Genomic DNA, 56,929 nt, shown 5'->3' on the forward strand with positions numbered 1-56,929 from the left:
AACCGGTGGATCGAGGTTGAGGCGGGCCTTCCCCTCGGCATAGGGAAGGCGGAAGTAACAGCCAGCCTTGGCGTCAACGGTGACTACACGTGGACCAACGTAGATACGAAGACCCGCAGCGCGACATTGACCAAGTCGGTTCCCATGAAGGTAAAGGGCGGGGAACATTATGGGCTGTCGCCCCACGGCGTGATCGACACGTACACAACCACCTATTACCACGCGGATGGGCGGACAAGCACTAAGACCTGGGGCGCCTTCGACCTCACTGCGTGGACTCCGGTCATCTACTCGGAGATCCCGATGAACCGGGTGGCCCTCAACGCGACCGTTCTCAAGACAGGGAGCACACCATTCTGACCACTGGAGTGAGGCAGCATCCCGTGATTCGTGGGGCGGTGGGCGCCGCCATGTGTGCCCTCCTGGCGGGTTGTGGCCCTCAGGCGGCCCAGACTGCACCGAACGTCTCCACGTCGAGCTCAGCCTCGCAGGTTCAGGCAAGCCCATCGAACCTGAAGCAGAAGGAGGTGGAACTAACGGCCCAGGCTAAGGGGATGGGGGAAATGCCCACGAACGCAGGCATGAGCCGGATTGATCTGCCTGGAGTCACCGCCTTCCTCTGGGAGTCACTCCAAGGGCATGTCTGCCTCTGGGAATCGGCGCTATCCGGCGGCATGCAGACGATCAAATGCTCAACCACTGATGCCGCACGGCCGAAGAGCGGCTCGAAGGTTGTCGCGCTGCATGGCCCGGGGGCACTGAACGCGGGGGCGCGAGTCGTCCTGTTGGGCGACACCGGCGAGAAGGTCGTGTCCGCCGCCTACAAGGGCCGGGAGCTGGACTGGACATTCGTCAGAACACTCTCCCCTGCGACCAGCGGTCGGGATGTGTACTACGTGACCTTGGAGGAGTTCCCCCTCGAGGGTTGGCTCGACCTGGCCGTACAGGCAGACGGCCAACGGAAGGCAGATCGGGTCTCACTCGCATGGTAGCCACGGCATGAGGTGGGGGCGCCCATCGTGCGCCCCCACCAAGCCGTGGACTGTCCGGAGGTTGGCTCTGCCACGCGCTTGGCTTTAGCGGCGATCAGGTAGCTGCAGGTGTCGAGGGCGGCCTGATCCGAGTGCGGGCGAGATGAACAGCCGTTCGCAGGCGTTCGGCTCACCAGCAATGCGACAAGGGAACGGCTGTGATGCGGAACTGACGGAGGGTGTTGCGTCGTAAGTCCTTGATTGCTATTTCGGCGCTCCGCACCGATGGAGTTGGCGTCTTTGCCTTCGGGGCCGGGTGAGCATGGTGGAGCAATGCTCATGACCTGTGGATCGGCCTCGGGTTGGACGCGAAGGGCGTACCTTCCCGGGTAATCGACTTCTGGTCATCGAGTAGGCCGACGTTGCACCGTCGGTCGGGAAGGCACGCCCGTGCTGAGCGTAGTGAATGCCGATGGAACGACTGAGACCGGCTCCCTGATCGACGACATCGTCCGCGAGGGCGCGAGGCGGATGCTGGCAGCCGCCCTGGAGGCTGAAGTCAACTCCTACATAGCCGAGTTGGCCGACCAGCGAGACGAGAGAGGGCGCCGTCTGGTGGTCCGCAACGGCTATCACCAGCCGAGGAAGGTGACCACTGCGGCCGGGACGGTCGAGGTGAAGGCCCCACGGGTGAATGATAAGCGCGTCGACGAGGCAACCGGCGAGCGCAAACGGTTCTCCTCGACGATCCTGCCGCCGTGGTGCCGCAAGTCCCCGAAGATCAGCGAGGTGCTGCCGCTCCTCTACCTTCACGGGCTGTCCAGCGGGGACTTCGTGCCCGCGCTCGAGCAGTTTCTCGGCTCCTCGGCTGGCCTGTCCCCGGCCACCGTCACCCGGTTGACCAGCCAGCGGCAGGCCGACCACAAGGCTTTCGGCGAACGAGACCTGTCCGCCACGGACTACGTCTACGTGTGGGCCGACGGCATTCACCTGCGGATCCGTTTGGAGGAGGCGAAGGCCGCGGTCTTGGTCGTCATGGGCGTGCGCGCGGACGGCGCCAAGGAGCTGATCGCGATGGCCGACGGCTACCGCGAGTCCTCGGAGTCCTGGGCCAGCCTGCTGCGGGACTGCCAGCGGCGCGGCATGCGCGCTCCCGTCCTCGCCGTCGGCGACGGCGCCCTCGGCTTCTGGAATGCGTTGAACGAGGTCTTCCCCGAAACCCGGCACCAAAGATGCTGGGTTCACAAAACGGCCAACTGCCTCGACAGCCTCCCGAAGTCGGCCCAGCCCGCGGCGAAGAAGGCCATCCAGGACATCTACAACGCCGAGGACAAAGAGCACGCGGCCGCCGCGGTCAAGGCGTTCGCCAAGCAGTACGGTGCGAAGTTCCCCAAGGCCGTCAAGAAAATCGTCGATGACGAGGACGAGCTGCTGGCGTTCTACGACCTCCCCGCCGAGCACTGGATCCACCTGCGGACAACCAACCCCATCGAGTCGACCTTCGCGACCGTCCGGCTGCGGACCAAGGTCACCAAGGGCGCCGGATCCCGGGCCGCCGCCCTGGCGATGGTCTTCAAGCTCGTCGAGTCCGCCCAGGCCCGCTGGCGAGCCGTGAACGCACCCCACCTCGTCGCCCTCGTCCGAGCCGGAGCCCGCTTCGAACGCGGACGCCTCGTTGAACGCCCCGAAGCCCACGCAGCCTGACCCAGGTCAACTGATCTACCGATCTTGGCTATTACTCATCAGCTTTCTCCTCGGGCAGAACAAGTGGTTCGACCCCACGCGCAGCCTCGCGACGAGCCGAGACCTTGCGGTGCCTGATGCGCCAGCCCTGACTCGTTCGCACGAGCTGATCCTCGTAAGTGAAGCTGGCAACCGAACCGTCCTGGTTCAAGGCGATGCCCTTCGACCAGGCCCGGGCGCCGTCGCCGTCCTCGCGGACGATGACGTTGGTGACATGGTGGGCAAGCGGGCCGTCAGGCCCGTGACGATGCGCAGCCGCGATGTACATATCGAGGCGCGGCCGGGATGGGTCCTGTGCCGGCAGCGGAGCGAGACCAAGAGCGGTGGCGTCAACCACGAGATCGGGCGTGAACACCTCGTCGAATCGTTCATAGGTGCCGGCGTCACTCAGGTGACCATGGAGTGCGATCGCCTCGTGGATCGCCAGGCGGTCGTCGGCGGTCAAGCTCATAGCAAACTCCAGACACAACGGTCGGCACGTGCCGGTCGAGGCTAACACCGCCTCCCATGCGACAGACGGGGCGAGTCTGGAGAACGCGATCAACAAGCCGCATGACACACCGATCCACAGGTCTTGACGATTCCTCAGCATGGTGGACAGCGGGCTGGACTCGGACGCGCTTGTGGCCATGGCTGCCTGTCTGGGAGTGACTGCCCTGATCCGGCGGATCGCGGGGTCGCGCATCGTGTTCGGTCAAGAGGTGGTGACTGTGGTGAATCCGGTGTTCACCGATGACAGCCCCTACCGGTAGGTGGCTAGGGTGGCGGCAGCAGTGGGGGAACTTCGTCATTGACACGACGCAGTTGTCGAGATCGGGGCCTTCGGGTTCGCCGGGGCGAGCACCGACCACTTCGTCGGTTCCACTGCCGGGGCCGTAGCCCAGATCAACGAGGCTTGCGGAGCGCCGGGACCTGAGCGGGGCTCCCGTACGGTCCGGCGTTACACCCGAGCGTGGGTGGCTGGCGGCTGCACGTCGGTGATGCTCGTATGCATCGTTCTCGCCGTCACCGTTAGTGACTGACTACGAGGATGACGGCGCTGATGGGAGCGGTGGCAAAGGGCGACGGGCTTATCAGGACGCCCTTCTTGTCCGGTCGATCTGACCCCGCGAGGAGACGAGGCTGAGGGGCAGGCCAGATCGGGACGCCGGCTTCAGTCGAGGGTGATGGGGCCGTCCGGGATCCAGCCGTCAAGGTAGCAATCAGTGAGGTTCGAGGTGTCCTCGAGGAGCTGGCCGGCGAGGTGACGGTTGAGGTGTAGCCGTGAGATCCACAGGAGGCTCTTGTCGGCGGGCGGGGACTCTGTCCGGGCGATGAAGTAGTGCATCTCCGTAGGTCGGCCCGCGTTGTGTCTGGCCCATCGGCGTCCTGCGACGGTGCTCCACCGGATCCTGGATTCGCCCATGTGAGCGAGGGCGAGGGTGGAGGCGGTGTGAGTGTAGGACCCGTGCAGGGGTACGTCGCGTTCGGGTAGTCCCCAGGTCTGGGGTCGAGGAGGTGTGGGACGAACGAGAGCGATCCGTTCGTCGCTGTCGATCGTGATCAGCCTTACGAGCCTTCGCGAGCGAGGTGCGGGGAAGTCCATGTCAAACAGCCTGCGACCCGGCCGGTTAAGTAGCCACGCGATTGGTCCGTGTGGCGGATTGTCTGCGTGAGTGTGCATGTCAATGTGGGAAGCGATCTCCGCCGCGGCGGGAAGGCTCTCTGTCCGGTTGGTCGTCACTACTGGTCAGAGCCACTCATGAACACCCCACACAAACGACAGTTCGCGAGTAGCTCTCGTGGACGTCACGAGATCCCGTCCGGTCGAAAGACCGGGCGGGATCTCGGCGTTTCCGGGGGGACTTGTCAGGCCAGCGGGGTGGCGGCGAGTTCGACGACCTCTGCGGGGCCGGCTCGGAAGGCGGGGCTCGCGGCGTCGGCTTCGATCATGTGCGGGGTGGCGTCGTGCGCGGCGAGGGCCGACTTCGACTCCCACCGCTCGATGAGAACGAAGCGGTCGGGATCGCCCGCCACCTGGTGCAGGTCGTATTGCAGGCAGCCGTCTTCGGCTCGGACGACCGGTGCGAGACGCTCGTACGCCTCGATCTGCTCCCGGCCGCGGCCCGGGAGAGTGGTGATCAGGATGACCAGCTGTATGGGGTGTGACATGCGGCGAAGCGTAGGGCGGCAAGTTCAGTGGCAGGAAGCGCATTTCGGCGCCGGCGCACTCTGATCCCGCCCGGTCGTGTGGCCGGGCGGGATCCGGTGGGTCTGGGTCAGTTCACCGAGTCGAGCCTGGTGCGCTGCTCCGGGGTCAGGTCGAGTGCCACCGCGCCGAGGTTCTCCTCCAGCTGGGCCACCGAGGAGGCGCCGACCAGGGGGAGGACCGGGATGTCGCCGCCCATCAGCCAGGAGAGGACCACCTGGTTGACGGTGGCGCCGGTTTCGGCGGCGACCTCGCGGACCGCCTTCAGGCGGGGCTCGGTGCCCGCGTGCTCGAAGCCCGGGCCGAGCGGCTTGTCGTCGCGGACGTAGGCGCCCGAGATCAGCGGGGAGTACGAGACCTCGTGAGCGACGGGTTGTCCCGCAGGTAGCTGAGCAGGTCGCCGCTGACCAGGCCCTGGTTGCCGTCGGGGGAGCGCAGGCTGGGGATGTCGGTGCGCTGGCGGAGGTAGCTGTGGTGGTGCTGGAGCACCTCGTAGCCCGGTACGCCCGCCGCGGCGGCCAGGGTGCGGGCCTTCTCCACGCGCCACGCCCAGTGGTTGCTGGCGCCCAGGAGGCCCGCCGTGCCGTTCGCGACGAGCTCCGCGAAGCCCTGGACGGTCTCCTCCAGCGGGGTGTGCTCGTCCATGATGTGCGCGTACAGCAGGTGGATGCGCTCGATGCCGAGGCGCTCGCGGCTGCGCTCCGCCGACTCGCGGATGACCTTGGGGGACAGGCCCTCCACGTCGAGGCTGAAGCCGCTGGTGGGCTGGTTGGGGCGGGCGCCGAGCTTGGTGGCGACGGTGACCTCGTCGCCGATGCCGCGGCTGCGCAGCCAGCGTCCGACGAGCTCCTCGCTCTCGCCGCCCTGGGTGCCGTTCACCCAGAAGGCGTAGTTGTTGGAGGTGTCGATGAAGTTGCCGCCCGCCTCCACGAAGCGGTCGAGGATCGCGTACGAGGTGGCCTCGTCGACGGTGGTGCCGAAGGTCATCGTGCCGAGGCTCAGCACGCTCACTTCGCGGCGCGTTTCGGGGGCGGTGCCGATGACGCGGTATTTCACTGTGGTGCCTTTCCGTTCAGGGGTGGGGAACTAGACCGTGGTGGCGGTGGGCTGCGGGAGGTCTGCCAGCAGCTCCGCGACCACGGCGTTCAGGTGGGGTACCAGGTAGAAGTGGCCGCCGGGGTAGGAGCGCAGCCGGAAGGGGCCCGTGGTGTGGTTCCGCCAGGCCTGGGCCTGGGGGGTGTCCACCCGGGGGTCGATGTCGCCGATCAGGGCGGTGACCGGGCAGTCCAGGGGCTCGGATCCGGTGAACCGGTAGGTCTCGGTGGCCACGTAGTCGCTGCGTACGGCGGGCAGGATCGCGGCCAGCAGCTCCGGGTGGTCGAGCATCCGGGTGTCGGTGCCGCCCAGCAGTTTCATGTCGGCGATGAGCGTCTCGTCGTCGGCGAGGTGTACGGAGCCGGGCGCGGGCACCGAGGGGGCGCGGCGACCGGAGACGGCGAGTGCGGCGGGCGGGTGGCCCGCGTCGCGCAGCCGGCAGGCCACCTCGAAGGCGAGCGAGGACCCCATGCTGTGCCCGAAGATCGTGAACGGGCGGTCGAGGAAGGCCCCCTGGAGGAGTTCGGCCGCGATGAGGTCGGCGAGCTCGTGCAGGGACTCGACGCACGGTTCGCCGAAGCGCTCCTGGCGGCCCGGGTACTGGACCACCAGCACCTCGGCGTGGGGCGCGAGGGCGGCCGAGAAGGGGAAGAAGTACGAGGCGTTGCCGCCCGCGTGCGGGAAGCACAGCACCCGCGGGGCGTCGGCCGGCGCGGTGTGGAACCGGCGCAGCCACGGGGTGCCGGTCGGCGCGACCGGGCCCACCCGGCTGCCCCGGCTCGGCCCGCTGCCCTGGCTCACCCCGCTGCTCCGGCTCACCCCGCTGTCCCGGCCCCCGCCGACCGGCTCGTCCACACCGCCCAGGACGCAGGCCTCGCCCTGGTGATCACCCGCGCCCCCGAGTACCCGGGCGAGGCCGGCGCCGCCGTCACCCCCGACGAGCTGACCAGCGCGCCCGCCCGCCCGCTCCCGGCGGCCGGCACCCCGGACGACCCCGCCTACGTCATCTACACCTCCGGCTCCACCGGCCGCCCCAAGGGCGTCGTCGTCCCCCACCGCAACGTCGTCGCCCTCATCGACGCCACCCGCGAGGAGTACGGCCTCGGCCCCGACGACACCTGGACCTTCTTCCACTCCGGCGCCTTCGACTTCTCCGTCTGGGAGATCTGGGGGTGCCTGCTCACCGGCGGCCGCCTCGTGGTCGTCCCGTACCTCGTCTCCCGCGACCCGGAGGAGTTCCGCGACCTGCTGCTCCGCGACCGGGTCACGGTCCTGAGCCAGACCCCCTCCGCGTTCTCCCAGCTCCTGGAGACCGACCACGTCCGGCTCCCCGTACGCCTGGTGGTCTTCGGCGGCGAACCGCTCGACGCCAGGATGCTGCTGCGCTGGTTCGACCACCATCCCGAGAGCGGCTGCCGCCTGGTCAACATGTTCGGCATCACCGAGACCACCGTGCACGTCACCGCCCAGACGGTGACCCGCGAACTCGCCCTCGCCGGCTCGCGCTCCGTCGGCCCGGCCCTCCCCGGCTGGCACCTGTACGTGACCGACGCGCGCGGCCGCCTCGTCCCGCCCGGCGTGACCGGCGAGATCTGCGTCGGCGGCGCCGGCGTGGCCCTCGGCTACCTGGGACAGCCCGAACTCACCGCCACCCGCTTCACGCAGGACCCGTACGGCGGGGGCCGCCGCTACCACAGCGGCGACCTGGGGCGGCTGCGCCCCGACGGCACCCTGGAACACCTCGGCCGGATCGACAGCCAGGTCAAGATCCGCGGCTTCCGCATCGAACTCGACGAGATCCGCTCGGTGCTCCTGGAGGACCCGGACGTCCGCGCCGCCGCCGTGATCGTCCGCCGCGAGGACCCGGCCGACCCGGCGTCCGCCCGGCTCGACGCCTACGTGGTCCCGGCCGACCTGGACACCACCGGCGTCCGCAAGCGGGCCGCCGGCGTCCTGCCCGGGTACATGCTCCCGGCGACCGTCACCGCGCTCGACACCCTCCCGCTCACCACCAACGGCAAGCTCGACGCCGCCCGCCTCCCGCTGCCCGTGCGCACCGCCGCCCCGGCGGCCGCGCCCGCCGCAGGCGCCGGCGGGGAGGACCGCGCCGCCGTCCTCCAGGAGATCTGGACGACGGTCCTCGGGATCCCGGTCGGGCTCGACGACGACTTCTTCGAGCTCGGCGGCAACTCCCTCTTCGCCGTGCGCATCAGCGCCGCGCTGCGCGCCCGCGGCCTGCCCGCGATCCCGCTGCGCGACCTGTTCCGCACGCCCACCATCCGGGCCCTGGCCGGGACCGGCGACCATGGATGAGTACGTCCTGGACGGCACGGAGCCGCGGATCGGCCCGGCGCCGCAGGGCCGCGAGGTCGTCCTCTGGTGGCTCGACACCACCCGCGAGGTGGTCGGCGGCCACCGGGTGGAGAGCGCCGACGCCCTGCTCAGCGAGGCGGAGCGGGGCCGGGCGGCGCGGCTGCGCCGCCCCGGCGACCGGCACCGCTACCGCGCCGCCCACATCGGGCTGCGGCTGGTCCTCGGCGGCTACACCGGCCTGGACCCCCGGGCCGTGCCGGTGACGAGGGAGGACTGCCCCTGCTGCGGGGAGCCGCACGGCCGTCCCGCCGTCGCGGGCGGCGGCCCCCACTTCTCCCTGTCGCACAGCGACGACCTGGCCCTGATCGCCGTCTCCGGCGTGCCGGTCGGCGCCGACGTGGAGGGAGTCCCCAAGCCGGGCATCGCCGAGGAACTGCTCCCCTCCCTGCACCCGCAGGAGAACACCGCCCTGCGCGCCCTGCCCGACGCGCGGCGGCCGACCGCGCTGGCCCGGCTCTGGACCCGCAAGGAGGCCTACCTCAAGGGCACGGGCGTGGGCCTCGCCTACGGCTTCGCCGACCCGTACGTCGGCATCTCGGACACCCCGGCCCCCCTCGACGGCTGGACCGTCCTCGACGTACAGGCCCCGCCGGCCTACGCCGCGGCCATCGCTCTGAGCGCCGCCTGAGGGCACACTGCGCCCATGACGATCACGGGTGAGCAGGACGCGGGAACGGCCCAGGCCTGGGCCGCGCTCGGCGGGGCGCCGGAACTCGCCGGGCGGGTGCGCTACCGCGGGGCGGCCGGCCTCGGAGAGGGGCCGCTGCCCGTACGGGAGCTGGCGCGGGCGACGGTCGGCGTGTGCGCGCTGGCCGCGGCGGAGCTGGCCGCCGTACGGGCGGGGGCCGGGGGCGGGCCGGATGAGGTGGCCGCCCCCGTGGTGGACGAGGGCGCGGTCGCGACGGCGTTCGTCAGCGAGCGGCACCTGCGGGTGGCGGGGCGGCAGCCGGTGAGCTTCGCGCCCCTGTCCGGCTTCTGGCGGGCGGCGGACGGATGGGTCCGTACGCACGCCAACTACCCGCACCACGAGGCCGCGCTGGTACGGGCGCTGCGGCTGCCGTCCGCGACGCCCGAGGCGGTACGCGCCGCGGTGGCCGAGCGGCCGGCCGTCGAGGTACAGGAACGCGTGTACGGGCAGGGCGGGCTCGCGGTGGCCGTGGCGCGCGCGTACGGCGATCCGCAGCCGCTCGTCGGGCCCGTACGGGAATCCGGGGCGCGGGGGCGGACGCTCGGGCCGGCCCCCGCGGGGCGGCCGGCGGCCGGGGTACGGGTGCTGGACCTGACCCGGGTCATCGCCGGGCCGGTGGCGACGCGGACGCTGGGGCTGTTGGGCGCGGACGTCCTGCGGATCGACGCGCCGGGGCTGCCGGAGTCGGACGACGCGTACGCGGACACCGGCTTCGGGAAGCGGTCCGCGCTGCTGGACCTCGCGGTGGCGGGGGACCGGGCGGTGTTCGAGGGGCTGCTGGCCGAGGCGGACGTGGTGGTGAGCGGGTACCGGCCGGGGGCGCTGGAGCGGTACGGGCTCGGGGCGGCGCAGCTGCTGGAGCGGTGGCCGGGGCTGGTGGTGGCCGAACTGTGCGCGTGGGGCTGGGGCGGTGCGTGGGCCGGGCGGCGGGGGTTCGACTCGCTGGTGCAGGCGGGGTACGGGATCGCTGCGCGGTGCGGTGGCCCGGACGGGGAGCCGGGGGTGCTCCCGGCGCAGGCGCTGGATCACGGGACCGGGTACCTCGTGGCGGCCGGGGTCCTGCGGGCCCTGGCGGCCGGGGGCGGCCGGGCGCTGCGGTTCTCCCTGGCCGGGACGGGGTCGTGGCTGGTCCACGGGCTCCGGCAGGTCGGTCCGGCCGAACCGGGCTACGCGCCCGAGCCATGGCTCCGCGAGGCGGACTCGGGGTACGGCCGTCTCCGGTATGCCGCGAGCCCCTTCGGGGACTGGGCCCGCGGGCCCTCCCGCTGGGGTACGGACCAGCCGGTGTGGCTCCCGCGCTAGGGGGTGCCGCTGCGCGGGGCTTGCCCCTCCCCGCCCTTCCACCTCCCCCGGACTCTCCCCCAGCTACCGCTGGGAGGTGCCCCCGTCCGGGGCCCCCTCCCGGGCTCTGCCCGGACCCGGTCCTCAAACGCCGGACGGGCTGAAGGACCTGGGGCTCCGCCCCAGACCCTGCCCCTCAAATGCCGGAGGGGCTGGATGGGGCGGAAGTGGCTCGTAGGGGCTTGGTCATGCAGCGGCTTGAGTCGTAGAAGCGGTAGTGGCCGAACTTGGCCGACAGGGTGTAGCCCGAGGAGAGGTAGAGGGCGATCGCCTCCGGCTGCTGGTCGCCCGTTTCGAGGACCATCCGGGTGCGGCCCGCCTCGCGGGCGTCCGACTCCAGGGCTGCCAGGATGCGGCGGGCCAGGCCCAGGCCGCGGGCCTCCGGGATCACGTACATGCGCTTCAGCTCGGCGTCGCCGTCCGAGTAGCCCTCGTCGTTCTCCTCCTGGCTGCGCCAGCCGCCGCTCGCGACCGGGGAGCCCGCGGCGTCGTACGCCAGCAGGTAGAGGCCCCTCGGCGGGGCGAACATGGCGGGGTCGAGGAAGGTGACATCCCCCTCGCCGTCGTACCGCTCCTGGTACTCCAGCTGGACCTGGTCGTTGAGCTTGACCGCGTCCGGGTGGTCGTACGGCACGGCGTGGAGCTGGATCCCGTGTGACATCCGAACATCGTACGGAACACGCTCAATGTCCGCGGGATGGGCCCTGGCTCCGGGAGCGCCCAGGCCTCAGTAACAGCGCGCGGCGGCGGGCGCCGCTCGGAGGCCGCGCGCTACTTGCCCTTCAGGATTTGATCGACGCGGCCGGTTGAGAGGCCGAGTTGCTCGCCAATCTCTCGCAGCTTGAGCGTCTTGCGTAGCTCGGTCACATCATCCGCGCGGATTTTTCGCAGGTCCGTCTGTCCCTCCCGCAGGGCACCGAGCACTACCGTCGCTACGTCGACGGTGGCTCGTACTCCTGTGCGGTTGGCTCAACACCCACGGGTACCTCACCGTGCGAGGCAACCCCTGGAGCGTCCAAGTCCTCACGCGGTATATGGACTCCGGGTTCCCGGCCGGTCTGCTACGCGTACACGACCCGAAATGCGCCTGTGGGCACACCAACAGCTGCCCGAACCACATATTCATACCCGGCGCGCACGAGGAACTCATTTCGCCGGAACTGTGGCAGCAGGTACCAGGACGAACGCGAGAGAAGGAAGGCGCCACCGCGCTCCGTCAAACCCCTGTATCCGCTCACCAACCTTGCCAAGTGCGATCACTGCCGTGGTACCGCCCCGGTCGAGTCCGGCGAGCGTAAGGGGCCGGACGGAGAGAAGCAGCTCGTCCGCGGGTACTCCTATTGCTGCGGCCGACGCTCGGTGACGAATGCGGTCCCGGGCGGATTCGTACTCTCCTTCCGCGTAGTCATCCGAGCCTCTGATTGTTGGGCTGGCACAGGAGTGGGACGCGCTCCTGAACTCTGAAAAGAACGCGCTGCTCAAGCAGCTCGTTCGTCGAGTTACCCTCCGGCGGGGCGATGGGGCGCCCGTGATCATCACCGTGCATCCGTTGTGGGAGCCGGACCGCTGGGCCGATAGCGATGAGACGAACAGCCCTCCAGAGGGCTCCGCCGAGTAAGCTGCTCCCGTTTTGTGCGATGTGGGGAGCATGTTTTGATCACTGTGACGTCCGTGAATGTGAATGGGATCCGCGCCGCCGCCAAGAAGGGGTTCGTGGAGTGGCTCGCCGGATCCGACGCCGACGTCGTCTGCCTGCAGGAAGTGCGGGCGGAGGAGGGGCAGATTCCGGCGGAGGCACGGACCCCCGAGGGCTGGCACACCGTGTTCGCGCCGGCCGCCGTCAAGGGGCGGGCCGGCGTCGCGGTGTACACGCGGCGGGAGCCGGAGCGGGTGCAGGTCGGGTTCGGGAGTGACGAGTTCGACGCGAGCGGCCGGTACCTGGAGATCGACCTGCCCGGTGTCACCGTCGCCAGCCTCTACCTGCCCTCCGGTGAGGCCGGGACCGCGAAGCAGGACGAGAAGTACCGGTTCATGGGGGAGTTCCACACCTACCTGCAGAAGCTGAAGATCCGGGCCGCCGCCGACGGGCGCGAGGTCGTGGTCTGCGGCGACTGGAACATCTGCCACAAGGAAGCCGACCTCAAGAACTGGAAGACCAACCGGAAGAACGCCGGCTTCCTGCCCGAGGAGCGGGAGTGGCTCGGCACCGTGTACACCGACGCCGGGTACGTCGACGTGGTGCGCGAGCTGCACCCCGACACCGAGGGGCCGTACTCCTGGTGGTCCTACCGCGGGCGGGCCTTCGACAACGACGCCGGCTGGCGCATCGACCTGCAGGTGGCGACCCCCAGGCTGGCCGCGAGGGCCGTGAAGGCGTTCGTCGAGCGGGCCGAGACGCACCCCGAGCGCTGGTCCGACCACGCGCCCGTGACCGTCGTCTACGAACTCGGTTCCTGAGCGGAGGACGAAGCGAGCAGGCGGTCCATCGCCATCGTCAGCTCGGCCTCGACCACGCTCTTCGCCAACGGGCGCAGGCGCGGGAGGGCGTCCGGCGATATGTGGGCCGCTATCAGCTCGGTGAACAGGGCCGCCATCGCGTCCGCGTGCTCGCGGACGCGGCGGCCCGTCTCCAGGACGGCCGAGAGGGGCACGCCCTCGCGCACCAGCGCCGAGGAGACGTCCAGGAGGCGGCGGCTGACGTGCACGATCGCGTCGCCGTCGACCGCGAGGTAGCCCAGGTCGAGCGAGGCCGCCAGGTTCTCCGGGGTGACCTCGCCCTCGAAGTAGTCGGCCAGCGCCTCCGGGGTGAGCCGGACCGGGGTCTCCTCCGACCAGCCGATGCCCAGCAGCTCGCCGAGCTGGCCGACGTCGCGGCCGCTCTCGAAGGCGGCGGTCAGCTCCGCGATGCCGCCGAGGGTGTGGCCGCGCTCCAGCAGGGCGGCGATGGTGCGCAGCCGGGCCAGGTGGTGGTCGTCGTACCAGGCGATGCGGCCGTCGCGGCGCGGCGGCGGGAGCAGTTTGCGCTCGCGGTAGAAGCGCAGGGTGCGGACCGGGATGCCGGCCGCCTCGGCCAGTTCCCCGGTGCGGTACTCGCGCACGGTCTTCGCTTCTTCCGTCTCTTCCTTCGCCACGGTCGCAGCCTATGGCGTACCGGCAGTAACTTTCCGGGCGCGACCCCTACCCATGAGTACGAGGCTGCTCTACCCTCCCGATTGTGCCAGTGATTGCTGGCAGTGTTTATCTGGGTCTGGGCTGGGCTGGCTGTGAAGAAGCGGAAGGCGGGCGGGCATGGGTGGCAGTGGCAGTGGCAGTGACGTCTCACGACGGAAGCACGTACGTGTGGCGGTGATCGGGTCCGGATTCGGCGGGCTGGGCGCCGCCGTGCGGCTGCGGCGCGAGGGGATCACGGACTTCGTCGTGCTGGAGCGGGCCGACTCGGTCGGCGGGACCTGGCGCGACAACAGCTATCCGGGGTGCGCGTGCGACGTTCCCTCGCACCTCTACTCCTTCTCCTTCGCGCCCAATCCCGACTGGCCCCGCACCTTCTCGGGGCAGCCCGCCATCCGGGAGTACCTGGAGCACGTCGCCGACACCTTCGGGCTGCGCCGCCACATCCGGCTCGACTCCGAGGTGCGGATGATGCGCTGGGACGCGGACGGGCTGCGCTGGGAGATCGAGACCTCCTCCGGGGACCTGACCGCCGATGTGGTGGTGTCGGCGACCGGGCCGCTGTCCGACCCGAAGATGCCGGAGGTCCCCGGGCTGTCCGGGTTCCCCGGCAAGGTCTTCCACTCCGCGCGCTGGGACCACGACTACGACCTGCGCGGCAAGCGCGTGGCCATGATCGGCACCGGCGCCTCCGCCATCCAGATCGTGCCGGCCATCGCCCCCGAGGTGGAGCGCCTGACGCTCTTCCAGCGGACCGCGCCGTGGGTCATGCCGCGCACCGACCGGGCCATCACCGCCGTGGAGCGCTGGCTGCACCGCCAGCTGCCCTTCACCCGGGCGGCGCGGCGCGGACTGCTCTGGGGGATCCGGGAGCTCCAGGTCAGTGCCTTCACCAAGCGGCCGAACCAGCTCGGGCTGGTCGAGTCCCTGGCCAAGGCCAACATGGCCCGCTCCATCAAGGACCCGGCGCTGCGGGCCAAGCTGACGCCCTCGTACCGGATCGGCTGCAAGCGGATCCTGCTCTCCAGCGAGTACTACCCGGCCCTGGCCCGGCCGAATGTGGACCTGGTCGCCTCCGGGCTGAAGGAGATCCGGGGCTCGGTGCTGGTCGCCGCCGACGGGACGGAGACCGAGGTCGACGCGATCATCTTCGGCACCGGCTTCCACGTGACGGACATGCCGATCGCCGACCGGGTGGTGGGCGCGGAGGGCAAGACCCTCGCGGAGGCCTGGAAGGACGGGATGCAGTCGCTGCGCGGGGCCACCGCCGCCGGCTTCCCCAACTGGATGACGATCATCGGCCCGAACACCGGGCTCGGGAACAGCTCGATGATCCTGATGATCGAGTCGCAGCTCAACTACATGGCGGACTACCTGCGCCAGTTGGCCATGCTGGGTGGAAGCAGCCTGGGCGGGAAGGTCGCGCTGGCGGCCCGGCCCTCGGCCGTGAACCAGTGGAACCGGCAGGTGCAGGCCCGGATGGAGCGGACCGTGTGGAACACGGGCGGATGCACCAGCTGGTACCTGGACGCCCAGGGCCGCAACACCACCGTATGGCCGGGCACCACGGGAGAGTTCCGCCGCGAGACCCGGACGGTCGACCTCGCCGAGTACGAGGTCGTACGGGTCCGCGAGCGGGTCGCGGCCGCCGCTGCCGCCCCCGCCCAGGCGCCCAAGCCGGGCCGGCCCAAGGCCGTCGCCGCTCCCGCCGCCGCGGCCAAGGCCGCCGCCGCGGCCCAGGCAGACACCGCGGCCAAGGCCGACGCCGCGCCCCAGGCCGGCGCCGCCCGCGCGGAGGGCGCCGCGTGAGCCGGCTGACGCACGTCACCGCCGGGCCGTACGCGCCCCCGGCCGCCCGGCGCGAGCTCACCGCCGTCTCCGCCGACGGGGCCCGGCTCCACGTCGAGGTGCACGGGGAGGAGGGCGCGCCCGCCGTCGTGCTGGCGCACGGCTGGACCTGCTCCACCGCCTTCTGGGCCGCCCAGATCAGGGACCTGGCCGCGGACCACCGGGTCATCGCCTACGACCAGCGCGGCCACGGGCGCAGCCCCGCCGGCCGCGCGCACAGCACCACCGCCCTCGCCGACGACCTGGTGGCCGTCCTCGGCGCCGCCCTCGCCGCCGGGGAACGGGCGGTCCTCGCCGGGCACTCCATGGGCGGAATGACGATCATGGCGGCCTCCGGGCGGCCCGAGTTCGCCGCGCACGCCGCCGCCGCGCTGCTGTGCAGCACCGGCAGCGGCCGGCTGGTCGCGCAGGCGCAGGTCCTGCCGTTGCGCCCCGGGCGCGCGCGGACCCGTATGACCGGCGCGGTCCTCGGATCGCGCGCCCCGCTCGGGCCGGTCACGCCCGTCGCGATGAAGGTCCTGAAGTACGCCACCATGGGCCCCGGCTCCGCGCCCGACAAGGTCGAGGCGTGCGCCCGTATCGTGCACGCCTGCCCCACGGCCGTACGGCACGCCTGGTCCCAGGTGCTGGCCGGGCTGGACCTGGACGCCGACGTGGCCCGGCTCACCGTGCCCACCGCCGTCATCGGCGGCACGAACGACCGGCTCACCCCCGTCGTACACGCCCGCGGACTCGCGGCCGCGCTCCCGAACTGCGTGGGGCTCACCGAGCTCACCGGCATGGGGCACATGACGCCGATCGAGGCCCCGGAGGCCGTGACCAACGCCGTGCGCGAGCTGACCGCGCTGTACCTCCACACCACCGAGAAGGAGAAGACGCCGTGAGCGCTCGCAGGAGTCTGGAAGGCCAGGTCGCCGTCGTCACCGGCGCCGCCCGAGGGGTCGGCGAGCTGCTCGCCCGCAAGCTCTCCGCGCGCGGCGCGAAGATCGCGCTCGTCGGCCTGGAGCCGGAGGCCCTCAAGGAGGTCTCCGAGCGGCTGCACACCGACAGCGGCCACTGGTACGCCGACGTCACCGACCACGAGGCCATGGCCCGCGTCGCGCAGGAGGTCAAGCAGCGCTTCGGCAAGGTCGACATCGTGGTCGCCAACGCGGGCGTGGCCGCCGGCGGGCCGTTCGCCGACTCCGACCCCGACGCCTGGCGCCGGGTGATCGAGGTCAACCTCATCGGCGGGGCGGTCACCGCCCGCGCCTTCCTCCCCGTCCTGATGGAGAGCCGCGGCTACTTCCTCCAGATCGCCTCGCTCGCCGCGATCACCCCGGCGCCGATGATGACCGCGTACTGCGCCTCCAAGTCGGGCGTCGAGGCCTTCGCGCACTGCCTGCGCGCCGAGGTCGGCTACAAGGGCGTCAAGGTCGGCGTCGGCTACCTCTCCTGGACCGACACGGACATGGTGCGCGGCGCCGACCAGGACGAGGTCATGCGGGAGCTGCGGCAGCGCCTGCCGTGGCCCTCGAACCGCACCTACCCGCTGGGGCCGGCCGTCGACCGGATCGTCGCGGGCATCGAGCGGCGCTCGGCGCACGTGTACGCGCAGTGGTGGCTGCGGGGCATGCAGGGCATGCGCGGTTACCTGCCCGGGGTGATCGCGGCGGTCGGACAGCGCGAGATGAAGCGCTTCGAACCGCGATTGGCCGGTGTGTCCAAGGGACTTGTGGGGGCGGGCGGGGCCGCCGACGAGAAGGAGCGCACGCAGAGTCACTAGGGGTCACTAGTCGAAATGCGGGGAATGTCCTGTCGTGCCAGTCTGGTCGAGGCCCCACCACCAACACCCCCTCATGGAGTGAGAAGCATGGGTATCAAGGACCAGTTCCAGGACAAGGCGAAGCAGCTCGCGGACCAGGCCAAGGCCAAGGCCAAGGCCAAGACCAAGGCCAAGTCCAAGGGTGCGAAGGGCGAGGCCTCCGAACGCTCTTCGCAGGCCGGCCGGGACGTCAAGCCGCAAGCCCAGCAGGCCCGTGACACCTTTGACGACCGCTTCGAAGACTGACCTCGCGCGCTGAGAACCGAGCGCTGAGCAGTACCGCTGGGCGAAGGGGCGCGATCCGTACCGTTCTACGGATCGCGCCCCTGCCGCATGCCCTGCCCCGTCCCCGTCCCTGCCCCTGCCCCTACCCCTACTCCCGCGGCGGCAGCTTCGGACGACGGCGGTCCGGCACGTCCGTGTAGCCGGGCGGCAGAGCGGCCGGGTCCTGCTCCAGCAGCTCCAGCGCCAGATGCACGGCATCGTCCAGCTGGGCGTGCCGCCCCTCCGCCCAGTCGAGCGGGGTGCGCTGGATCTCCAAGTCCGGCTCCACGCCGTGGTTCTCCACCGACCACCCGTACTCCGGGAACCACGCGGCGTTCATCGGCACCGTGATCACCGTGCCGTCGCCGAGGGTGTGCCGGCCGGTCATGCCGACCACCCCGCCCCAGGTCCGCAGTCCGACCACCGGGCCGAGCCCCAGCAGCTTGAAGGCCGCCGTGATCATGTCCCCGTCCGAGGAGGTCGCCTCGTCGGCCAGCGCGACGATCGGACCCCGGGGCGCGTTCGAGGCGTACGAGACCGGCTGGGCGTTGCGCGTCAGGTCCCAGCCGAGGATCGAGCGGGTCAGCTTCTCCACCACCAGCTCGCTGATGTGCCCGCCCGCGTTGCCGCGTACGTCCACGATCAGCGCCGGCCGGGACATCTCCATCCGCAGGTCGCGGTTGAACTGCGCCCAGCCCGAGCCGCCCATGTCGGGGATGTGCAGGTATCCGCACCGGCCGCCGCTGACCTCCCGGACCACCTCGCGCCGCTTCGACACCCAGTCCTGGTAGCGCAGCGGCCGCTCGTCGATCAGCGGTACGATCGCGACCCGCCGCGAGCGGCCCTCGCCCTCCGCGGGCTGGAAGGTCAGCTCGACGGTGGTGCCACCGGCCGCCGCGAGCAGCGGGTACGGCCCGGCCACCGGGTCCACCGGGCGCCCGTCCACATGGGTGAGCACCGCGCCGTCCCGGATGCCGGTGCCGGCCAGCGGGGAGCGGGCCTTGGAGTCCGAGGACTCGCCGGGCAGGATCCGCTTGACCACCCACCCCTCCTCCCGGTGCACGAGGTTGGCGCCGAGCAGCCCGATGGCCCGCTGGTAGTGCGGCGGGCCCTCGTTGCGGCGCGCGGGGGAGACGTAGGCGTGGGAGGTGCCGAGTTCGCCGAGCACCTCGCGCAGCAGGTCTGCGAACTCGTCGGGGGAGGCGACCCGTTCGACGAGGGGGCGGTACTGGCTCAGCACCGCCTCCCAGTCGATGCCGCACATCTTCGGCTCCCAGAAGTACGCGCGGATGAGCCGCCCGGCCTCCTCGAAGGCCTGGCGCCACTCGGCCGCCGGGTCCACCTCGTGCAGGATGCGCCGCAGGTCCAGGTAGACGGTCGAATCGCTGTCGCCCGACTCGGTCGCCGGGACCGCCCGCAGGTCCCCGTCGTCGTAGACGACCAGCCGGGTGCCGTCGCCGCTGACCGCGAACCAGTCGAGCCCGGAGGCCAGTTCCGTCTTGCGGGCCTTGGTGAGGTCGAAGTGCTCCAGAGTCGGCTTTCCGCTGAGGTCGGCCGGGTTGGCGAAGGTCTCGCCGAGCGCGCCGGAGATCGGCCAGCGCAGCCAGACCAGCCCGCCGCCGCTCACCGGGTAAAGCGCCGAGTACTTGGACGCGGTCACGGGGAAGGGCGTGACCCGGCTCTCCAGCCCCTCCACCTCCACGGTCACCGCGCCGTCGCCCGAGTCCCCCTCCTGCGGGTCGAGTCCGCCCGCCGCGGGCCGGCCCTCGGCGGACAGCGCGAAGGGCGAGGGGGTGGCCGAGGACAGGGGCACCAGGTACGGGCGGCAGCCCAGCGGGAAGGACAGGTCGCCGGTGTGCACGTCGTAGACCGGGTCGAAGCCGCGCCAGGACAGGAAGGCGAGGTAGCGCCCGTCCCGGGTGAAGACCGGATTCTCGTCCTCGAAGCGCCCGTTGGTGACGTCCACGACGACGCGTGCGCCGGGGCCGGAGATCCGCGCCATCTTGATCTGCCGCAGCGAGCGCCCGATGCCCGGATGCGACCAGGTCAGCCAGGCCCCGTCGGGCGAGAACGCCAGATCGGTCACCGGCCCGTTGATGGACCGGATCAGCTCGGTGACCTCTCCTCCCCCAGACTCCTCGGTCGCGTCGATGAGCAGCAGCCGCCCGTCGTTGGAGGCGATGGCCAGCCGCTCGCCGTCGGGATCCGACAGCAGTTCCAGTACGCGCCCCAGCTCGCCCGAGGCCAGCCGGCGCGGCTCCCGCTCCCCGGAGGCGCGCGGCAGATAGGCGATCTCGATCGCGTCCTCGCCCTCGGCGTCGGTGACGTAGGCGACCTGGCCGCCGCTGCCGAGCATCTCGGGCAGCCGGACCCGTACGCCGGGGGTGTCGGCGATGGTGCGGGCCGGCCCGTCGCGGTGGGTCAGCCAGTAGAGGCTGCCGCGCACCACGACCGCGCTGGCCCGCCCGGTGGTGTCGACGGAGAGGGAGTCGACGTGGCTGGCGGCCGGTACCTGGTACCTGCGGCGGCCCGCGCGCGGGCCGCCGAGGCGGACCGGGAGCCTGCGCGGGACGGCGTCGGGGGCCAGGGACTCGACGAGCCAGAGCTCCCCGGCGCACTGGTAGACGATCCGGGAGCCGTCGCTGGAGGCGTGCCGGGCGTAGAACTCGTCGTGGTCGGTGTGGCGGCGCAGGTCGGTGCCGTCGGGCCGGCAGGAGTACAGGTTGCCGATGCCCTCGTGGTCGGAGAGGAAGGCGATGCGCCCGCCGACGAACATCGGGGAGTCGAGGTGGCCCTCCACGTCCTCGAGCAGCCGTTTGCCGTGCAGCCACAGCCGGCCGGTGGCGCCGCCGCGGTAGCGCTTCCAGGCGGCGGGCTCGTGCGGGGGTTTGCCGGTGAGCAGCAGGCTGCGGTGCTCCCCGTCGATGTCGGCGACCTGGATGTCGGAGACCGGGCCCCAGGGGAGGCGTTTGCCGGGGCTTCCGTCGGTGGGCAGCTTGTAGGCCCAGGAGTAGTACGAGAACGGCTGCCCGTGCGAGGAGACCGCCAGGATGTTGCCGTCCGGGTCCCAGCCGCAGACCCGGGTGTCGGTGGAGCCCCAGTGGCTGAGCCGGCGGGCCGGGCCGCCGTCCACCGGGGCGAGGTGGATCTCGGGGTCGAGGCTGCGCCAGGTGGTGAAGGCGATGTGCCGGCCGTCGGGGGAGAAGCGGGGATGCCCGACCCTGGTCCGGTCGACGGTGATCCGCCAGGCCCGGCCGGGGGTCTGTCCGTCGGGGACCAGCGGGGCGACCCAGAGGTCGTCCTCGGTGGCGAAGCACAGCAGGTCGTCGTGCAGGTGCGGGAACCGGAGGTACGCGACGTCGTGACTCACCCCCCAATGCTTTCCGGGCGGAGAGGGCCTGGCAACTCGTACAGGTGATCCACGCCACCCCAATAAGCGAAACGGAACGGTTTCGTTTCGCTGGGGTGGAGGGGTAAGGTCTCTGTGTACGGAACGGATTCGTTTCGATAAGAGGTGCGTTCGGACGGGAGGCACGGAGATGACCGAGGCGATGGCGGCCCGGCGCAGCCGGATCACCCCCGAACGGCAGGCCGAACTGCACGAGGCGGTCCTCGACCTCCTGCGTGACGTCGGCTACGAGGCGCTGACCATGGACGCGGTCGCCGCCCGTACGAAGTCCAGCAAGGCCACCCTCTACCGCCAGTGGGGCAGCAAGCCCGAACTGGTCGCCCGGGCCCTTCGATGTACGCAGCCCGTCTCGCTGCGGGAAATCGACACGGGCAGCCTGCGCGGGGACTTCTCGCGCATGGTGGAGCACTCCGACGACGCGCAGATGGCCAAGGACACCGCACTCATGCGGGGTCTGGCCCATGCCGTGCACGAGAGCCCGGAACTCCACAAGGCACTCAGAGACCTGCTGGTCGACCCGGAGATCAACGGTCTCCAAGTGATGCTCCAGCGAGCGGTGGACCGGGGCGAAGTCCGCCCGGACTGCCCCGCTCTCGCCTTCGTGCCGCACATGCTCATCGGGGCGTTCATCTCGCTCCCGCTGATCGAGGACCGTCCGGTGGACCGGACCTTCCTCGGCCAGTTCATCGACGCCGTGGTCTTCCCCGCCCTCGGCGTCTGATCCGCCCCGATTCCCCGTCCCACACAGTCCCCATCGTTTGCTCCGCGCTGCTCCTGACACGCCGCTCTCGTCGTCGGGCCGGCTTTTCCTGCCCTTCCATCCCACGACCTGAACGGGAGAACCACCGACGTGGCTACCTTCCTCTACCGGCTCGGCCGCGGTGCCTTCCGGCGCCGCCGCTTCGTCGCCCTCGTGTGGGTGGCGCTGCTGTTCGCCGCCGGCTTCGGCGCGGCCTCGGCTTCAGCGCCCACCTCCGGCTCGTTCTCCATACCCGGCACGGAGGCCCAGAAGGCCTTCGACCTGCTGGAACAGCGCTTCCCCGGCATGTCCGCCGACGGCGCCACCGCCCGGATCGTCATCAAGGCCCCGGCGGGCGCCAAGGTCACCGACCCCGGCCCCAAGGCCGAGGTCGAGAAGATCGTCGAAGGCCTGAAGTCCGGCCCCGGCAAGGACCAGGTCTCCTCGGTCGCCGACCCGTACCAGACGCAGGCCGTGAGCCAGGACGGCTCCACCGCCTACATCAGCACCAAGTACAAGGTCAGCGGCATGGAGCTGACCGACGCGACCCGCGACGCGCTCAAGGGCTCCGGCACGGCGGCCACCGCCGCGGGCCTGAACGTCCAGATCGGCGGCGACGCCCTGATGACGGCCCCCGAGACCGGCTCCGGCGAGGTCATCGGCATCCTGATCGCCGCCATCGTCCTGGTCATCACCTTCGGCTCGCTCATCGCGGCCGGCCTGCCGCTGCTGACCGCGCTGATCGGCGTGGGCATCGGGGTCTCCTCCATCACCGCGCTCGCCAACGTGCTGGACCTCGGCTCCACCACCTCCACCCTCGCGATGATGATCGGCCTCGCGGTCGGCATCGACTACGCCCTCTTCATCGTCTCCCGCTACCGCGCGGAGCTCGCCGAGGGCCGCGAGCGGGACGAGGCCGCCGGGCGCGCCGCCGGAACCGCCGGATCCGCCGTCGTGTTCGCCGGTCTGACTGTGGTCATCGCCCTGGTGGGCCTGGCCGTCGTCAACATCCCCATGCTGACCAAGATGGGCTTCGCGGCCGCCGGAACCGTGGTCATCGCGGTCCTGGTCGCCCTGACGCTGGTCCCGGCCATCCTGGGCTTCGCGGGCAAGAAGGTGCTGCCGGCGGGCGAGAAGAGCAGGCTGTTCGGCAAGGGCGCGGGCAAGAACTCCTCCGGCGCGGGCGTCGGCCTGGAGAAGAAGGCCAACGGCGGCACCCGCTGGGCCCGCTTCGTCCTGCGTCGCCCGGTCATGGTGCTGCTGGCCGGTGTGATCGGCCTCGGCGTCATCGCCATCCCGGCGAGCAAGCTGGAGATGGGCCTGCCGGACGACGGCGCCCAGCCGGTCTCCACCACCCAGCGCCAGGCGTACGACCTGCTCTCCGACGGCTTCGGCCCCGGCTTCAACGGCCCCCTGATGGTGGTCGTGGACGGGGACAAGGCGCTCGCCGACTCCACCGTCGAGCGGATCAAGGGCCTGGAGGGCGTGGCCGCGGTCACCCCGCCGACCCAGAACAAGGCCGGCGACGCGGCCATCATCACCGTGATCCCGAAGGACCGCCCGTCCTCCACGCAGACCGAGGACCTGGTCCACGAGATCCGCGACGGCAGCGGTGACGACGTCCTCGTCACCGGCGCCACCGCGATGAACATCGACTTCTCGCAGAAGATGAACGACGCGCTGCTGCCCTACCTGGCGCTCGTCGTCGGCCTCGCCTTCCTGCTGCTGATGCTGGTGTTCCGTTCGGTCCTGGTCCCGCTCAAGGCGGCCCTCGGCTTCCTGCTCTCGGTCGTCGCCGCCCTCGGCGCGGTCGTCGCGGTCTTCCAGTGGGGCTGGCTCGGCTCGCTCTTCGGCGTGGAGCAGACCGGCCCGATCATGTCGATGATGCCGATCTTCATGGTGGGCGTCGTCTTCGGCCTCGCCATGGACTACGAGGTCTTCCTCGTCACCCGCATGCGTGAGGCGTACGTCCACGGCGAGCGCCCCGGCCAGGCCGTGGTGACGGGCTTCCAGTACAGCGCCCGGGTGGTCGTGGCCGCCGCCGTCATCATGATCGCGGTGTTCTCGGGCTTCATCGGAGCCAGCGAGCAGATGGTCAAGATGATCGGCTTCGGCCTGGCCGTCGCCGTCTTCTTCGACGCCTTCGTGGTCCGCATGGCCATCGTCCCGGCGGTGCTCGCCCTGCTCGGGCACAAGGCCTGGTGGCTGCCGCGCTGGCTGGACCGGCTGCTGCCGAACGTGGACGTGGAGGGCGAGAGCCTGCGCAAGCACCTCGCGGAGTCCCAGGAGGGCCCGGACAAGGACCGCGAGCTGGTCAACGCCTGACCCGGCTCCGTCCGCACGCACCAACGGCCCGGCCCCGTACCTGAACCTCAGGTACGGGGCCGGGCCCGTTACGCCTATCGGGTGGCGGAGGCGTACGTACGGCGCAGGAAGCGCCGCAGGGCGGCGATGTCGAACTGGATCACGGCGACGCCCTCGGGGGAGTGGAACTCGACGATCGCCTGGACGCGGCCGCAGGGCCAGACGCGTACGTCTCCGGTCCCCGTCGGGGCCAGCAGCCCCGCCTCCAGCAGGGCGCGGGGGAAGACCCACTCGTTGTCGGTGCCTTCGCAGGAGCGGTCCGCGGGGAAGACGACCCGTACGGCCAGCGGCTCCGCGGGGGCGAAGCGCAGCGCGACCGGGATCGTCCGGTAGAGGGGGTCGTCCGTGATCACACGGGCGCTGACCCGTTCCTCGACGGCGGACGCGGTCGTAGTCGTGGTCGCTGCGGGGTTCTCGGCGGGTGCTGACATCGACCTGCTCCTCGAAATCGGAACATTTGCGTCCGTTTGTCCGTCCAGCCTCGCACATGACGGCGAAAGTGCGCGGTTCTTTTTGTCACGTGGACGCTCTTGCCAACGGTTCGCAATTGGGCACTACTCTTGAACGGTTCGAGACAGGGAACCGGAAGCGGAGCTTCTCCATGCATGTGCCCGACGGATTCATCAACACACCCGTCTCGGCGGCCGCCGGAGTGGCAGCCGCCGCCGCGGTCGCCGTCAGCCTCCGCGGCGCACGCCGCGAGCTCGACGAGCGCACCGCCCCGCTCGCCGGCCTCGTCGCCGCCTTCATCTTCGCCGTGCAGATGCTGAACTTCCCCGTAGCCGCCGGCACCAGCGGACACCTGCTGGGCGGCGCGCTCGCCGCGATACTCGTCGGCCCTTACACCGGCGTCCTGTGCGTATCCGTCGTCCTGCTCATGCAGGGCATCCTCTTCGCCGACGGCGGGCTCACCGCCCTCGGCGTCAACATCAGCGTCATGGGCGTCGTCACCGTCGTCGTCGCCTACGCGATCTTCCGCGGGCTGCTCAAGGTGCTGCCGACCACCCGCCGCTCCGTGACCGCCGCCGCCTTCGCCGGAGCCCTGCTCTCCGTGCCCGCCGCCGCCACCGCCTTCACCGCCATCTACGCCCTCGGCGGCACCACCGACGTGGCCCTCGGCAAGGTGTTCACCGCCATGGTCGGCGTGCACGTGCTCATCGGCATCGGCGAGGCCGCCATCACCGCCGCGACCGTGGGCGCCGTGATCGCCGTACGGCCCGACCTGGTGCACGGCGCGCGCGGGCTCGCCGCGCCGCTGAAGCTGCGCGTGGGCGGCGAGCTCGTCGACGCCCCGGCCGCGGCCGCCGCGCCGGCCCCCGCCGCCGCCCGCTCCACCCGGAAGGTGTGGGCCACCGGCCTGGTCACGGCCCTCGCCCTCGCCGGATTCGTCTCCTTCTACGCCTCCGCCAGCCCCGACGGCCTGGAGAAGGTCGCCGCCGACAAGGGCATCGACCAGAAGGTCGAGGAGCACGCCGCCGCCGACTCCCCGCTCGCGGACTACAGCGTCAAGGACGTCGACGACGCCCGCCTGTCCGGCGGCCTCGCGGGCGTCATCGGCGTCGGCGCTACCGTCGCCGTCGGCTCCGGGATCTTCTGGACCGTGCGCCGCCGCCGTACCGACGAGCCGGCCGCGGCCGAGCCGTCGGCGGCCTGAGAGCCCGGGGTTCGGCATGGGAGCGGGCCACGCCCACAAGCTCTACCGGCACGGGCACTCGCCGGTCCACGCACTGCCTCCGCACTTCAAGCTCGCCGCGGTCTTCGCCTTCGTCGTCATCGTCGTGTCCACACCGCGCGAGGCGGTGTGGGCCTTCGGGCTGTACGCCGTCCTCCTCGCGGCCGCCGCGGCCGTGGCCCGCATCCCGGCCGGCTTCCTGCTGCGCCGGCTGCTGATCGAGGTCCCGTTCGTCGCCTTCGCCGGGCTCATGCCCTTCGTGGCGGAGGGCGAGCGGGTGGACGTCCTCGGCATGTCGCTCAGCGTCTCCGGCCTGTGGGGCGCCTGGAACGTCCTCGCCAAGGGCACCCTCGGCGTCGCCGCCTCCGTCCTGCTCGCCTCGACCACCGAACTGCGGGCCCTGCTGCTGGGCCTCCAGCGCCTCAAGCTGCCGCCGCTCCTCGTCCAGATCGCCTCCTTCATGATCCGCTACGGCGACGTGATCAGCGACGAGCTGCGCCGGATGTCCATCGCCCGCCGCTCCCGGGGCTTCGAGGCCCGCGGCGTCCGCCACTGGGGGGTGCTCGCCAAGACGGCCGGCGCCCTCTTCATCCGCTCCTACGAGCGCGGCGAGCGGGTCTACCTCGCGATGGTCAGCCGCGGGTACGCCGGCTCGATGCCGGTGATCGACGACATCGCGGCAACGCCCACTGAGTGGGCGCGCGCCTCTGCGCTCCCTTTGACAGCGTTGGCCGTCCTGGCGGCCGTCTGTCTGATGGGGTGACTCCTCCGCCCGGGGCGGCTTCTCACTCGCCTGGGAGGCTCATGACGGCCAAGCCCTGACCGCTGCCGTAGCAGGTGACCGATCGTAGCGGGGAACCCCCCGATGGGAGATGGAAATGGACGAATTGAAGGCTCAGGTGTCGCTGGAGGTCTCCGGCCTCGCCTACGCCTACCCCGACGGCCACCAGGCCCTCTTCGGGGTGGACCTGACCGTCGGGCGCGGCGAGCGGGTCGCCCTGCTCGGGCCCAACGGCGCCGGCAAGACCACGCTCGTGCTGCACCTCAACGGCATCCTCACCGGCGGGGTCGGCTCGGTGACGGTGGCCGGGCTGCCCGTGGAGAAGCGCAACCTCGCCGAGATCCGCCGCCGGGTCGGCATCGTCTTCCAGGACCCCGACGACCAGCTGTTCATGCCGACCGTCCGGGAGGACGTGGCCTTCGGACCGGCCGCGGCCGGGATGCGCGGCGCCGAGCTGGAGGAGCGGGTCCGCGAGGCCCTGGAGCAGGTCGGCATGGCGGACTTCGCCGACCGGCCGCCGCACCACCTCTCCTTCGGACAGCGCCGCCGGGTGGCCGTCGCCACCGTCCTGGCGATGCGGCCCGAGATCCTCGTCCTCGACGAGCCCTCCTCCAACCTCGACCCGGCCTCGCGGCGCGAGCTCGCGGACATCCTGCGCTCGCTCGACGTGACGGTGCTGATGGTGACCCACGACCTCCCGTACGCGCTGGAGCTGTGCGCGCGCTCCGTCATCCTCAGCGAGGGCGCCATCGCCGCGGACGGCCGCACGCAGGACCTGCTGTGCGACGAGCCCCTGATGCGGGCGCACCGCCTGGAGCTCCCCTTCGGCTTCGACCCGCGGTCGGTCGCGGTGGCATAAGGACCGGCCGGCGGTTGTTGGCCTGCACGTGAACATTCAGGGTGTGGTGGCGGAGGGCTTCGAGCCCGTCAGGGACGCGTTCGTACGCAATTTCGAGGTGCTGGGAGACCGGGGTGCGGCCGTGGCCGTCTACCGGGACGGACGCAAGGTCGTCGACCTGTGGGGCGGCACCAAGGACGCCGACGCCGACGCCGACGGAACCGCCGACGCCGACGGCACCGGCTCCGAGCCCTGGACCGAGGACACCGCGCAGATCGTCCGCTCCGCCACCAAGGGCGTGGCCGCGGCCGTACCCCTCCTGCTGCACCAGCGCGGGCTGCTGGACCTCGACGCGCCGGTCGCCTCGTACTGGCCGGAGTTCAAGGCGGGAGGCAAGGACCGCACCCTGGTCCGCCACCTCCTCTCCCACCAGGCCGGCGTCCCGGCGCTGGACCGCGGACTGACCGTTGCCGAGGCCGCGGACGGGGTCAGCGGGGCGCGCGCCGTCGCCGCGCAACAGGCCTTCTGGGAACCCGGCACCGGGCACGGCTACCACGCGCAGACCTTCAGCTGGCTGGTGTCCGAGCTGGTGCTCCGGGCCACCGGCCGCACCGTCGGCTCCGTCCTGGCCGAGGAGATAGCCGAGCCGCTGGGCCTGGACTTCTGGATCGGCCTGCCCGCGGCGGAGGCCCACCGGGTGGGCCGGGTGGCCCCCGTCGACCCGCCGGAGAGCGCGGGCCTGCTGAAGACCCGGCCGCGGCGGAACGTTTCCGAGGCCTACGCCGACCCCGACTCCCTCACCCGCCGAGCCTTCGCGGCCATCGACCCCCAGCCGGACGAGAACGACCCCGCCTACCAGGCCGCCGAGCTCCCCGGCTCGGCCGGCATCGGCACGGCGCGCGCCCTGGCCCGCTTCTACGCGGCCACCATCGGCGTGGTGGAGGACGGCGCCCGCATCTTCACCCCGGCCACCACGGCCCTCGCCGCGCGGGAGCTCTCCTCGGGGCCCGACCGCGTCCTGGTGGTGAACACCCGCTTCGGCCCCGGCTACATGCTCCACGGCCCGGCCTCCCCGCTGCTCTCCCCGGCCTCCTTCGGCCACCCGGGCCGCGGCGGCTCCCTCGCCTTCGCGGACCCGGAGTCGGGCATCGGCTTCGGCTACGTCACCAACGCCCACGCCAAGTCGGTCACGGCCGACCCCCGCCCCCAGTCCCTCCTCCGAGCCCTCCGCTCCGCACTCTGACCCGGCGGCGCCCGGCGGCGGGGCCGGATCCGCGTCGGAAACGGGTCAGCCGGCGTTGAGGACCTGGGCCACGATCGGGCCGGCGGCGTCGGCTCCGTGGCCGCCGCCCTCGACCATCGCCGCCGCCGCCACGTCCCCGCTGAAGCCGGTGAACCAGCTGTCCGGGCTGCCCGAGCCGTCGACCTCCGCGGAGCCGGTCTTCGCGCCCTTGTCGGAGCCGCCCACGGCGGCCATGGTCTGCCGGGCCGTGCCGCTGCTCGCCGTCAGCCGCATCATGGAGACCAGCTGCTGCTGCACCGAGGACTTCATGCGGCGCTGGGCCGTCGCGATCGTACGGCCGTCGAGCTCCGGGGAGACCAGCAGCGGCTGGCGGAACACGCCGGTGCGCGCGGTCGCGGTGATGGACGCGACGTTCAGCGGGTTCATGGTGATCCGGCCCTGCCCGATGTACCCGGCGGCCTCCTCCGCGCCCGTAGCCGTCGGGACCTTGCCGTCGACGGACTGGATGCCCGTCTTCCAGTCCAGGCCGATGCCGAAGACCTCCTTGGCCTCCTTCGACAGCGCGGCATCATCCCTGACGCCGTCGATCGGCTTGATGAAGGCCGTGTTGCAGGACCTGGCGAAGCCGGTCGCGAAGGTCGCGCCCGGCGCCTCGAAGTTCTTCAGGTTGTGGAAGGTGCGGCCGCCCCACACCGCCTCCTTCGTGCACTCCGCCGGCTTGTCGGCGGCGACCAGCCCCCGGTCGATCAGCATCGCCGCCGTCACGATCTTCATCGTGGAACCGGGAGCCCTGGCACCCCTCATCGCCGCGTTGAAGCCGTCGGCGCGGTGGTTGGCGACGGCCAGGATGTGCCCGTTGCCGGGCTGGACTGCGACCACCGACGCCTCGGGGTACTTGCCGACCGCCTGCTCGGCCGCCGCCTGCACCTTCGCGTCCAGATACGTCTTGAGCGTGCCCGGCTCGCCCTCGACCAGCGTCAGCAGCGTCCGCTTGGGCCCGCCTGCCGGTTCGATCCACACCTCGGCGCCGGGCTTGCCGCCCGTCTTGCCGCCGTACGCTGCGCGCAGCTCGTCGAGGACCGGCCGCAGCGAGGGGTACTTCTCCGGGGTCAGCTCCTCGCCGTTGCGGTCCACCGCCTTGACCGGCGGGGTCGCCGGGGCGCCCGCGCGCAGCTTCTCGCCCTTCTGGAGCTGTGGGTGGAGGATCGAATCCTGCCAGTCGACCAGCGGCTTCCCGCTGGTCAGGCCGCGCACCACGGTCAGCTGGGAGTCGTAGGCGAGCGGCTTGGTGACGCCCTCGTAGGTGATCTCCGCCTCGACCTTGTACGGCACGGTGGCGCCGTTCGGTGTGCCAGGGGTGATCACGGCCTTGGACACGTACGCCTTGGCCTTGAACTCCCCCACCGCGCTCTGCGCGGCCGCCGCGTTGTTCGTCAGGTCGGCGGCGGTCCTGGCGTCCCCCGCCGCCCACGCGGCCAGGAAGGCCTTCGCGGTCGCGGCGGTCTCCTTCTCCGTGACGGGCCCGCTGCCCTTCTCCGCCTGGACGGAGGCGGAGCCGTCCGCCTTCCCCCCGCCCCCGCTGTCCCCGACCAGGGAGTACACCCCGTATCCGGCGCCGCCGACCATCGCGAGGAATACCCCGCCGATGACGGCGCCCTTCGCTGCCCCGTTCACTTGAGTCCCCTCCAGAGTCCCCGTTCTCTGAACATGTTCAAAGAACCCCTGGTGCAGACCTTACGCGGCGCCACCACTCGGGGTCGTACTTGTTATCGGACCGGAACACGGCAGAAGGGCCCTCCCGCCACACGGGAAGACCCTTCGCCGACCGCCTCGCCAAGCCCGGCTACACCCAGGTGTCCAGCCACATGCGGGCCCGCCACGAGTCCATCGGGAGGGTCTGGCCCGTGTAGATCGGCCAGAAATAGATGAAGTTCCACACGATCAGCAGGACCAGCACCCCCGCCCCGATCGCGCCCAGCGCCCGCCGCCGTTCGCTGGACCCGGCCGGGCCCAGCAGGGCGCCGATCATCATCGCCACCGCCAGGCACAGGTACGGGACGAAGACCACCGCGTAGAAGAAGAAGATCGTCCGCTCCTGGTAGTTGAACCAGGGCAGCAGGCCCGCACCCAGCGCGCATGCGATCGCGCCCGCCCGCCAGTCGCGGCGGAAGAACCACCGCCACAGCACGTACAGCAGCGCGAAGCAGCCCGCCCACCACAGCAGCGGGGTGCCCAGGGCCAGGACCTCGCGGGCGCACTTGCCCGCCTCGGTCGCGGGGCAGCCGTCGGTGCCGGGCTCGGGGGACTCGTAGAAGTAGGAGACGGGCCGGCCCAGGACCAGCCAGCTCCACGGGTTGGACTCGTAGGTGTGCCCCGAGGTCAGGCCGACGTGGAACTTGTAGACCTCGGTCTCGTAGTGCCACAGGCTGCGCAGCCACTCCGGCAGGAACGACAGCGCGCTGCCCTGGTCGTTCTTGGCCGCCCAGTCGCGCAGGTAGCCGCCCTTGCCGTTGTCCGGGCTGAGGATCCAGCCCGACCAGGAGGCGATGTACGTCACCACCGCCACCGGGACCGTCGACACGAAGCCGGGCAGCGCGTCGCGGCGCAGCATCGCCGCGTACGGGGCCCCCGCCCCCGCGGTGCGCCGCGCGGCGGCGTCCCACAGCACGGTGAGGATCCCGAAGAAGGCCACGACGACGAAGCCGTTCCACTTCGTGCCGGCGGCCAGGCCCAGGAAGACCCCGGCCAGGATCCGGTACGGGCGCACGCCCAGCCGCAGCGTCTCGGCGATCCTCATGTCCGGCCGGGTCCGGCCCTCGTCGTCCACCGGCAGCGCGGCCGCGAGCCGCGCCCGGGCCTTGTCCCGGTCGATGAACAGCGCCCCGAAGGCGGCCAGCACGAAGAACATCAGCACCAGGTCCAGCAGCGCCGTGCGGCTCATCACCAGGTGCAGGCCGTCCACCGCGAGCAGCGCGCCCGCCAGGCAGCCCAGGGAGGTCGAGCGGAAGAGGCGGCGCCCGATCCGGCACAGCATCAGCACCGAGAGGGTGCCGAGCACGGCGGTCATGAACCGCCAGCCGAAGGGCGTGAAGCCGAACATCCACTCGCCGAGCCCGATCACCCACTTGCCGACGGGCGGGTGCACGACGTAGCCCGGGTCCAGCGGGAGGGAGACCCCGTCCGGGTTGGCGAGGATCGACTTGTCGATGTCCTTCGGCCAGCTCGCCTCGTAGCCCTGCTTGATCGTGGCCCAGGCGTCCTTGGCGTAGTACGTCTCGTCGAATATCACCGCCTTCGGGCTGCCCAGGTGCGCGAACCTCAGCACCCCGGCGACCAGCGCCACCAGCAGCGGCCCCGCCCACGACAGGATGCGCTGCCAGATGCCCCACACGCCGGGCGGCAGACCGAAGGTCATCCACAGCTGTGGAGAGGGCTTGGCGTACGGGGGCACCAGGCGGGTGCGGACGTCCGCGCGCGGCGCCGCTGCGCCGCGCGGCACGTAGCCGAAGGCGCGCAGCCGGCGCAGCCAGGTGGACGGCTCTTCTTCGCGTCCCGCCGGCGGGGCGGGCGGGGCCCCCGCGGGGCTGGGCGGCGGCGTCGCGGTACTGGTCACCGGCACATCGTAGGGAAAGGATCTGTGAGAACCCCAGTGGCGGGCGGCGTGGAGGCGGAGTACGGGCGGAGTGGGGGCGGCGCCCGGGCGGCGGGCTGAGAGGATGGGCGGGTGACAACTGACCAGCCCCGCGGTATCGAGACCTCCTCTCCGGCCGGCGTCCTGGTGCTCGCCGGCACCCCCATCGGCGACCTCGCGGACGCCCCGCCGCGGCTCGCGGCCGAGCTGGAGCGGGCCGATGTGATCGCCGCCGAGGACACCCGGCGGCTGCGCCGGCTGACCCAGGGGCTGGGCGTGCACACCACCGGGCGCGTCCTTTCGTACTTCGAGGGCAACGAATCCGCCCGCACCCCCGAGCTGGTCGAGGCCCTGGCCGGCGGGGCGCGCGTGCTGCTGGTCACCGACGCGGGCATGCCGTCCGTCTCCGACCCCGGCTACCGGCTGGTCGCCGCCGCCGTGGAGAAGGACATCCGGGTCACCGCCGTCCCCGGGCCCTCCGCGGTGCTCACCGCGCTCGCGCTCTCCGGGCTGCCGGTGGACCGGTTCTGCTTCGAGGGGTTCCTGCCGCGCAAGGCGGGCGAGCGGCTCGGCCGGCTGCGCGAGGTCGAGGCCGAGCGGCGCACCCTCGTCTACTTCGAGGCCCCGCACCGGCTCGACGACACCCTGGCCGCGATGGCCGAGGTCTTCGGCGCCGAGCGGCGGGCCGCCGTGTGCCGCGAGCTGACCAAGACCTACGAGGAGGTCAAGCGCGGCGGGCTCGGCGAGCTGGCCGCCTGGGCCGCCGAGGGCGTCCGCGGGGAGATCACCGTCGTCGTGGAGGGCGCCCCGGCGGCCGGCCCCGGCGATGTGGACGACGAGGAGCTCGTGCGCCGCGTACGGGTCCGCGAGGAGGCGGGAGAGCGGCGCAAGGAGGCCATCGCGGCGGTCGCCGCCGAGGCGGGGGTACCCAAGCGGGAGGTCTTCGACGCGGTCGTGGCGGCAAAGAATGCGGCACAAAAGGTGCTGTAAGTCGGTAAAGAGCTAACCTGAAAAGCAAAGCTCAGACCGCGCACCGGGCGCTTTGGGCATGAGTCGCCCAAAGACGGTCCAACAGTAGACAGGGCCTGATGCGCTCCCGCCCGAAGAGGCGTCCACTGGCAATGGCACCAGTGGAACAAGAGGAGCTCGCATGAGTGAGATCGCAGACACCCCGGTACCCGTCTCGGGACCCTCCCCCACACTCCGTGCGGGGGGAACCCCAGCCGGGCCCGTCGTCGCCGCCTCCGTCGTCTCTCCCGACGTGCAGACCGTGCACGAGGCGTACTCCTTCGCCTGCATGAGGTGCGGGTACGGCTGGGAGCAGGCGTACGCGATAGAGCACCACGTCGACGGCAAGGGTCAGCCGTTCATCATGTACACGGTCAACGGCGAGCGGGTCCCCTCCCCGCTGTCCAACCCCACCTGCCTGAACTGCGGCGGCCACGTCGTACGCATCATGCGGGCCGGCCAGGTCTCCTCGGTGCTCGGCATGCTCGACCAGCTCTACCACCACCGCATCGCGCCCGGAATCGCCGGACCGGTGCCCGCCGGCGCGAACGTCCCCCGGACCCCGAGGCCGCGCAAGGCGCCCCCGCGGCACGACGCGCCCGGACCCGTCGCCATCGACAACGCCGCCGAGGAGCGCCGGGGCCGGCTCTCCCGACTGCTGGGGATCTTCCGCCGGTCATAAGATCGGCCGTATGAGCACCCCCTCCGCCTCCAAGGACGCCCTGCCGCCGCTGCCCGAACCCCTCCGGGTGGCGGTGGCGGATTCGCACACCCACCTGGACATGCAGTCCGGCACCGTCGAGGAAGGCCTGGCCAGGGCCGCCTCGGTGGGCGTGACCACGGTGGTCCAGGTGGGCTGCGACGTGAAGGGCTCCCGGTGGGCCGCCGAGACCGCCGCCGCGCACGAGAACGTCCACGCGGCCGTGGCCCTCCACCCGAACGAGGCGCCCCGCATCGTCCACGGGGACCCTGGGGGCACCTCCCAGCCCCCTGGGGCTGGGGGAGGGTGGTCCCGGCAGGGCGCGCGCACCGGCGGCGGAGACGCGGCCCTCGACGACGCCCTCGCCGAGATCGAGGCGCTGGCCGCCCTCGACCACGTCAAGGCGGTCGGCGAGACCGGGCTGGACTACTTCCGCACCGGCCCGGAGGGCATGGCGGCGCAGGAGCGCTCCTTCCGCGCCCACATCGAGATCGCCAAGCGGCAGGGCAAGGCGCTCGTCATCCACGACCGCGAGGCCCATGCGGACGTGCTGCGCATCCTGCGGGACGAGGGTGCGCCCGAGCGGACCGTCTTCCACTGCTACTCCGGGGACGCGGAGATGGCCCGGCTGTGCGCCGCCGCCGGGTACTACATGTCCTTCGCCGGGACGGTCACCTTCAAGAACGCGGCGCCGCTGCGCGAGGCCCTGGCCGTCGCCCCGCTGGAGCTCGTGCTCGTAGAGACCGACGCCCCGTACCTCACCCCGGCGCCGTACCGCGGACGGCCCAACGCGCCGTACCTCATTCCGCTGACCGTACGGGCGATGGCGGCGGTGCGCGGCATCGGCGAGGACGCGATGGCGACCGCCCTTGCGGCGAACACGGCCCGGGCCTTCGCCTACTGAGCCGCCGACTGCTCGACACGCTGCGTAGCCGCTTGACTTTGGTCGGTGACGGCTCCTCCGGTAAGGTGCCGTGCCCGAACCAGCGGGTCCGGACCACCAGTGGAGCGAGCGTCGTGAGCGATACGCAGGGCAGTCACCGCCGTGGCGGTCCCGTCCCCGGGGCGTACGAGCCCGTGGCCTGGCCGGCCGGTCCGGGATCCCCGTCGCCTTGGCCGGCGGGCACGGCGGCCCCGGACCCCCTGGCCTGGCCGGCCGGTCCGGGGGACCCGCAGCCCGGACGGCAGGCCCCGGCGCCCCCCTGGTCGGCGGGCGCCGGGGACTCCGAGCCGCCGGCCTGGCCGGCCGGGGCCGGGGACGCGGCCTCGGTGCCCTGGCCACCGCGTACCGGGGACTCGGAGCCACCGGCCTGGACGGGCGACGCCGGGGGCTCGCAGCCGCCGGCCTGGGCGTCGGCCGACGCAGGGGATCCGGACCCGTCACCCTGGAGGTTGGCCGACGCCGCGGATCCGGAACCGCCGGCCTGGGGGGCGGCCGACGCCGCGGATCGGGAGCCGCCGGCCTGGGCGCCGGCTGATGCCGGGGTTCCGGAGCCGTCAGCCTGGGGGTCGGCCGCCGCCGGAGATCCGGAGCCGCCGGCCTGGGGGGCGGCTGATGCCGCGGATCCGGAACCGCCGGCCTGGGGGGCGGCTGATGCCGCGGATCGGGAGCCGCCGGCCTGGGGGTCGGCTGATGTCGGAGATCCGGAGCGGTCAGCCTGGGGGTCAGCTGATGTTGGGGTTCCGGAGCCGTCAGCCTGGGGGTCGGCCGCCGCCGGAGATCCGGAGCCGCCGGCCTGGGCGTCGGCTGATGCCGCGGATCCGGGACCGCCGGCCTGGGGGGCGGCTGACGCCGGGGGTCCGGACACGGCACCCTGGCCGGCCCGTGCCGCGGAGGGGGAGCCCGTGGCCTGGCCGGCCGGCGCCGGGCATCCGGGGGCGGGACCGCTCCCGCCGGATCCTGCTCCGGGGGTTCCCTCCCCGCGGGGCGGGGATCACCGGGGGTCCCGCCGGTCGCGCGGTCGGGTGACCCCGCCGCCGGCCCCCACCGCACCGTCGGCCCCCGGCACCGGCCGCCGCGCCCGCGGCCGCGCGACCCCGCCCACCGCCGAGCCGCCTTCCGAGCAGCCCCCCGCCCCCGACGAGCCGTACGCGTCCCCGGCGCCGGGCCCGGGCCGCCGCCGAGCCGTGGCCGTGGACCGGCCCGCGGCTGAAGCAGCGCAAGCGCCCGCGGTGCCGGGCTCGGGCCGCCGCCGCGCCCCCGGACCGGGCACCATGCCGACGCCCGTCACGGACACCGGCACCCACACGGCCACCACCACCGGCACGGGCACCGGCATGGGATCGGGCTCGGGCCGGCGGGCTCGGGGGCGGACCATCACCGCCGAGCCCCCGGCAGGGGCCGGGCCCGCCACGGGCCGGCGCGCACGCGGCCGTACCGTCGCCGTCACCACCCCCGAAGTGATCCTCACCCCGGCAGGAACCTGGCGGCGCCTCGTCCCCCAGGCCCTCGTCGTCGCCTTCCTCGCCGGCGGCACCACCGCCTTCGTCGCCGCCGACAAGTCCGTACGCCTCACCGTCGACGGAGTCCCGAGGAACCTCCACACCTTCGCCGACGACATCGGTGAACTGCTGGCCGCCGAAGGCCTCGGCATCGGGCCGCACGACCTCGTCGCCCCCGCCCCCGGTGAACCCCTCGACGACGGCGAGGAGGTCGTCGTCCGCTACGGCCGCCCCCTCCACCTGACCCTCGACGGACAGCGGCGCGAGGTGTGGACCACCGCCCGCAGCGTCGAGGGCGCGCTGCGCCAGTTCGGGATCCGCGCCGAAGGCGCCTACCTCTCCACCCCCCGCACCGCCCCCGTCCCCCGCGCCGGCCTCGCCCTCAGCGTCCGTACCGAACGCAGCGTCACCTTCATGGCCGACGGCCGCGAACGCACCATCCGCACCAACGCCGCCACCGTCCAGGAGGCCCTCGACCAGGCCGGCATCACCCTCCACGGCCAGGACACCACCTCCGTGCCCTCCGGCTCCTTCCCGCGCGACGGCCAGACCGTCACCGTGCTCCGCATCACCGGCACCCGCGAGGTCCGCGAGGAGCGCATCCCGTACGAGACCGAGAAGACCAAGGACGACACCCTCTTCGCCGGCACCGAGGTCGTCGAGCGCGCCGGCCGCCCCGGCGCGCGCAGGGTCACCTACAGCCTCCGCACCGTCAACGGCGTCCGCCAAAAGCCCCGCCGCATCGCGGAGGAGACCGTCCGCGAGCCCGTCACCCAGCTGGTCAAGGTGGGCACGAAGCCGCTGCCGGCCTCCGTCGCCGGAGCCGAGGGCCTCGACTGGGGGGCACTGGCCCGGTGCGAGTCCGGCGGACGGCCCGGCGCCACCGACGCCTCGGGCGCGTACGGCGGCCTCTACCAGTTCGACGTCCACACCTGGCAGGCCCTCGGCGGCAGCGGCCGCCCCCAGGACGCCCCGGGCACGGAACAGACGTACCGGGCGAAGAAGCTCTACGTGCAGCGGGGGGCGAGTCCGTGGCCCCACTGCGGCCGTAGGCTTTACCGGTGAGCACCGCAGAGCAGCAGCCCAACGAGAACCCTTCTGACGCCCTCCTCGGCCCGGCCGACATCCGGGAACTGGCCGCCGCCCTCGGCGTACGCCCGACGAAGCAGAAGGGCCAGAACTTCGTCATCGACGCCAACACGGTGCGCCGTATCGTGCGGACCGCCGCGGTGCGCCCGGACGACGTGGTCGTCGAGGTCGGCCCGGGCCTGGGCTCGCTGACGCTCGCCCTGCTGGAGGCCGCGGACCGGGTCACCGCCGTCGAGATCGACGACATCCTCGCCGCGGCGCTGCCCGCCACCATCGAGGCCCGGATGCCCGAGCGCAAGGACCGCTTCGCGCTGGTCCACTCCGACGCCATGCTGGTGACGGAACTGCCCGGCCCGGCGCCGACCGCGCTCGTCGCCAACCTCCCGTACAACGTGGCCGTGCCCGTCCTGCTGACCATGCTCGACCGCTTCCCGACCATCGAGCGGACCCTGGTGATGGTGCAGGCGGAAGTCGCCGACCGGCTCGCCGCCGAGCCCGGCAACAAGGTGTACGGCGTCCCCTCGGTCAAGGCCAACTGGTACGCGCACGTCAAGCGCGCCGGGTCCATCGGCCGCAAGGTGTTCTGGCCCGCGCCGAACGTCGACTCCGGTCTCGTCTCGCTGGTGCGGCGGACCGAACCGGTCAAGACCACCGCCTCGAAGGCGGAGGTCTTCGCGGTCGTCGATGCGGCCTTCGCCCAGCGCCGCAAGACGCTGCGCGCCGCGCTGGCCGGCTGGGCCGGATCGCCCGCGGGCGCCGAGGCGGCTCTGGTCGCCGCCGGCGTCTCTCCGCAGGCGCGCGGCGAGTCGCTGACGGTGGAGCAGTTCGCCGCGATCGCCGAGCACAAGCCCGCGGCGCAGAGGCCCGCGCTGTGAGCGGGCGCACGAGCGTGACCGTACGGGTCCCCGCGAAGGTCAACGTGCAGCTGGCGGTGGGCGCGGCCCGGCCCGACGGCTTCCACGACCTGGCCAACGTCTTCCTCGCCGTCTCCCTCTTCGACGAGGTCACGGCCACCGCGGCCGACGAACTGAAGGTGACCTGCGCGGGCCCGGACGCCGACCAGGTGCCCCTGGACCGCACCAACCTCGCGGCGCGCGCCGCCGAGATCCTGGCCGCGCGGGCGGGGCTGACCCCCTCCGTCCACCTCCACATCGCGAAGAACATCCCGGTCGCGGGCGGCATGGCGGGCGGCAGCGCGGACGGGGCCGCCGCCCTGCTGGCGTGCGACGTCCTGTGGGGCCTGGACACCCCGCGCGCCGAACTGCTCGACCTCTGCGCGGAGCTGGGCAGCGACGTGCCCTTCAGCCTGGTCGGCGGCGCCGCGCTGGGCACCGGCCGCGGCGAGCTGCTGACCCCGGTGGAGGCCGGGGCGTTCCACTGGGTGTTCGCGGTCGCCGACGGCGGGCTGTCGACCCCGGCCGTCTTCCGCGAGTTCGACCGCCTCACGGCCGGTACGCGGATCCCGGAGCCGGAGGCCTCGCCGGCCCTGCTCGCGGCCCTGGCCTCGGGCGACCCGGACGCGCTGGCCCCCCTCCTGGCGAACGACCTCCAGGCGGCGGCCCTGTCGCTGCGCCCGCAGCTGGCCCGGACGCTGGCCGCGGGCACGGACGCCGGTGCGCTGGCCGCGCTGGTCTCGGGCTCCGGGCCGACGACGGCCTTCCTGGTCCGCGACCCGGAATCGGCGGCGAAGGTCGCGGCGGCCCTCGAAGCCTCGGGCACGTGCCGCGCCACCCGCGTGGCCTCCTCCCCGGCCCCGGGAGCCACGCCCCTCTCGCCGTGAACCTGCGCCCCCGGAACCCCGCCCCGGCTAGGCTGGTGGGCACCGACGAGAGCGACCCAGGAGGCGGTTCGATGACCGAGCAGGTCGCGGCCGGAACGCCGCTGATTCCGATGCCGGCACTCACCCCGGCGGCCCTGCGCGTCGCCGTCGCGCAGATCGCTCCTGCCCATCTGCCCGCCTTCGTCGAGCACCTGGACCGGGCGGCGGAGCAGAGCGCCGAGCAGAGCACCATCGCGCCGCTGCGAGCGTTCCTGCAGTGGTGGGGCGAGTTCGTCGCCGTTCAGCGGCATCCCGCCCGCGCGGCGCGGCTCCGCGAGCTGGAGGCGGTCGCCGCGAGGGCCGAGGACCGCGAAGCCCTCGACGCGGCGGTCGCCGAGATCCAGGACATCCTCGCCGCCGCGCGACGCGAGGCCGCTGCGTGAGCGACGCCTGGGCGTGGCACTACAACCCGGACGCCGAGCACGTCGTCGGCGATCTGCCCGCCGGTGCCGTGGCCGAGGTGGAGCGCCTTGCCGAACAGCTCGCGGTGCTGGGCCGGGACGCCGGCGAGGTGGGACGCGGGCCGGTGGAGGGCGGGGGACTGCGGACACTGGACATCTTCGGCGGCCGGGGCTTCCTCATGTTCCTCGCGCCGGAGCGACTACGGGAGATCTCCGTCGTCCGGGTGGTCTGGCTCGGCTGAGGGGTACTCAGCCGGGAGTTGAGTATCCGAACCCTGTCCCCGGTGACCGCCGCGCGCGAGCGTAAGGGGCATGGGACAGACCGCCAAGGCAATGGCCGCCGCAACGCCCGCGCAGCGGGACCGGTACATCGACCTGCTCCGCGTCGCCTCGCTCGGCACCGTCATCGGCGGGCACTGGCTGATGGCGGCCGTCAGCAGCGACGGCATAGGGAACCTGCTCGCCCTCGTGCCCCCGCTCCAGCTGCTCACCTGGGGGCTCCAGGTCATGCCCGTCTTCTTCTTCGTCGGCGGGTTCTCGCACGCCCTGTCCTACCGCTCCCTGGCCCGCCGCTCCGACGGGCGGCCCGTGTACGCCGCCTTCCTGCGGGCCCGCCTCCAGCGCCTGCTGCGGCCGACCCTCGTCTTCGTCCTCGTCTGGGGCGCCGCCGCGCTCGCCGTCCAGCTCGCCGGCCGCGGCGCCGGCGGGCTGACCGGGGCCGCGCTGCGGCTGGTGACGCAGCCGCTCTGGTTCATCGGCATCTACCTCGCCATGGTCGCCTTCACCCCGCCCCTGCTGAAGCTGCACGAGCGCTGGGGGTGGGGGGCCTTCGCGGCGCTCCTCGCCGCGGCCGCCGCCGTCGACGTCCTGCGCTTCGCGCTCGCCCTCCCGTACGTCGAGTTCCTGAACTTCGCCTTCGTCTGGCTCGCCGTCCACCAGCTCGGCTTCCTGCGCGCCGACGGGCGGATCAGGACCCCCGCCGCCCTCGGCCTCGCCGCCGCCGGCCTCGCGGGGGCCGTCCTGCTGGTGGCGTACGGCCCGTACCCGCTCTCCATGGTGGGGATGCCGGGCGAGAAGGTGTCCAACATGGCCCCGCCCACCCTCGCCCTGCTCTGCCACGGCATGTGGCTCGCCGGCGCCGTCCAGCTGGCCGCCCGCCCCGCCACCGCCTGGCTGCGCCGCCCCCGCGTCTGGCGCGCTGTCGTCGCCGCCAACGGGATCGCCATGACCGCCTTCCTCTGGCACCTCACCGCCATGCTCGGTGTGTACGGGGCCCAGCTCGCCCTCGGCCTGGACCTGCCGGCCCCGGCCACCGCGGCCTGGTGGGCGCAGGCTCCCGTACGGATCCTTCTGGCCGCCACCCTGACCGCGCTGCTCGTCACCGTCTTCCGCCGCTTCGAAGCCCCGGCCCCGGCCCCGACCGCCGTGGGCCCGGGCAGCGGCCCCCGCGCCGCTCTCGGCATCACCCTCTGCCTGCTCGGCATCCTCGGCCTGTCCATGACCGGGCTCGGCGGCCTCCTCGACGGCCACAGCGCCACCCTGATCGCCCTCCCGGTCACCGCACCCCTCGCCATCGCCATGGCACTGACGGGCTGGCTCCTGGTGGAACGGTCCGGCCCGGCCGGGAGGGTTAGGCTGAGGGGCTGATCCCTCAACCTTCCCTGGAGCGCGTCTGATGGCCGTCAATCTGGTCAATGTCGAGGCAGTCAGCAAGGTGTACGGCACACGTACCCTGCTCGACGGCATTTCCCTCGGCGTATCCGAGGGGGACCGGATCGGTGTCGTCGGCCGCAACGGCGACGGCAAGACCACCCTCATCCGGATGCTGGCCAAGCTGGAGGACCCCGACACCGGGCGCGTCACCCAGTCGGGCGGCCTGCGTATGGGCGTCCTCACCCAGCACGACTCCCTCGATCCCGCGGCCACCATCCGCCACGAGATCATCCGCGACATGGCCGATCACGAGTGGGCCGGCAACGCCAAGATCCGCGACGTCCTGACCGGCCTCTTCGGCGGCCTCGACCTGCCCGGCTTCGGGCAGGGCCTCGACACCGTCATCGGACCGCTCTCCGGAGGTGAGCGCCGCCGCATCGCGCTCGCCCAGCTGCTCATCGCCGACCAGGACCTTCTCGTCCTCGACGAGCCCACCAACCACCTCGACGTCGAGGGCATCGCCTGGCTGGCCAAGCACCTCCAGGAGCGCCGCTCCGCGCTCGTCTGCGTCACCCACGACCGCTGGTTCCTCGACCAGGTCTGCACCCGCATGTGGGACGTCCAGCGCGGCGACGTGCACGAGTACGAGGGCGGCTACAGCGACTACGTCTTCGCCCGCGCCGAGCGCGAGCGGATCGCCGCCACCGAGGAGTCCAAGCGGCAGAACCTGATGCGCAAGGAGCTGGCCTGGCTGCGCCGCGGCGCGCCCGCCCGGACCTCCAAGCCGCGCTACCGCATCGAGGCGGCCAACGAGCTCATCGCCGACGTGCCGCCGCCGCGCGACAAGTCCGAGCTGATGCGCTTCGCCAACGCCCGCCTCGGCAAGACCGTCTTCGACCTCGAGGACGTCACCGTCCAGGCCGGCCCGAAGCTCCTGCTCAAGCACCTCACCTGGCACCTCGGCCCCGGTGACCGCATCGGCCTCGTCGGCGTCAACGGCGCCGGCAAGACCTCCCTGCTGCGCGCGCTGGCCGAGGCCGCCCGCACCCAGGGCGAGGCCCAGCCCGCCGCCGGCAAGGTCACCGTCGGCAAGACCGTCCGCCTCGCCTACCTCTCGCAGGAGGTCGGCGAACTCGACCCGTCCCTGCGGGTCCTGGAGGCCGTGCAGCGCGTCCGCGACCGCGTCGACCTCGGCAACGGCCGCGAGATGACGGCGGGCCAGCTGTGCGAGCAGTTCGGCTTCACCAAGGAGAAGCAGTGGACCCCGGTCGGCGACCTCTCCGGCGGTGAGCGGCGCCGGCTGCAGATCCTGCGCCTGCTGATGGACGAGCCGAACGTCCTCTTCCTCGACGAGCCCACCAACGACCTCGACATCGAGACCCTGACCCAGCTGGAGGACCTCCTCGACGGCTGGCCCGGCTCGATGATCGCCATCTCCCACGACCGGTTCTTCATCGAGCGCACCACCGACACGGTGATGGCCCTGCTCGGCGACGCGAGCCTGCGGATGCTGCCGCGCGGCCTGGACGAGTACCTGGAGCGCCGGCAGCGGATGATCGAGGCGGCCTCCCCGACGCCCGGCCCGGCCGCCGCCGCGCCTAAGTCCACCGCCTCGGGGGACTCCCGCGCCGCGAAGAAGGAGCTCCAGAAGATCGAGCGCCAGCTGAACAAGCTCTCCGACCGCGAGAGCAGCCTGCACGCCCAGATCGCCGAGAACTCCACCGACTACGACAAGGTGGCCAAGCTCGACGCAGAGCTCCGGGAACTCCTCGCGGACCGCGACGATTTGGAAATGCGCTGGCTGGAGCTGGCCGAAGAGGCCTAGTGCTGTGGCCGGAAAGGTTCACCGCGTCGCGATGTCCGGCCCGGCACCAGCCCCTTGCGGAGGACGGCCGCCTGCCCGGCTTCCCGGCCCTCAAGTGGCCGGATAACGACGGCGTCACGGGCCGGTCCTCCCTTGGGAACAGGGGTGGACCGGGCCCGGCGCACGGTCTGCGGCAGTGATAGAAAGGTCATCCTCCACGACCTCTGACTTGAAGGTACGCGCTGATGACCGAGCCGCCCCAGCCGCCGAACCAGCCACCGACACCTTCCGGTTACGGCCACCTGCCCGGCCCGCCGCAGCCCGGTTACGGCTACCCGCCGCAAGGCGCGAACCCGTACGCCCAGCAGCCGCAGCAGCCGCAGCAGCCCCCCACCGTTCCGCTGCAGCCCCCCGCCTACGGCTACGGCTACCCGCCGCCGCCCCCCGGCCCCGGCCTGCCCGGCGCGCCCCGGCCCGCCTCCGGCCTCCCGCCGAAGAAGAAGCTCACCGTGCTGATCGCCGCCTCGGCGGCCGCCCTCCTCGTCGTCGGCACCGTCGGCTACTTCGGCTTCGTCAAGGGCGACGACAAGGACCCCAAGGAGCCCGTCGCGCAGGGCTCCGGCTCCACCGACGCCACCCCCTCCGGCTCCCCTTCCGTGGACAAGGGCGACGGCAGCGGCAACGGCGGCCAGGAGGCCGACCTCAACGCCGGCCGCAAGCAGGGCGAGGACAAGGTCCTGTGGCTCAAGACCGCCAAGATCGACGGCCCCGGCATGGGCGTGGAGTCCGAAGGGCAGTGGGTCGTCGGCGACACCGTCGTCAAGAGCGTGTGGCAGAACCTCACCGGCTATGCGGTCACCGACGGCAAGGAGAAGTGGACCCTCGCCTTCCCCGCCGTGATCTGCGCCGTCACCCCGCAGGCCACCGCCGACGGCAAGACCGTCGTCATGTACCGCGACGGCGAGTCCGACAGCGCCTCCTGCACCCAGATGCGCGTCGTCGACCTCAAGACGGGCAAGGAGGTCTGGTCGAAGGAGGTGCCCAAGGAGCAGCTCTTCGACATCTTCACCAGCCCCACCGTCGCCATCACCGGCGACACCGTCGCCATCAGCCGCAGCGGCACCGCCAGCGCCTTCAAGGTCAGCAACGGCGACAAGCTCTTCGCCAGCACCCAGGGCGAGGGCTGCAAGCCCGATTCCTACACGGCCGGCAACGGCAAGATGGTCGCCCTCGCCACCTGCCTGGACGAGGACAAGACCGCCGAGATCCAGGGCACCGACCCCGTTTCCGGCAAGAAGAACTGGACCTTCCGCGCCCCCAAGGGCTTCAAGGTCACCAGCATCTACTCGGTGGACCCGCTCGTCGTCGACCTCGGCAACGAGGCCGGCAAGGAGCGCTCCATCGTGGTCATCGGAGCCGACGGCAAACAGACGGCCACCCTCACCGCCGACGGCAAGTTCGACGTCGGCTGCGGCGACACCGGCATCTTCCGCTCCCTCTCGGCCTGCTCCTCGGCCGTCGCCGACGGCGGCACCCTCTACCTGCCCACCGCGCGCGACGGCAAGGGCAACGAGATCGTCGCCTTCGACCTGGCGAGCGGCAAGGCCAAGTGGCGCAGCCCTGCCGGGGACAAGCGCACCCTCATGCCGCTCAAGGCCGCGAACGGCCAGCTGATCGCCTACCGCAAGGCCGAGGAGGACAAGGGCGGCGAGATCCTCTCGATCCCCGTCGGCGGCGGCACCCCCACCGCGCTCCTGCGCAACCCGTCGGGCCCGGCCGCCCCGGTCGAGAGCTCCTTCAGCAGCCCGAAGGTCGACTACGTGGACGGACGGTTCTTCATCTCCGTCTCCCGCCTGCGGGCCAAGGGCAAGGACGAGAAGCTCCTGATGGCCTTCGGCAAGTGAACGCGTCCACCGAGCCGCCCAGCGAGAGGCAGTAGCAACGCATGAGTACCCCGCCGCCCCCCAGCCAGCCGCCGTCCGGCGGCTTCGGCGCGCCGCAGGATCCTCCCCCGGGCGGATTCGCCCCGCCGGGAGGCTTCGCGCCGCCGCCCCCGACCGGCCCCCCGGCGCCCCCGCAGCAGCCCCCGGCCGCGCCGCCGGCGCCGCCCGCGTACGGCTACCCGCAACAGCCCGGCACCCAGCCGCCGTTCGGCCCGCCCACCACGCCCATGTACGCCCCGCAGCCCCCGGCCGGCGCCGGCGGCGGCAACAACGACAAGCGCAACCAGCTGCTGATCGTCGGCGCGGCCCTCCTGGCCATCGTCCTCATCGTCGGCGGCGGCATCTGGTACACCTCGGGCGACGGCGGCAGCGGCGACAACAAGAACACCGCCGACGGCGGCCCCAGCACCGGCGCCGAAGGCGACAAGCCCAAGGCAGGCACGCCCGGCAGCGAGAAGCCGCCCGCCAACCCGAAGTCGAAGACCCTCTTCAAGCTGCCCAGCCCGCAGCCGGCCGAGGTCACCTCGGTCGCCGGCTCCTGGCTCACCGACACCACCTACATCAAGTCCGATGTGGCCAAGGTCGTCGGCTACAACCTCGTCGACGGCGGCAAGAAGTGGGAGCTGCCCTTCCCGGGCGAACTCTGCGGCGCGACCAAGCACATCAGCGACAACAAGACGGCGGTCCTCTTCAAGGCCTCCATGCCCACGGCCGAGAACAAGTACGTGCAGTGCACCGAGGTCGGCGTCATCGACCTCAACACCGGCAAGCTCGTCTGGTCCGGCAACGCCAAGGGCGCCACCACCGGCGACAAGCCCGCCTCCTACTACGAGGTGACGATCAGCGGCCAGACCGTCGCCGCCGGCGGCACCTCGGGCGGCGCCGCCTGGAACCTCGCCGACGGCAAGTCCCTGTGGACGCCCAAGGTCGACGGCGAAGGCTGCTACGACACCGGCTACGCGGGCGGCGAGGCCCTCGCCGCCATCCGCAAGTGCGGCCGCAGCCCCAACCAGAGCGTGTACGCCCAGGTCCTGGACCCGGCCACCGGCGCGCCCACGGCCTCGTACAAGCTGTCCCCGGGCATCGACTACGCCGGGATCGTCTCGACGAAGCCGCTGGTCGTCGCTGCCGATGTCGGCCACACCGCCAAGAACGCCACCGGCGTCAGCGACCTCTTCGTCGTCGACCCGAAGGGCGAGCTGAAGGCCCGCATCCCGCTCGCCTCCGGGAACTTCGCCGGCAAGTGCGCGGCCACCGAGGTCGAGAAGTGCACGGGCATGGTGGTCGGCGACGGCAAGCTCTACCTGCCGTCCTACGAGCACCAGGGCCAGGCCGCCTCCGGCCGCACCAACGAGCTGCTCTCCTTCGACCTGGAGACCGGCAAGCAGACCACCGACCGCGCGGACGCGGGCGAGCGGTACACCATGGTCCCGCTGCGCATGGACGGGTCGAACATCATCGCCTACAAGGAGCCCCCGTACGACAAGGGCGGCCAGATCGTCAGCATCGACGGCAAGACGATGAAGGAGACCCTCCTCATGGAGAACCCGGCGGACAAGGCGACCCAGCGCGCCGAGACCGCTTTCTCGCCCGAGTACTCCGAGTACCGCTACCACAACGGCAAGCTCTTCATCTCCCGTACGACGGTGAAGAAGCCGTACTCGGACACCGGTGACCCGGAGTACCTCTTCGTCTCGTTCACCGCGAGCTGAGCCCCGCGCACCCCGCACCGCGCAGAAGCCCCTGGAAGGTCATTCCTTCCGGGGGCTTCTGCGCGGAACCCCCGCGCACCGTCGAACAAGCGTGTAGCTTGCCGGGGCAGAAGGGTCGGGGGTGGGTGCCTCAATGGGCGTACGGGTCGTGGTGGTCGACGAGCACCGGCTGCTGGCCGAGGCGCTCGCCTCTGCCCTGAAACTGCGGGGCCACCGGGTGCTCGCCGCCGCCGCCCCGGCCGGGGGCGCCGCCGAACTGGTCATCAGCCGCGCCCCGGAGGTCTGCCTGTTCGGCACCGCCACGCCCGCCGAGCCCGGGGTCTTCGAACCGGTCGTCCGGATCAAGCGGGAGCGCCCGCAGACAGCCGTCGTGGTCCTCGGCCCGGTGCCCAGCCCGCGCGGGATCGCGGCCGCCTTCGCCGCCGGCGCCTCGGGATACGTACGCCACGACGAGCGCATCGAGGGCGTGGAGCGGGCCCTGGCGAAGGCGCGGGCAGGGGAGGTCGCGATCTCCCCCCAACTGCTGCAAGGGGCCTTCGCGGAGCTTCTGAACCCTGCCGCGCAGCCCGACGACGAGGGCAGCCGGCTGCTGCGGCTGCTCACCCCGCGCGAGGTGGAGGTGCTGGTCCGGGTAGCCGAGGGCGAGGACACCCGGCTCATCGCCGCGGGCATGGAGATCGCGCCGAGCACCGCCCGTACGCACGTGCAGCGGGTGCTGATGAAGCTGGGCGTGGGCTCGCGGCTGGAGGCGGCCGCCCTGGCCGCCCGTACCGGCCTGCTGGACCGCGCACAGGACTGACGAGGGCTGACGCAGGACTGACGCAGGGACGGATTGCCGCCGCCGATTTCCCCACGGGCGCGGAATCGGGTATGCCAGTGGGCGGCATGTGGAGCTCCGCGTGCGTACCCCCGCGAGAGGCAGTAGGCGAGTGAGCGAGAGGTCCCACCTCAAGTACCTGGTGACCGGCGGTGCCGGATACGTCGGCAGCGTGGTCGCCGCCCACCTCCTGGAGGCGGGCCACGAGGTCACCGTCCTGGACGACCTCAGCACCGGCTTCCGCGAAGGCGTCCCGGCGGGCGCCGCGTTCATCGAGGGCCGGATCCAGGACGCCTCCCGGTACCTGGACCCCTCCTACGACGCGGTGCTGCACTTCGCGGCGTTCTCGCAGGTCGGCGAGTCCGTGGTGAACCCGGGCAAGTACTGGGAGAACAACGTCGGCGGCACGCTCGCGCTGCTGGCCGCCATGCGCGGGGCGGGGGTGCGCAAGCTGGTGTTCTCCTCCACCGCCGCCACCTACGGCGAGCCGGCGGAGGGCCTGCTGACCGAGGCCTCGGTGACCGCGCCGACCAACCCGTACGGGGCCTCGAAGCTGGCCGTGGACCACATGATCGCGGGGGAGTGCGTGGCGCACGGCCTGGCCGCGGTGTCCCTGCGCTACTTCAACGTGGCGGGCGCCTACGGGGAGTTCGGCGAGCGGCACGCTCCCGAGACCCACCTGATCCCGCTGGTCCTCCAGGTCGCGCTGGGCGAGCGGGAGTCGATCTCGGTGTTCGGCGAGGACTACCCGACCCCCGACGGCACCTGCGTACGCGACTACATCCACGTCGCCGACCTGGCGGAGGCGCACCTGGCCGCGCTGGAGGCCGCCACCGCCGGGGAGCACCTGATCTGCAACCTGGGCAACGGCAGCGGGTTCTCGGTCCGCGAGGTCGTCGAGACGGTCCGCAAGGTGACGGGCCGGGAGATCCCCGAGGTCGTCGCCCCGCGCCGGGCCGGCGACCCGGCGACCCTGGTGGCCTCCGCGCGGACGGCTCACGAGCGCCTCGGCTGGACCCCGAGCCGCTCGGACCTCACCGGGATCATCCGGGACGCGTGGAACTTCGCGCGGAGGCACGCCTCCTGAGCCACCGCACGTCCCGTGCGCCCCTCGCACCCCGGGGGCGGGGGCGCACGTGCGTTCGCCGCACGCGGGGGCCGGGCGCTGTGCGCGGGCGCCAGGCGTGCACACGCCGGGTGAAACGCTCCCCGTGCAACTGCCCGTGGCACACGCCGGTCCGGAAGCCGCCATACGGACCTTCGGTGCAGTCGAAATCAAGCCATCACAAAGGCCGTTCAGTCCGTCCGGGCCGGAAAATCGCCGGGAAAACTTCTGCTATTCGGCCAACCGCGAGCCGCACCCGGCCCTACGCTGATGCGTGACACCGGTGGGGGCCGGTGTTGATTCAGGGGTCGAGACAAGTCGGGTACGACGTCCGGTCCGGGGTAGTGCAGAGATGTCACGGCGGCGGCCGCGGCGGCTGTGGATCACCCGGTCCGGGCGCCGTACCCGCAGCCGTCCGTTCCCCGACCCTTGGGGGTTTTGTGGTTCGTATCCGGGTTCTCGTGGTCGATGATCACCGCATCTTCGCCGAATCTCTCGCAGCCGCGCTCGCGGCCGAGCCGGACGTGGACGTGTCCGCGGCCGGCAGCGGCCCCGCCGCACTGCGCTGCCTCGAACGCGCGGCGGCCGAGGGCCGCCGCTTCGACGTCATGCTGGTCGACGCCGATCTGGGCGCGCCGGCCGGGGCCGTGCCCGCGCAGCGGGAGTCGGGGTCCGGGCCGCCACCGCCCGCCTCGGACGGCATCGCACTGGTGGCCGGGGTGCGGGTGTCCCACCCCGGGGTCCGTACGGTCGTCCTCGCCGAGCGCGACGACCCCCGCCGGGCCGCCCTCGCGCTCCAGGCGGGAGCCTCGGGCTGGGTGGCGAAGGACTGCTCGCTCTCGCGGCTGCTCGCCGTCATACGCGGCGTCCTGCGGGAGGAGACCCACCTTCCGCCCGCGCTGCTCACCGGAGTGCTCCGTGAACTGACCGCGGCGCGCAAGCACCGTACGGACAGTGAACGGCTCGTCGAGTCGCTCACCCCGCGCGAGCACGAGGTGCTGCGCTGCATGGTGGCGGGGCTGGGCCGCAAGGACGTGGCGGCGCGGCTGTTCCTGTCCCCGCACACCGTCCGCACCCACATGCAGAACGTGCTGGGCAAGCTCGGGGTGCACTCGACCCTGGCGGCGGTGGCGCTGGCCCGGCGGGCCGGCGTACGGCCCGCGGACCTAGCCGGGGATGTTGTCGAACGGAGCGGTCAACTGGCGTAGCAGCCCGGCGAGATCGCCGCGCTGGTTGCGCGAGAGCTGGGCGAGGATCGCCCGCTCCTGGGCCAGCAGCCCGGCGAGGGCCTGGTCGGCCCGGTCCCTGCCCTCGGGGGTCAGCCGCACCAGGACCCCGCGGCGGTCGCTGGGGTCCGGCAGCCGTTCGACGAGGCCCTTCTTGGCCAGCCGGTCGATGCGGTTGGTCATGGTCCCGGAGGTGACAAGGGTCTGGGTCAGCAACTGGCCGGGGGAGAGCTGGTAGGGCGCGCCGGCGCGGCGCAGGGAGGTCAGCACGTCGAACTCCCACGGCTCCAGGCCGTGCTCGGAAAAGGCGAGCCTGCGGGCGCGGTCGAGGTGGCGCGCGAGCCTGCTGACGCGGCTCAGCACCTCGAGCGGTTCCACGTCGAGGTCAGGGCGCTCCCGCCGCCATGCCGCCACCAGTCGGTCGACCTCGTCCTCCATGCCGATCAGTGTAAGGGGTCTGTCGATGTGAAGTCTCTTCACGTAAAGTCTCTTGATCACGAGTATCTTGACGTCGAGATATAAAGTGTACGACCATGGGGCATGGAGGGGGCCGAGACAGGTTCCGCTTCCGACCGCCCCGCCAGCAGGGAGGCTCGAACATGCATTCCGATACCGCCCAGGCCAGGATCCCCACGGCCAGCGTCCTCTCCGACCCCTCCGCACCCACCTGGGACCCCCAGCAGTACCTCCGGCACGCCGGACACCGCACACGCCCCTTTCTGGACCTCCTGACCCGCATACCCGAACTCCCCACCAGCCCCGGCCGCATCGCCGACCTCGGCTGCGGCCCGGGCAATGTGACCACCCTCCTCGCCGGACGCTGGCCCACGGCCCGCATCACCGGCTTCGACCTCTCCCCGGACATGCTCCGCCGCGCCGAAGAGGAGTACGCCGGCCCCACCGCCGGGGGCGGCAGCCTCGACTTCCGCCACGCGGACCTCGCCGACTGGATGCCCGAGGAGCCCTACGACCTGATCGTCTCCAACGCCGCCCTCCAGTGGGTCCCCAGCCACCCCGGCTCCTTCCCCGCCTGGATCAACGGCCTGCGCCCCGGCGGCACCTTCGCCTTCCAGATCCCCGGCAACTTCACCGCCCCCAGCCACGCCCTGCTCGCCGAGCTCTGCGACACACCGCGCTGGCGGACCCGCCTCGCCGGCCACGGCGCCCGCTACGTCCACCACCTCGAAACCGCCGAATACCTCGCCCGGTTCACGGAACTGGGCTGCGCCGTGGACGTCTGGGAAACCACCTACCACCAGCTGCTGCAGGGCCCCGACCCGGTGCTCGACTGGGTCAAGGGCACCGCCCTGCGGCCCGTACTGACCGCGCTGGGAGACGACCGGGAAGCCGTGGACGCCTTCCTCGCCGAGTACCGCGACCGGCTGCGCGAGGCCTACCCGCCCGGGCCGCGCGGCACCGTCTTCCCCTTCCGCCGGATCTTCGCCGTCGCCCGCAAGGAGGCCTGACCGTGCTGACCGCCGTAGACCACGTCCAACTCGCCGCGCCGCCCGGGTCGGAGGACCGGCTGCGCGCCTACTACACCGATGTCCTGGGCATGACCGAGATCCCCAAACCGGCCGTGCTCGCCGCGCGCGGAGGCTGCTGGTTCGCCGCCGGCCCGGTGCAGCTGCACCTCGGCGTGGAGGAGGAGTTCCGGCCCGCCCGCAAGGCCCACCCGGGCCTGCGGGTGACCGGCATCGAGGCCTACGCGAGCAGACTGGAGGAACGCGGGGCCAAGGTCGTCTGGGACGACGCCCTGCCGGGCCACCGCCGCTTCTACTCAGAGGACCCCGTGGGCAACCGGCTCGAATTCCTGGAACGACACAGCTTGGAACCGCACAGCGCGGAGCCGCAGGCCGGATGACCCGGCGGCCCCTACGACGGCGCCCCGCCACCGGATCTCCGGTGACGGGGCGCCGTCGTGGGCACACGCACGCACACACGCGCGTACGGGGTTCAGCTCTTGCGGCGGCCCACCAGCTGCGGCTTCGACTCCAGCCCGTCCAGCCCGTGCCAGGCCAGGTTCACCAGATGCGCGGCGACCTCCGCCTTCTTCGGCCGCCGTACGTCCAGCCACCACTGCCCGGTCAGCGCCACCATCCCCACCAGCGCCTGCGCGTACAGCGGGGCCAGCTTCGGATCGAAGCCCCGCGCCTTGAACTCCAGGCCCAGGATGTCCTCGACCTGCGTGGCGATATCGCTGATCAGCGAGGCGAACGTGCCCGTCGACTGGGCGACCGGGGAATCCCGTACGAGGATCCGGAAACCGTCCGTGTAGGACTCGATGTAGTCCAGCAGCGCGAACGCCGCCTGCTCCAGCAGCTCCCGCGGATGGCCGGCCGTCAGCGCGCCCGTCACCCCGTCCAGCAGCTGGCGCATCTCCCGGTCCACGACGACCGCGTACAGGCCCTCCTTGCCGCCGAAGTGCTCGTACACCACCGGCTTGGACACCCCGGCCTTCGCCGCGATCTCCTCCACCGACGTGCCCTCGAAGCCCTTCTCCGCGAACAGGGTCCGGCCGATGTCCAGCAGCTGCTGGCGCCGCTCCGCGCCCGTCATCCTCACCCGGCGGCCGCGCCTGGGCTTGTCGCTGCTGGAATTATCGCCGTCGATCGCCACACCCCCCATCATGCCGGGTTCGGCTCGTCTTCCCTGCGCCGGGCATCGATGCGGGACGCCGAGGGCCAGCGCACGTCCGTGGCCCAGCCCAGCTGCTCGAACCAGCGGATCAGGCGCGCGCTGGAGTCGACCTGGCCGCGCAGCACCCCGTGCCGGGCCGAGGTCGGATCGGCGTGGTGCAGGTTGTGCCAGGACTCACCGCAGGACAGCACCGCAAGCCACCACACGTTGCCCGAGCGGTCCCGGGACTTGAACGGGCGCTTGCCCACGGCGTGACAGATCGAGTTGATCGACCACGTCACGTGGTGCAGCAGCGCGACACGCACCAGCGAACCCCAGAAGAACGCCGTGAACGCGCCCCACCAGGACATCGTCACCAGACCGCCCACCAGCGGCGGGATCGCCAGCGAAAAGATCGTCCAGAAGACGAAGTCGCGGGAGATGCGGCGGATCGCCGGATCCTTGATCAGGTCCGGGGCGTACTTCTGCTGATCGGTCTGCTCCTCGTCGAAGAGCCAGCCGATGTGCGCCCACCACAGGCCCTTCATCAGCGCCGGCAGCGTCTCGCCGAACCGCCACGGCGAATGCGGGTCGCCCTCGTGGTCCGAGTACTTGTGGTGTTTGCGGTGGTCCGCCACCCAGCGCACCAGCGGCCCCTCCACCGCCATCGACCCCATCACGGCGAGGACGATCCGCAGCGGCCGCTTCGCCTTGAAGGAACCGTGCGTGAAGTAGCGGTGGAAGCCGATGGTGACCCCGTGGCAGGCCAGGAAGTACATGAAGACCATCAGGCCGAGGTCCAGCCAGCTCACCCCCCAGCCCCAGGCCAGCGGAACCGCCGCCAGCAGCGCCAGGAAGGGAACGGTGATGAACAGCAGAAGGGCGATCTGCTCGACGGACCGCTTGTTCTCGCCGCCGAGCGTCGCGGTCGGCGTGGACGTATCGGAGGGCGCTGAGGTGCCCTCGATCAAATCGGGACTGGTGGCCATGAGGGTCCCCTGGGGAGTGAGAAGGGGGTGGGAAGTCGGCAGGTGCCGCTCGGGTCACGGACCTACGGACCCGTAACCTACGGCATCGTAAGTATGGCAAAAGCGGAGCCCGCGGCAACAGGAGCGCCGCCGGGGCGGGCGAGCAGGCCCACACGCGGCGCGTGCGAGCCCCGTAGGAGCCGCCTGATGAGACATTTGCCCAGGCACACGCCTCGGACACCTATCCTGGTCCCGTCGGACAGCGCGGTCCGCACGGGCAGCCCGGGCTGTGATCAGGCGCGCACAGTCGCGCACGGTCCGGGGAGCCCACCGCCCAGTAGCGCTCGAACACTGCAAGGAGCCGCACCTGTGAGCAGTGCTGACCAGGCCGCCCAGGCCCAGGCCACCCCCATCACCCCGGCCGCCACGGCCAACGCAGAGCTGCGCGCGGACATCCGCCGCCTCGGCGACCTCCTCGGGGAGACCCTCGTACGCCAGGAGGGCCAGGACCTCCTCGACCTCGTCGAGCGCGTCCGCGCCCTCACCCGCACCGACGGCGAAGCCGCCGCCGCGCTGCTCGGCGACACCGACCTGGAGACCGCCGCCAAGCTGGTGCGCGCCTTCTCCACGTACTTCCACCTCGCCAACGTCACCGAGCAGGTGCACCGGGGCAAGGAACTGCGCGCGCACCGCGCCGCCGAGGGCGGCCTCCTCGCCCGCACCGCCGACATGCTCAAGGACGCCGACCCCGAGCACCTGCGCGCGACGGTCAAGAACCTCAACGTCCGCCCCGTCTTCACCGCGCACCCCACCGAGGCGGCCCGCCGCAGCGTCCTGAACAAGCTGCGCCGCATCGCCGCCCTGCTGGAGGAGCCCGTCACCGGCGCCGGCGACCGCCGCCGACACGATCTGCGGCTCGCCGAGAACATCGACCTCGTCTGGCAGACCGACGAGCTGCGCGTGGTCCGCCCCGAGCCCGCCGACGAGGCCCGCAACGCCATCTACTACCTCGACGAGCTGCACGCCGGCGCGGTCGGCGACGTACTCGAGGACCTCGCCGCCGAGCTCCAGCGCGTCGGCGTCGAGCTGCCCGCCGGCACCCGCCCCCTCACCTTCGGCACGTGGATCGGCGGCGACCGCGACGGCAACCCGAACGTCACCCCCGACGTCACCCGCGACGTGCTGATCCTCCAGCACGAGCACGGCATCACCGACGCCCTCGAACTGATCGACTTCCTGCGCGGGCTGCTGTCCAACTCCATCCGCTACACCGGGGCCACCGAGGAACTCCTCGCCTCCCTGCAGGCCGACCTGGAACGCCTCCCCGAGATCAGCCCGCGCTACAAGCGGCTGAACGCCGAGGAGCCGTACCGCCTCAAGGCCACCTGCATCCGGCAGAAGCTCCTCAACACCCGCGAGCGCCTCGCCAAGGGCACCCCCCACGAGGAAGGCCGCGACTACCTCGGCACCGCCGAGCTGATCACCGACCTCACCCTCATCCAGACCTCCCTGCGCGAGCACCGGGGCGCGCTCTTCGCCGACGGCCGCATGGACCGTACGATCCGCACGCTGGCCGCCTTCGGCCTCCAGCTCGCCACCATGGACGTACGCGAGCACGCCGACGCCCACCACCACGCGCTCGGCCAGCTCTTCGACCGGCTCGGCGAGGAGTCCTGGCGCTACGCCGACATGCCGCGCGACTACCGCGGCAAGCTCCTCGCCAAGGAACTCCGCTCGCGCCGCCCCCTGGCCCCCAGCCCGGCCCCCCTCGACGCCGCCGGCCAGAAGACCCTCGGCGTCTTCCTCGCCATCAGGGACGCCTTCGAGAAGTTCGGCCCCGAGGTCATCGAGTCCTACATCATCTCGATGTGCCAGGGCGCCGACGACGTCTTCGCCGCCGCTGTCCTCGCCCGCGAGGCCGGCCTCATCGACCTGCACAGCGGCTGGGCCAAGATCGGCATCGTGCCGCTGCTGGAGACCACCGACGAGCTGCGCACCGCCGACGTCATCCTCGACGAGATGCTCGCCGACCCCTCCTACCGGCGCCTCGTCTCCCTGCGCGGCGACGTCCAGGAGGTCATGCTCGGCTACTCCGACTCCTCCAAGTTCGGCGGCATCACCACCAGCCAGTGGGAGATCCACCGCGCCCAGCGCCGGCTGCGCGACGTGGCCCACCGCTACGGCGTCCGCCTGCGCCTCTTCCACGGCCGCGGCGGCACCGTCGGCCGCGGCGGCGGCCCCTCGCACGACGCGATCCTGGCCCAGCCCTGGGGCACCCTCGAAGGCGAGATCAAGGTCACCGAGCAGGGCGAGGTCATCTCCGACAAGTACCTCGTCCCCTCCCTGGCCCGCGAGAACCTCGAACTGACCGTCGCGGCGACCCTGCAGGCCTCCGCCCTGCACACCGCGCCCCGCCAGTCCGACGAGGCCCTCGCCCGCTGGGACGCGGCCATGGACACCGTCTCGGACGCCGCCCACTCCGCCTACCGGGCACTCGTCGAGGACCCCGACCTGCCGGCGTACTTCTTCGCCGCCACGCCCGTCGACCAGCTCGCCGACCTCCACCTCGGCTCCCGGCCGTCCCGCCGCCCCGACTCCGGCGCCGGCCTCGACGGCCTGCGCGCCATCCCGTGGGTCTTCGGCTGGACCCAGTCGCGCCAGATCGTCCCCGGCTGGTACGGCGTCGGCTCCGGCCTCAAGGCCCTGCGCGAAGCGGGCCAGGAGGACGTCCTCGCCGAAATGGGCGAGCGGTGGCACTTCTTCCGCAACTTCCTGTCCAACGTCGAGATGACGCTGGCCAAGACCGACCTGCGGATCGCCCGCCACTACGTCGACACCCTCGTGCCCGAGAACCTCAAGCACGTCTTCACCCGCATCGAGGCCGAGCACGAGCTCACCGTCCGCGAGGTCCTGCGCATCACCGGCAGCGAGAAGCTCCTGGGCTCCAACCCGGTCCTCCAGCAGACCTTCGCCGTCCGCGACGCCTACCTGGACCCGATCTCCTACCTCCAGGTCTCCCTGCTGGCCCGCCAGCGTGCCGCCGCCGCGCGCGGCGAGGAGCCGGACCCGCTGCTCGCCCGCGCCCTGCTCCTCACGGTCAACGGCGTCGCCGCGGGCCTGCGCAACACCGGCTGACCATCGGGCGTACCGACGACAGGGCCCCCGCACCTTGTGCGGGGGCCCTGTCGCTCTGGAGCTACGGGTTTCAGCCCGCGGCGCCGGCCTTGCGGCGGCGGACCACCAGCACGGTGCCGGCCGCGATCAGCGCGCCCGCCATCGTGGCGATCAGGCCGATCGGCGCGTCAGAACCGGTCTTCGCCAGGTCGCCACCGCCGGTGGAACCGCCGGCCGCGGCGGCCGAACCGGTCGGAGCCGGGGAGGAGGCCGAGCCCGACGGCGACACGCTCGACGAAGCCGAGGCGGACGTGCTCGCCGAAGCCGAAGCCGATGCCGAAGTCGAAGC

At 72.1% G+C, this 56,929-nt stretch carries 51 protein-coding genes and 2 pseudogenes (1 of these 53 cut by a window edge); 37 read left to right on the forward strand and 16 right to left on the reverse strand.

Annotated features, from left to right (window positions below; translation table 11 throughout):
• The 3 genes from J7E94_RS20150 to J7E94_RS20160 all read left to right on the forward strand — a co-directional run.
• Window positions 1-360: hypothetical protein (locus J7E94_RS20150; RefSeq protein WP_215017340.1), on the forward strand; the 360-nt coding region annotated here is incomplete at its 5' end.
• A gap of 203 nt (window positions 361-563) precedes the next feature.
• Window positions 564-992, forward strand: coding sequence for a hypothetical protein (locus J7E94_RS20155; RefSeq protein WP_215017342.1), 429 nt, complete (start codon window positions 564-566; stop codon window positions 990-992).
• Window positions 993-1,421: 429 nt separating this feature from the next.
• Window positions 1,422-2,675, forward strand: coding sequence for an IS256 family transposase (locus tag J7E94_RS20160; RefSeq protein WP_215017344.1), 1,254 nt, complete (start codon window positions 1,422-1,424; stop codon window positions 2,673-2,675).
• A gap of 31 nt (window positions 2,676-2,706) precedes the next feature.
• Here J7E94_RS20160 and J7E94_RS20165 read toward each other — a convergent pair whose 3' ends face one another.
• A complete protein-coding gene (locus J7E94_RS20165; RefSeq protein ID WP_215017346.1) occupies window positions 2,707-3,165 on the reverse strand; it encodes a nuclear transport factor 2 family protein in 459 nt (152 codons plus the stop codon).
• Window positions 3,166-3,304: 139 nt separating this feature from the next.
• Between J7E94_RS20165 and J7E94_RS20170 the strand changes: the two genes are divergently transcribed.
• Complete coding sequence (locus J7E94_RS20170) at window positions 3,305-3,466, forward strand: hypothetical protein (protein WP_215017349.1); 162 nt, start codon at window positions 3,305-3,307, stop codon at window positions 3,464-3,466.
• Window positions 3,467-3,867: 401 nt separating this feature from the next.
• Here the strand turns inward: J7E94_RS20170 and J7E94_RS20175 are convergent, their stop codons facing one another.
• The 4 genes and pseudogenes from J7E94_RS20175 to J7E94_RS20190 all read right to left on the reverse strand — a co-directional run bounded on the left by J7E94_RS20175 (window position 3,868) and on the right by J7E94_RS20190 (window position 6,798).
• On the reverse strand, window positions 3,868-4,041 hold the full coding sequence (locus J7E94_RS20175) for a hypothetical protein (protein WP_215017351.1): 174 nt from the start codon (window positions 4,039-4,041) through the stop codon (window positions 3,868-3,870).
• 521 nt (window positions 4,042-4,562) lie between these two features.
• Window positions 4,563-4,865 (reverse strand): putative quinol monooxygenase, encoded by a 303-nt coding sequence (locus J7E94_RS20180; protein WP_215017354.1) that lies wholly within the window; start codon window positions 4,863-4,865, stop codon window positions 4,563-4,565.
• Between the two features lie 107 nt (window positions 4,866-4,972).
• Window positions 4,973-5,958: pseudogene (locus tag J7E94_RS20185) on the reverse strand (aldo/keto reductase).
• 30 nt (window positions 5,959-5,988) lie between these two features.
• Window positions 5,989-6,798: an alpha/beta fold hydrolase gene (locus J7E94_RS20190; RefSeq protein ID WP_308345372.1), complete on the reverse strand. Its 810-nt coding sequence runs from the start codon at window positions 6,796-6,798 to the stop codon at window positions 5,989-5,991.
• Between the two features lie 18 nt (window positions 6,799-6,816).
• Here J7E94_RS20190 and J7E94_RS20195 point away from each other — a divergent pair.
• The 3 genes and pseudogenes from J7E94_RS20195 to J7E94_RS20205 form a co-directional block, all read left to right on the forward strand.
• Window positions 6,817-8,310: pseudogene (locus tag J7E94_RS20195) on the forward strand (non-ribosomal peptide synthetase); the annotation flags it as partial.
• Window positions 8,303-8,998, forward strand: coding sequence for a 4'-phosphopantetheinyl transferase superfamily protein (locus J7E94_RS20200; protein WP_215017360.1), 696 nt, complete (start codon window positions 8,303-8,305; stop codon window positions 8,996-8,998). The pseudogene J7E94_RS20195 and the gene J7E94_RS20200, both read left to right, overlap by 8 nt.
• 15 nt (window positions 8,999-9,013) lie before the next feature.
• The gene (locus J7E94_RS20205; protein ID WP_215017361.1) at window positions 9,014-10,360 is read left to right on the forward strand and encodes a CoA transferase; all 1,347 of its coding nucleotides are present in this window, start codon (window positions 9,014-9,016) and stop codon (window positions 10,358-10,360) included.
• A gap of 175 nt (window positions 10,361-10,535) precedes the next feature.
• Here J7E94_RS20205 and J7E94_RS20210 read toward each other — a convergent pair whose 3' ends face one another.
• Together J7E94_RS20210 and J7E94_RS20215 are read right to left on the reverse strand one after the other, a co-directional pair.
• A complete protein-coding gene (locus tag J7E94_RS20210) occupies window positions 10,536-11,060 on the reverse strand; it encodes a GNAT family N-acetyltransferase (protein ID WP_215017363.1) in 525 nt (174 codons plus the stop codon).
• 110 nt (window positions 11,061-11,170) lie between these two features.
• A complete protein-coding gene (locus J7E94_RS20215; protein WP_215017365.1) occupies window positions 11,171-11,323 on the reverse strand; it encodes a hypothetical protein in 153 nt (50 codons plus the stop codon).
• A gap of 32 nt (window positions 11,324-11,355) precedes the next feature.
• On the opposite strand from J7E94_RS20215, the gene J7E94_RS35985 reads away from it, so the two are divergent.
• Together J7E94_RS35985 and J7E94_RS20220 are read left to right on the forward strand one after the other, a co-directional pair.
• Window positions 11,356-11,697: a recombinase family protein gene (locus J7E94_RS35985; protein ID WP_374224475.1), complete on the forward strand. Its 342-nt coding sequence runs from the start codon at window positions 11,356-11,358 to the stop codon at window positions 11,695-11,697.
• Window positions 11,698-12,052: 355 nt separating this feature from the next.
• Complete coding sequence (locus J7E94_RS20220; RefSeq protein ID WP_215017367.1) at window positions 12,053-12,856, forward strand: exodeoxyribonuclease III; 804 nt, start codon at window positions 12,053-12,055, stop codon at window positions 12,854-12,856.
• On the opposite strand, the gene J7E94_RS20225 is transcribed toward J7E94_RS20220, so the two are convergent.
• Window positions 12,838-13,530, reverse strand: a complete 693-nt coding sequence (locus J7E94_RS20225; RefSeq protein WP_215017369.1) for a MerR family transcriptional regulator — start codon at window positions 13,528-13,530, stop codon at window positions 12,838-12,840. The two genes, J7E94_RS20220 and J7E94_RS20225, sit on opposite strands and share 19 nt — an antisense overlap.
• Window positions 13,531-13,687: 157 nt before the next feature.
• Here J7E94_RS20225 and J7E94_RS20230 point away from each other — a divergent pair, with 157 nt between their 5' ends.
• The 4 genes from J7E94_RS20230 to J7E94_RS20245 all read left to right on the forward strand — a co-directional run bounded on the left by J7E94_RS20230 (window position 13,688) and on the right by J7E94_RS20245 (window position 17,465).
• Complete coding sequence (locus J7E94_RS20230; protein WP_215017371.1) at window positions 13,688-15,376, forward strand: NAD(P)/FAD-dependent oxidoreductase; 1,689 nt, start codon at window positions 13,688-13,690, stop codon at window positions 15,374-15,376.
• Window positions 15,373-16,299 (forward strand): alpha/beta fold hydrolase, encoded by a 927-nt coding sequence (locus tag J7E94_RS20235; RefSeq protein ID WP_215017373.1) that lies wholly within the window; start codon window positions 15,373-15,375, stop codon window positions 16,297-16,299. Before J7E94_RS20230 ends, J7E94_RS20235 begins: the two co-directional genes overlap by 4 nt.
• Window positions 16,296-17,180 carry an SDR family oxidoreductase gene (locus J7E94_RS20240; protein WP_215017375.1) on the forward strand — a complete coding sequence of 295 codons (885 nt, stop codon included), beginning with the start codon at window positions 16,296-16,298 and terminating at the stop codon, window positions 17,178-17,180. Before J7E94_RS20235 ends, J7E94_RS20240 begins: the two co-directional genes overlap by 4 nt.
• Before the next feature lie 87 nt (window positions 17,181-17,267).
• Complete coding sequence (locus J7E94_RS20245; RefSeq protein ID WP_215017377.1) at window positions 17,268-17,465, forward strand: hypothetical protein; 198 nt, start codon at window positions 17,268-17,270, stop codon at window positions 17,463-17,465.
• A 127-nt stretch (window positions 17,466-17,592) separates the two neighbouring features.
• On the opposite strand, the gene J7E94_RS20250 is transcribed toward J7E94_RS20245, so the two are convergent.
• Window positions 17,593-20,853: a S41 family peptidase gene (locus tag J7E94_RS20250; RefSeq protein ID WP_215017379.1), complete on the reverse strand. Its 3,261-nt coding sequence runs from the start codon at window positions 20,851-20,853 to the stop codon at window positions 17,593-17,595.
• Window positions 20,854-21,022: 169 nt separating this feature from the next.
• Here J7E94_RS20250 and J7E94_RS20255 point away from each other — a divergent pair, with 169 nt between their 5' ends.
• Window positions 21,023-21,613 (forward strand): TetR/AcrR family transcriptional regulator, encoded by a 591-nt coding sequence (locus tag J7E94_RS20255; RefSeq protein WP_215017381.1) that lies wholly within the window; start codon window positions 21,023-21,025, stop codon window positions 21,611-21,613.
• 129 nt (window positions 21,614-21,742) lie between these two features.
• Entirely contained in the window at window positions 21,743-23,956 is a 2,214-nt protein-coding gene (locus J7E94_RS20260; protein ID WP_215017383.1) for an MMPL family transporter, read from the forward strand.
• 74 nt (window positions 23,957-24,030) lie between these two features.
• On the opposite strand, the gene J7E94_RS20265 is transcribed toward J7E94_RS20260, so the two are convergent.
• Entirely contained in the window at window positions 24,031-24,426 is a 396-nt protein-coding gene (locus tag J7E94_RS20265) for an SsgA family sporulation/cell division regulator (RefSeq protein WP_215017385.1), read from the reverse strand.
• A 170-nt stretch (window positions 24,427-24,596) separates the two neighbouring features.
• On the opposite strand from J7E94_RS20265, the gene J7E94_RS20270 reads away from it, so the two are divergent.
• From J7E94_RS20270 to J7E94_RS20285, 4 genes are all read left to right on the forward strand, one after another.
• Window positions 24,597-25,649 carry an energy-coupling factor ABC transporter permease gene (locus J7E94_RS20270; protein ID WP_215017387.1) on the forward strand — a complete coding sequence of 351 codons (1,053 nt, stop codon included), beginning with the start codon at window positions 24,597-24,599 and terminating at the stop codon, window positions 25,647-25,649.
• 16 nt (window positions 25,650-25,665) lie between these two features.
• Window positions 25,666-26,430, forward strand: a complete 765-nt coding sequence (cbiQ, locus tag J7E94_RS20275) for a cobalt ECF transporter T component CbiQ (RefSeq protein WP_215017389.1) — start codon at window positions 25,666-25,668, stop codon at window positions 26,428-26,430.
• 109 nt (window positions 26,431-26,539) lie between these two features.
• On the forward strand, window positions 26,540-27,307 hold the full coding sequence (locus J7E94_RS20280; RefSeq protein WP_215017391.1) for an energy-coupling factor ABC transporter ATP-binding protein: 768 nt from the start codon (window positions 26,540-26,542) through the stop codon (window positions 27,305-27,307).
• Between the two features lie 28 nt (window positions 27,308-27,335).
• The gene (locus J7E94_RS20285) at window positions 27,336-28,529 is read left to right on the forward strand and encodes a serine hydrolase domain-containing protein (RefSeq protein WP_215017393.1); all 1,194 of its coding nucleotides are present in this window, start codon (window positions 27,336-27,338) and stop codon (window positions 28,527-28,529) included.
• Window positions 28,530-28,574: 45 nt separating this feature from the next.
• Here J7E94_RS20285 and J7E94_RS20290 read toward each other — a convergent pair whose 3' ends face one another.
• Together J7E94_RS20290 and J7E94_RS20295 are read right to left on the reverse strand one after the other, a co-directional pair.
• Window positions 28,575-30,203 carry a penicillin-binding transpeptidase domain-containing protein gene (locus tag J7E94_RS20290; RefSeq protein ID WP_215017395.1) on the reverse strand — a complete coding sequence of 543 codons (1,629 nt, stop codon included), beginning with the start codon at window positions 30,201-30,203 and terminating at the stop codon, window positions 28,575-28,577.
• A 169-nt stretch (window positions 30,204-30,372) separates the two neighbouring features.
• Window positions 30,373-32,142 carry a phospholipid carrier-dependent glycosyltransferase gene (locus J7E94_RS20295; protein WP_215017397.1) on the reverse strand — a complete coding sequence of 590 codons (1,770 nt, stop codon included), beginning with the start codon at window positions 32,140-32,142 and terminating at the stop codon, window positions 30,373-30,375.
• A 111-nt stretch (window positions 32,143-32,253) separates the two neighbouring features.
• Between J7E94_RS20295 and rsmI the strand changes: the two genes are divergently transcribed.
• The 15 genes from rsmI (at window position 32,254) to J7E94_RS20370 (ending at window position 49,861) form a co-directional block, all read left to right on the forward strand.
• Window positions 32,254-33,150, forward strand: coding sequence for a 16S rRNA (cytidine(1402)-2'-O)-methyltransferase (gene rsmI / locus J7E94_RS20300; protein WP_215017399.1), 897 nt, complete (start codon window positions 32,254-32,256; stop codon window positions 33,148-33,150).
• A gap of 160 nt (window positions 33,151-33,310) precedes the next feature.
• Complete coding sequence (locus J7E94_RS20305) at window positions 33,311-33,850, forward strand: hypothetical protein (protein ID WP_374224472.1); 540 nt, start codon at window positions 33,311-33,313, stop codon at window positions 33,848-33,850.
• A gap of 10 nt (window positions 33,851-33,860) precedes the next feature.
• Entirely contained in the window at window positions 33,861-34,772 is a 912-nt protein-coding gene (locus J7E94_RS20310) for a TatD family hydrolase (RefSeq protein WP_215017402.1), read from the forward strand.
• A 1,310-nt stretch (window positions 34,773-36,082) separates the two neighbouring features.
• Complete coding sequence (locus tag J7E94_RS20315; RefSeq protein ID WP_215017518.1) at window positions 36,083-37,375, forward strand: resuscitation-promoting factor; 1,293 nt, start codon at window positions 36,083-36,085, stop codon at window positions 37,373-37,375.
• The gene (rsmA, locus tag J7E94_RS20320; RefSeq protein ID WP_215017404.1) at window positions 37,372-38,274 is read left to right on the forward strand and encodes a 16S rRNA (adenine(1518)-N(6)/adenine(1519)-N(6))-dimethyltransferase RsmA; all 903 of its coding nucleotides are present in this window, start codon (window positions 37,372-37,374) and stop codon (window positions 38,272-38,274) included. The genes J7E94_RS20315 and rsmA overlap by 4 nt, the downstream gene beginning before the upstream one ends.
• Window positions 38,271-39,179 carry a 4-(cytidine 5'-diphospho)-2-C-methyl-D-erythritol kinase gene (locus tag J7E94_RS20325; protein WP_215017406.1) on the forward strand — a complete coding sequence of 303 codons (909 nt, stop codon included), beginning with the start codon at window positions 38,271-38,273 and terminating at the stop codon, window positions 39,177-39,179. The genes rsmA and J7E94_RS20325 overlap by 4 nt, the downstream gene beginning before the upstream one ends.
• A 71-nt stretch (window positions 39,180-39,250) precedes the next feature.
• On the forward strand, window positions 39,251-39,601 hold the full coding sequence (locus tag J7E94_RS20330) for a hypothetical protein (RefSeq protein WP_215017408.1): 351 nt from the start codon (window positions 39,251-39,253) through the stop codon (window positions 39,599-39,601).
• Window positions 39,598-39,861, forward strand: a complete 264-nt coding sequence (locus J7E94_RS20335; RefSeq protein WP_215017409.1) for a hypothetical protein — start codon at window positions 39,598-39,600, stop codon at window positions 39,859-39,861. Before J7E94_RS20330 ends, J7E94_RS20335 begins: the two co-directional genes overlap by 4 nt.
• A gap of 70 nt (window positions 39,862-39,931) precedes the next feature.
• Window positions 39,932-41,266 (forward strand): acyltransferase, encoded by a 1,335-nt coding sequence (locus J7E94_RS20340; protein WP_215017411.1) that lies wholly within the window; start codon window positions 39,932-39,934, stop codon window positions 41,264-41,266.
• Window positions 41,267-41,294: 28 nt separating this feature from the next.
• On the forward strand, window positions 41,295-43,097 hold the full coding sequence (locus J7E94_RS20345) for an ABC-F family ATP-binding cassette domain-containing protein (RefSeq protein WP_215017413.1): 1,803 nt from the start codon (window positions 41,295-41,297) through the stop codon (window positions 43,095-43,097).
• A gap of 224 nt (window positions 43,098-43,321) precedes the next feature.
• Window positions 43,322-44,980: a PQQ-binding-like beta-propeller repeat protein gene (locus J7E94_RS20350; RefSeq protein ID WP_215017415.1), complete on the forward strand. Its 1,659-nt coding sequence runs from the start codon at window positions 43,322-43,324 to the stop codon at window positions 44,978-44,980.
• Between the two features lie 41 nt (window positions 44,981-45,021).
• The gene (locus tag J7E94_RS20355; protein WP_215017417.1) at window positions 45,022-46,731 is read left to right on the forward strand and encodes a PQQ-binding-like beta-propeller repeat protein; all 1,710 of its coding nucleotides are present in this window, start codon (window positions 45,022-45,024) and stop codon (window positions 46,729-46,731) included.
• 133 nt (window positions 46,732-46,864) lie between these two features.
• Window positions 46,865-47,530 carry a LuxR C-terminal-related transcriptional regulator gene (locus J7E94_RS20360; RefSeq protein ID WP_215017520.1) on the forward strand — a complete coding sequence of 222 codons (666 nt, stop codon included), beginning with the start codon at window positions 46,865-46,867 and terminating at the stop codon, window positions 47,528-47,530.
• Between the two features lie 130 nt (window positions 47,531-47,660).
• A complete protein-coding gene (gene galE / locus J7E94_RS20365) occupies window positions 47,661-48,635 on the forward strand; it encodes a UDP-glucose 4-epimerase GalE (RefSeq protein ID WP_215017418.1) in 975 nt (324 codons plus the stop codon).
• Window positions 48,636-49,093: 458 nt separating this feature from the next.
• Window positions 49,094-49,861, forward strand: coding sequence for a response regulator transcription factor (locus J7E94_RS20370; RefSeq protein ID WP_215017420.1), 768 nt, complete (start codon window positions 49,094-49,096; stop codon window positions 49,859-49,861).
• On the opposite strand, the gene J7E94_RS20375 is transcribed toward J7E94_RS20370, so the two are convergent.
• Window positions 49,820-50,317 carry a MarR family winged helix-turn-helix transcriptional regulator gene (locus tag J7E94_RS20375; RefSeq protein ID WP_215017422.1) on the reverse strand — a complete coding sequence of 166 codons (498 nt, stop codon included), beginning with the start codon at window positions 50,315-50,317 and terminating at the stop codon, window positions 49,820-49,822. The two genes, J7E94_RS20370 and J7E94_RS20375, sit on opposite strands and share 42 nt — an antisense overlap.
• Before the next feature lie 161 nt (window positions 50,318-50,478).
• On the opposite strand from J7E94_RS20375, the gene J7E94_RS20380 reads away from it, so the two are divergent.
• Window positions 50,479-51,345: a trans-aconitate 2-methyltransferase gene (locus J7E94_RS20380; protein ID WP_215017424.1), complete on the forward strand. Its 867-nt coding sequence runs from the start codon at window positions 50,479-50,481 to the stop codon at window positions 51,343-51,345.
• A 2-nt stretch (window positions 51,346-51,347) separates the two neighbouring features.
• The gene (locus J7E94_RS20385; protein WP_215017426.1) at window positions 51,348-51,743 is read left to right on the forward strand and encodes a VOC family protein; all 396 of its coding nucleotides are present in this window, start codon (window positions 51,348-51,350) and stop codon (window positions 51,741-51,743) included.
• 92 nt (window positions 51,744-51,835) lie between these two features.
• On the opposite strand, the gene J7E94_RS20390 is transcribed toward J7E94_RS20385, so the two are convergent.
• The gene (locus tag J7E94_RS20390; RefSeq protein ID WP_374224473.1) at window positions 51,836-52,510 is read right to left on the reverse strand and encodes a TetR family transcriptional regulator; all 675 of its coding nucleotides are present in this window, start codon (window positions 52,508-52,510) and stop codon (window positions 51,836-51,838) included.
• Window positions 52,507-53,487 (reverse strand): acyl-CoA desaturase, encoded by a 981-nt coding sequence (locus tag J7E94_RS20395; RefSeq protein WP_215017428.1) that lies wholly within the window; start codon window positions 53,485-53,487, stop codon window positions 52,507-52,509. Before J7E94_RS20395 ends, J7E94_RS20390 begins: the two co-directional genes overlap by 4 nt.
• A 348-nt stretch (window positions 53,488-53,835) precedes the next feature.
• Between J7E94_RS20395 and ppc the strand changes: the two genes are divergently transcribed.
• Window positions 53,836-56,601, forward strand: coding sequence for a phosphoenolpyruvate carboxylase (ppc, locus tag J7E94_RS20400; protein WP_374224474.1), 2,766 nt, complete (start codon window positions 53,836-53,838; stop codon window positions 56,599-56,601).
• A gap of 70 nt (window positions 56,602-56,671) precedes the next feature.
• Here ppc and J7E94_RS20405 read toward each other — a convergent pair whose 3' ends face one another.
• A protein-coding gene (locus tag J7E94_RS20405) for an LPXTG cell wall anchor domain-containing protein (protein ID WP_215017430.1) crosses the window boundary here: on the reverse strand, window positions 56,672-56,929 show its final stretch. It continues 519 nt past the right edge of the window; 258 of the gene's 777 nt are visible here — the last part of the coding sequence; the start codon falls outside the window, past its right edge — the gene reads right to left on this strand; it ends in the stop codon at window positions 56,672-56,674.

It is taken from the genome of Streptomyces sp. ISL-94 (assembly GCF_018614075.1).
Taxonomy (GTDB): domain Bacteria; phylum Actinomycetota; class Actinomycetes; order Streptomycetales; family Streptomycetaceae; genus Streptomyces.

Excerpts from the sequence above, each read along its gene's own strand:
- J7E94_RS20280 (WP_215017391.1), top strand. The coding sequence starts at position 26,540 with ATGGAAATGGACGAATTGAAGGCTCAGGTGTCGCTGGAGGTCTCCGGC.
- J7E94_RS20200 (WP_215017360.1), top strand. The coding sequence starts at position 8,303 with ATGGATGAGTACGTCCTGGACGGCACGGAGCCGCGGATCGGCCCGGCG.
- J7E94_RS20340 (WP_215017411.1), top strand. The coding sequence starts at position 39,932 with ATGGGACAGACCGCCAAGGCAATGGCCGCCGCAACGCCCGCGCAGCGG.
- cbiQ (WP_215017389.1), top strand. The coding sequence starts at position 25,666 with ATGGGAGCGGGCCACGCCCACAAGCTCTACCGGCACGGGCACTCGCCG.
- J7E94_RS20345 (WP_215017413.1), top strand. The coding sequence starts at position 41,295 with ATGGCCGTCAATCTGGTCAATGTCGAGGCAGTCAGCAAGGTGTACGGC.
- J7E94_RS20245 (WP_215017377.1), top strand. The coding sequence starts at position 17,268 with ATGGGTATCAAGGACCAGTTCCAGGACAAGGCGAAGCAGCTCGCGGAC.
- J7E94_RS20230 (WP_215017371.1), top strand. The coding sequence starts at position 13,688 with ATGGGTGGCAGTGGCAGTGGCAGTGACGTCTCACGACGGAAGCACGTA.
- J7E94_RS20175 (WP_215017351.1), bottom strand. The coding sequence starts at position 4,041 with ATGCACTACTTCATCGCCCGGACAGAGTCCCCGCCCGCCGACAAGAGC.
- J7E94_RS20380 (WP_215017424.1), top strand. The coding sequence starts at position 50,479 with ATGCATTCCGATACCGCCCAGGCCAGGATCCCCACGGCCAGCGTCCTC.
- J7E94_RS20355 (WP_215017417.1), top strand. The coding sequence starts at position 45,022 with ATGAGTACCCCGCCGCCCCCCAGCCAGCCGCCGTCCGGCGGCTTCGGC.
- J7E94_RS20210 (WP_215017363.1), bottom strand. The coding sequence starts at position 11,060 with ATGTCACACGGGATCCAGCTCCACGCCGTGCCGTACGACCACCCGGAC.
- J7E94_RS20170 (WP_215017349.1), top strand. The coding sequence starts at position 3,305 with ATGGTGGACAGCGGGCTGGACTCGGACGCGCTTGTGGCCATGGCTGCC.
- J7E94_RS20270 (WP_215017387.1), top strand. The coding sequence starts at position 24,597 with ATGCATGTGCCCGACGGATTCATCAACACACCCGTCTCGGCGGCCGCC.
- J7E94_RS20350 (WP_215017415.1), top strand. The coding sequence starts at position 43,322 with ATGACCGAGCCGCCCCAGCCGCCGAACCAGCCACCGACACCTTCCGGT.
- J7E94_RS20315 (WP_215017518.1), top strand. The coding sequence starts at position 36,083 with ATGCCGACGCCCGTCACGGACACCGGCACCCACACGGCCACCACCACC.
- J7E94_RS20330 (WP_215017408.1), top strand. The coding sequence starts at position 39,251 with ATGACCGAGCAGGTCGCGGCCGGAACGCCGCTGATTCCGATGCCGGCA.
- J7E94_RS20180 (WP_215017354.1), bottom strand. The coding sequence starts at position 4,865 with ATGTCACACCCCATACAGCTGGTCATCCTGATCACCACTCTCCCGGGC.
- J7E94_RS20165 (WP_215017346.1), bottom strand. The coding sequence starts at position 3,165 with ATGAGCTTGACCGCCGACGACCGCCTGGCGATCCACGAGGCGATCGCA.
- J7E94_RS20395 (WP_215017428.1), bottom strand. The coding sequence starts at position 53,487 with ATGGCCACCAGTCCCGATTTGATCGAGGGCACCTCAGCGCCCTCCGAT.
- J7E94_RS20310 (WP_215017402.1), top strand. The coding sequence starts at position 33,861 with ATGAGCACCCCCTCCGCCTCCAAGGACGCCCTGCCGCCGCTGCCCGAA.
- J7E94_RS20305 (WP_374224472.1), top strand. The coding sequence starts at position 33,311 with ATGAGTGAGATCGCAGACACCCCGGTACCCGTCTCGGGACCCTCCCCC.
- J7E94_RS20265 (WP_215017385.1), bottom strand. The coding sequence starts at position 24,426 with ATGTCAGCACCCGCCGAGAACCCCGCAGCGACCACGACTACGACCGCG.
- J7E94_RS20255 (WP_215017381.1), top strand. The coding sequence starts at position 21,023 with ATGACCGAGGCGATGGCGGCCCGGCGCAGCCGGATCACCCCCGAACGG.
- J7E94_RS20390 (WP_374224473.1), bottom strand. The coding sequence starts at position 52,510 with ATGATGGGGGGTGTGGCGATCGACGGCGATAATTCCAGCAGCGACAAG.
- J7E94_RS20375 (WP_215017422.1), bottom strand. The coding sequence starts at position 50,317 with ATGGAGGACGAGGTCGACCGACTGGTGGCGGCATGGCGGCGGGAGCGC.
- J7E94_RS20155 (WP_215017342.1), top strand. The coding sequence starts at position 564 with ATGCCCACGAACGCAGGCATGAGCCGGATTGATCTGCCTGGAGTCACC.
- J7E94_RS20205 (WP_215017361.1), top strand. The coding sequence starts at position 9,014 with ATGACGATCACGGGTGAGCAGGACGCGGGAACGGCCCAGGCCTGGGCC.
- J7E94_RS20360 (WP_215017520.1), top strand. The coding sequence starts at position 46,865 with ATGGGCGTACGGGTCGTGGTGGTCGACGAGCACCGGCTGCTGGCCGAG.